This window comes from Pinibacter aurantiacus, assembly GCF_019130065.1.
Lineage (GTDB): Bacteria > Bacteroidota > Bacteroidia > Chitinophagales > Chitinophagaceae > Pinibacter > Pinibacter aurantiacus.
Genome location: NZ_JAHSPG010000001.1, coordinates 1 through 57,671, shown reverse-complemented (window position 1 = coordinate 57,671; position 57,671 = coordinate 1). Strand labels below are relative to the sequence as shown.

Sequence of the window (57,671 nt, the reverse complement as noted above, 5' to 3'; positions counted from 1 at the left end):
TTTCCAATAATTATATTGCTGTAAACAGCAACAATTATTTCCTGCGTCAAAACTCGGTTAACGGATCGTCTACTTCTTTTCCATTGAGTATTTTATATCTCAACGACAAATATTACGATGATGATACATGGGAGGCTGTTGCCGGGGAAAGTGATCTTTACACCGTAAAGGTCAAAGGTGTTATCGTTGCAAAGGACATAGCAATGAACGTTAATTCTCTTCAATTTCCTCACGTGATGCATAGCCAGGTTGCGCTGTATTACGATATTCCCGGCGTTGGTGAATACAAAATGGCGACTTACGACTACTACGTGGCATTAAAAGTGGGTCTCATAAGGATTGATTGTACACCAAGCGTTTATTCGGACGTAGCGGGCTTTACACAAGTAATTATCAATTATTCGATCAAGTAGGATTCGGGAGGCAGTTATGAATTGCGAGCGATGAGTGGAGGGAACTGAATACCGCCTTGTACGAAATAAAAAGGTCGTGCTCCAATTATTTAAAATTGGAATTTCTTTTTACTTTACTCAAAAATAATCCGCCCATGTTTGGATTCCTGTCTTTAATAGCACTCGCTTTCTTAGTAGGATTGGCTTTTTTTGTGACTGTTACCTTGCATGAATTAGGACATGCCATACCGGCTCTCCTCATGACAAGTGACGAAGTAACCATCTACATCGGATCCTTTGGAAACCCATACAATTCCTTTCACTTAACTATAGGCCGGCTGGATTTTTATTGTAAATACAATCCCTTACTGTGGTATAAAGGCTGCTGTGTTTATTCCGACAATTATTTATCCATTGACCAACGCATTTGGGTCGTTGCCGGTGGTCCAATTGCATCTATCCTTGCGACTACAGTAACCTGGTTACTAATTTCGAATCTGCAACAAGAAGGTTTTTTTCGTATCGTGTTTGGAAGCATCTTTGTCATTTCCATCGGTGCCACTGTCTATAGCTTGATCCCCAATCCTGTTCCCAGATATACTTCATCCGGATATCCTGTCTACAGCGACCCCTACCAGATATTCAGGCTAATTCGTATGAAACGCGGCCGGTACTGATTTAACTCATTACTCAAAACACCTCGCTAACTAAGTGATTTCAGAAACGCCATCGTGTCCACGCCATCGGCAAAGTCTGTCAGCGAAGGTTGCTGTGCAACACCAAACGGCGTGAAGCCTTCGCCTACGAGACATTGAATGTTCTCATCATTTTGGAAAGACTTGATTTCTTCTTTGTTCTTATAAAAACTATAGTTCACTTGACTGATCGGAGAGAACGGGGAAGCATTTTCAACTAACAGCGTACTTCCGTCGCTCATGTAGAATTTGTTGTTCAATATTTGCAACGACAACTGGTAGTCATAATTATTTCTATACTTGTTGTGATCTGCAAAATGACCATACTTTTTCATCGCATTTATCAAAGGCACGAAGTCGTAATTTTCTGGAACCAGTATTTGTGTTACGTTACGGCAACCCAGGCCAAAATACAGGTGAATGTCGTCGCTCAGTTTCTCCAGGTCTTCCGCACTTTCATTGCCGGTGAGAATGGCTACAGACGTCCTGTTGCGACGGATAATGCTTGGGTATTTAGAAAAATAATAGTCAAAATATCTTGCAGAATTATTGCTGCCCGTTGCAATATATGCATCGCAATTTTTTAGAAGTTCCGCGAAAACAATAACCTCTCTGCATTCTTCAACCCAGCTGTATAACTGTTCCGCAAGATGTTTTATCAACACATTATCCTTCGAAGATGTTTTAATAACGGCTATGTGACCGGTAAGAAACACGCAAAGAAAATCATGGAACCCAACCAGGGGAATATTTCCCGCCATTACAATGCCCACTTTTTTAGGATTGGCATTTAATTCCGGCAATTGATAAGCGGAAGCGAATGCTTCAAGCTTTTCTTTTTGCAAAAAATTATCGACGATATTTTTGGTCGCCATTTCCATGAATTCTGCCGTAAACCAGCCATTTTCGCGGGTTGCCTTGCGTTGTGCCTCCTGCCAGTTCTCGTTTTCGCTCTTGATATATTCGCCTAAACGAACCAACAAATTAATTCGTTGTTGTAAGTTCATATTACATTCATAAATTTGTGCGCAAAGTTATAGTAAAACAGTACCTTAAAAAATTACGAATATGGCAATTAAAATAACAGATGAATGTATCAATTGTGGCGCTTGTGAACCTGAATGTCCGAATAACGCGATCTATGAAGGTGGTGTGGAATGGGCAATGGCAGACGGTACAACAGTGAAAGGCGCGTATAAATTGATGGATGGAACATCTGTCGATGCAGATCAACGCAATGCTCCGGTTAGTGTTGATACATATTATATCGTTCCGAATAAATGTACAGAATGCCAGGGTTTTCACGAAGAACCGCAATGTGCCGCCGTTTGTCCGGTTGACTGCTGCGTACCTGATGAAATGTACAGGGAAACTGTGGAAGAATTAATGGAGAAGAAAGAAAAATTGCATATAATGTAATGGCATTTTTTCGTGGAAAAGGGGCGTAAAAGCAGGAAAACGGCCAAGCTAATAACAAATATCTGTACTTGCAAGTATTTAGAATTTTAGCACTATTTTTTTCTGTATGAACGTTTATTTGTTTACCTTTTCTGTATCAAATTTCTTTTACTGTAGCCTTAGTGCTACTTCAATAGGCGGGTGATATTTCCCGCTAGGATAAGGGTGAAGGGTAAATGCCTTCACCTTTTTTTGTGCTTCGCACAAAAACAATTTGAAAATTTGAAGATTTGAGAATTTGAAAATGCTTTTAGGTCGATTTTCAAGAACAGTTTCAAATTTTCTGATTGGACGAGGATAATGAACGTAATTTATTTTGCTGCCGCACCCCTCATTTTCAAATTTTCAAATTTTCAAATTTTCAAATCTTCAAATTCTCAAATTATCTTATGCAACAAAGACTGAGCTTTTTAACCATAGGCGTCAATGACTTGGAGCAAGTAAAAGGTTTCTACATTGAAAAGTTTGGCTGGCAGCCCATGAAGGATAGCGATGGCATTGTATTCTTTAAATTAAACGGCTTTATACTTGGCCTTTATCCTGCAAATGAGTTGGCTGAAGATATAGGCGTTCCGCAAGATGGCAGTGGCTTTAAACGCATAACGATGGCCGTTAATTTCGCTTCCGAAAAAGAAATAGATGATGTTTTTGCAGAGCTGGAACAAAAGGGTGTGCGTATTGTGAAACGCCCTGCTAAGGTCTTCTGGGGCGGCTATTCCGGCTATGTTGCAGATATTGAGAACAACTACTGGGAGTTTGCTTTCAATCCATTTTTGTCAATGGATGAGAATGGGAGTGTGAGTGAACATGAATAATTTGAAAATATGTGAATTTGAAAATTTGAAAATGCTTTCAGATCGATTTTTAAGAGTATTTTCAAATTTTCTGATTATGGAAGAAAATCAAATGCGAGTGTTTTCGATGCTGCTCCTCTCATTTTCAAATTTTCAAATCCTCAAATTTTCAAATTATCTAACAAGGTTATTCAAATAGCTAACTACTTTATTTGGATCCCAGTTGTTGATGTAAAAAACATAGGTTGCGGCGCCGGCAATCAATAATACCGGAATAGCAAAGGCAAGCCATAAAAATCTGCGTTTTTTGCGCTGTTTTCCATGCAGCAATTGATTCATTTCATGATTGGACACTTCACGGTCGCCAACCCTGATGGCATGGGAGGCGTCCTGACGGATCACCCTTTCTGCGTTTACATTTGGCAGCATCATATGATCGCTGGTGTATGGCTTGAATATTATTTCGCCATTAGATTCCATGCTAAACGTGCCAATGCCCGGCCATTCGCAGCTTCCGTTGTTGCGGATATTCGCTCTGAGGTCGTACGCAAACTCATTGTACCATTTGATAGCCTCAAAATCTGCAATGTTTTTTTGGCTGGCGATATAAAGGAAAAACTCCTTATCCGGCGCATCAAAATATTTATCGAACCTGTATTTATACTGAGGAGGTAATAATCTATGATTTACAAAGTCAGACACCACGGGCACTGTATCTGCATACAAAGAACCGAGTCCGGGAATGCTGATACTTTTTTGTTGCGCCAGGTAACTGTTAAGAATATTAATCATGGTATTTGTTTGCCGTCTGCAAACTTATCATTTCTGGTTAAAATTAAACACAATGCCTCCTAAAATATTAAATCCATACACTTTGTATTGATTCCAGCGTTCGTATTTGTTGTTAAAAATGTTATTCATTTGCACCCACAAATTCAATTGGCGGGTGATCTTGAACTCCAGTCCGGTGCTCATATCAAATGCCGCTTTGCCGGATTTGGTGCCCATGCTTTTTGTACGATAATCAGGTGGTCCCCATGCAGAGATCCCCGCTGTCCAGTAAAGATCTTTCATAACCTGCCATCTCATGTCAGCATTGAATTCAACTGGCAACAGGCCATAGGCGGAAGGTTGACCCTTAATGCCGCTGTATTGATTAAGATCGATGGAAGCTGTAGCGTTAAAGATTTCTCCTGTTGCATAGCCAATTTCGCCGTGGATATGAAAAGCATTCATAGAGGAAGCGTACACTGTTTCAAAAGTCTTGCCATCTGTCGTATCGTTTACAAACAAAGGCATGTTATGATAAGTAATCACACCAACCTTCGCGTTGTAGGTAAAGTTCTTTCCCAACAAGCCTTTGAGGCCGCCATAAAATTCCTGTTTGCGTGTGTTCAACAACGAATCCGGTTGAATGATCCACGGGTTCATTGCTGCAAAACGTTGATACGAGCCCTTGTCATAGCTACCTATCCAGCCGGCCTGTAAGGTAAATTTCTTATCGTTGGTAGTTAGTTCGGCCATAAGGTCCGGTAAAAGATGAAAATCTTTCCTGTCCCATGAAGGAATCACACCGCCATGTATCCATAAATTGTCCCCTTTGTACACAACAGCCGGTGAAACATAATAAAGGTTGTTGTTTATCGTGAGTTTGTCTGCTTTGTGATAAGATGTGATATTAGCTGTTACACCCAGGTTAACAGCAAACTGATCGGTGATTCTTTTTTGAATAGGAACATCCAGCACAGCATTCGTTTCGTTTGCATTACTCATGCTGTTTTTTCCCGTAAAGGCAGCAATGCGCAAAGTCGGATGGTAGTTTACACCAAATTCAGTGGCACTGATATTCTGCAATCCAACAGATCCTTCAAAGGTTTGGAAACGCTGGCGCACATCTGTTTTATTGAATTTTAAAGTGTCGGGTTTGTATCCGTAGAAATAATAATCTTCTCCGGTAAAGGCAAGTTTGCCATCCCACTGCATGTTTTTACCCGTTTTCAGAAAACCTTTCAGCCCCACATTTGCATAATTGTTTTTCTGATTCTCCAGGTTGCCTTTTGAACTATAGCCTTTGGCAAATATGTTAAGGGAAGACGTTTTTGCATCGCCAAAACTAAAGCCTGCCTGCACATAGGGTAAGTGCACGTTGCCTATCCCCAATTTAATAAAATTGCTGTTTTGCCATTCGATGGTTTGCACCGGAAGTGCCACCGGACTCAACGCGCCGGACTGATAGTTCATCGTTACGGGCTGCTGAGGAATATTGTAAGTTAGTCTGGGTTTTGTCGAATCCGTAGCTGGAGGAACCGCGGTGAAATTGATCTTTGCCGCATCTCTCAAAACCGGTTTAAAGGTAGAAGTGATGTCAACAGTTTTTTTCTTTCCGTTGTCCTGCGCCAGTATTGCCTTACTCAGCGTAATCAAACTCACGGAAGCGATTATATATTTTGAACAATTCATGCGAATTAATAATTAATAATTAATAATTAATAGGGTGATCACTAAAATTGATCAACGATGAACAGAAAGTCTAACAACTGCTAACTAACAACTCTCAACTCTCCATTCTCAACTCTCAATTACCCTTTAAGTTTACTATTCTGTTTCTCCTCATCCGTAGCTGCTGTCAGCTTCTGCTGCGCCTGTTCTTTCAGATCAGGATTGCTCGAGTTGTCTATTACACTTTGATATGTTGCTTTTGCGTTGAAATAATCCTTCTCTGAGTAATAAATATCGCCCAGCAAAATGTATGATTTAGTAACCCACAACTCGTAAGAGCCGGATTTGTTGATCACCTCAAATGCTGCTTTTTCGCCTTCCTTCAGTTTGTTTTGTTTTACCAGCATGCCAGCGATTTCGTAACGTGCTTCAGCTGCGTATTCACCTTTGTTAAGAGCAATCGCATTGCGGTAGTAGGAGATGGCCAGGTCAAGATCATTGTTGCCTTGTGCAGATTTCGCAAGTACCATGTTGGACAAAACTTTATCATCCGAGCTGCTTGATTTCTGGGCCACCAGATCTTTTGCATTTGCAACCGCTTCGCTCCATTTTTTCAACTGGTATTGGCTGCGCAAAAGTCCACGCATAGCTTCCAGTTTGTTTTCCTGCGTTGTAGCAAAATCTTTTAGTTTAGAAAAATACTGTTCCGCTTTGTCATAATTCTTCACATCGAAGAAGTTGATGCGTGCGGCCTGTACCAGTGATTTTTCACCGAATTTATTTGGCACCCTGTCAGATACTGCCTCGTAACCTTTCACTGCATTAGCGTAATCTTTCTTGTTGTTATAGATTTCACTGCGATAGTAATAGGCCTCAATGGCATAATGACCATCCGGGAAGCGGGAGAGATAGTTGTCAAATTTGTTCAAAGCCCCATTAAAGTTGCCATTGCTGAATTGTACCTCGGCTTCTGCATATGCCAAAGAATCTTCCTGGTTCACAGAAATGGTTCTACCCATTGATTTAGCGAAAGCCACGTAATCAGCCGTTTTGCCCTCTTCAACATAAATAGATTTTGCGTTGTCAATCGCTTCATCTGCTTCCGGAGAATTTGGATATTGTTTAAGGATCGCATTGTATTGATTCAATGCTTCCGTGTTGTTATCAATGTTATAGTATGCAATTCCGAGTTTCAATAACGCTTTTGGCTTCAACGCCTCATTATCGGTATTAGAGGAAACAACCTTTTTTAGGAAAGGAATGGCATCAGAGAATTTTTCGTCAGCCATATAGGTGCCTGCAATCTCCATGTTTGCGTCCGGCGCCAATGAAGAGTTTTTGTAAACACGTTCTATGCTCTGCAAGAGTTTAATCTTGTCGTTGCTGCTGTTAACACCTGCCACCATTGCTTTTTGGAAGGTAGCATAATCACTCGCCGGCCAGGAAAAACCTACGACCTGGTCGTACATGCCCACAGCTTTTTTATAGTCCCTGGCCATGTAATAACAATCGGCTTCGCGAATGAACGCGTCTTGCTCAACAGGAGAGCTACTAATGCGGGGTGTTTTTACCACCTGGTCAAAGTATGAAAGTGCCTGTTTGTAATTTTCTTTTTTGAAATAACAATAACCGAGGTTATAATTTGCGCTCACCGGTTTTACATCGCCGCTCGTTACCGGCGTTTTCAGATAATTGTTATAATAAAGGACGGCGTCATCTGTTTTGTCCAGTCTGAAGGAAATTTCACCTTTCCAGAAGTTTACCAAAGGCAATACAGATTCGTTGAATTTCGCCCTCAAAGCTTTGTCCAACAAATCATTTGCCGCTATCAGCATACCATCGTTCACAAACTCCATTGCACGGCCATACAATACACGTGGATAAAGACGCTGCACCGTTTCGGAAGGAGTTTTAATGCTTTCGAGCAAAGTAAGTGCATCTTTAAAGTTGTTGGTATTAGCCATCAACGCCACCATCAATTCTCTTGCTTCGTTGTTGTAAGCAGAGTTTGGATAGTTTTGAATAAAGCTCGCCAGTTCGCTTTGCGCTACATCCTGGTAACCTAATTCGTATGATAGTTTGCCGTAGTTGAATTGGGAAATTTCTTTCTGCTTTACATTGCTGCTGTTGTTGGAGCAAAACAGGAATGCGTTGCGGGCATTTGCTTTTTGATTTGTTTTCAAATACGCATCGCCCAGCAAATACATGGCATTTTGTGCCAGCGAATCTTCTTTTCCGCCTAATTGCTTAAAGCCATCGATCGCTTTTGCGTAAGTGCCGGCATTGTAATAACAGTAGGATAGCTCATACAAATCGCGGCGGCTCACCTGTTTTGATTTGCTTACAAAAGCCTCCAGGTAAGGAAGTGCTTTTGCAAATTCGCCTTTCTCAAAATAAGCATGACCAATTAACTGCTTAAACTCTGCATCATAATACTGATCGCCTTTCTTCAGTTTTGCCTCTGCATATGTGAGTGCCTGGTCCTTTTGGCCGGTATTGTAATAGATGGTAGCAATGTAGTAAGGCACTATTTTTTTGTAATTCGGAGCGTCTTCTACTTTTTTGAAACCATCCAGCGATTCTTTGTATTTGCCTTCGTTGAAAAGGATGAAACTATAGTAATAATTAGCGTCTAAATAGTTTGGGTCCTTCGGCATTTGCCTGATCGCGTCGAACAATGGCTTTGCTTCATCAAATTTTTGCAGGTTAAACAACGAATATGCCTTGTGAAATTTCATATCGGCAATTTCACGGTTGCTCAATGCGTCGATGTTTGCCATGTTGTAATAAGTCACGGCATTGGCATAATCTTTCTGGCGGAAGAAATATTCTGCCAAATGATAAGCCATCATTTCGCCACGCGTTGTATTGTTGTTCGCGGAAATATAGGATTTTGCCATGTCAGATGACATCGGCTCGTCTTGTTTAAGCCCGCAAACAATCGTATAATACTTCACTTCGAGATATTCCAGCGCCTTATCGGTGCGGTCAGGATGTGTAAGCTTTACGTCTAATTCTTTGAAGATTGGATAAGCCAGACTGTAATATTCCTTTTGGAAATATTCCTTTGCCTCCTTGAAAGCAATCTGCGGATCGTTTATGGCTTTTGTTTGCTGCGCCGTAGCGCTTATAGCTATAAATGCTGAAAATGCTGTACAGATGTATCTTTTCATTAATTATGGCTTGTTAAGATAGTAACGCGGTAAAGTTTCAAAATATTTTCCCTATGACCAAACATCGTTCCAAACAGGTGTGGATAAGTATGATGATTAACATTTTCTTGAGGAAACAGCGAGGAAATAAGAGTTGAAAGTTGAGAATTGAGAGTTGAGAGTTGAGAATGTGCGGTTCTCTGATTTACCACTAAGACACAAAGGACACTAAGCCTCACTTAGAGAACCTTTAGTGCAACTTAGTGCCCTTAGTGTCTTAGTGGTTAAAATTCGGGTCTTAAAACTTACAACCAAGCGTCAAAATAAAATTGGAAACGTTTTGCGTTGTAGAGAGTTTGCCTCATTGAGTAAATCGTTTCTTTTAAAACAGCCTCGCCTCAAGCATTTATAAAAGTTTCTATTACGTATAAAACATATTCCCAGAACCATTATTTTTGGCAAAATTCAATTTCTTCATGAAAAGACTACTGTCCATTAGTTGCTCTGACTGGGCCTTTAACCTTGGAACATTTTTACTGAGAATAGGAGCCGGGGCTTTATTAATGCCGCACGGATATGATAAACTGGTGCATTTCGCCTCCAAAAAAAATACTTTCATGAACTTCATGGGCATCGGCAGCACTGCCAGTTTGTGCCTCGTTATTTTCGCTGAATTCTTTTGTTCATTATTTGTAATAGTTGGATTGTTTACCCGCATCTTCGCCATTCCTCCGGCCATTGCGCTGGCTGTTGCGTTGGTAAAAGCACATCATGGTGACGTGTTCGGAGCGGGTGCAAATGCTGCATTGTTCTTAACCTGCTTCCTCGCCATTGTATTGATGGGACCGGGCAAAGCAAGTGTGGATGGAATGATCGGGAAGTAATGGAGAGTTGAGAGTGTAGGGGCGAATTGCATTCGCCCTGCGTGCATAATGGCGGCTTGCTGATTATCGACCAGGGCGATTTCGAAGCGCCTGTACAGAAGAATTTTCAAGCAATGAGCCAGTCCAACGGCCAGCTGCACCTATTAATTATTCATTATTAATTATTAATTACCTTGCCTTCGTCTAATTCCTAATTTCTAATTCCTGATAAAATGTATTCCAGCGAAACTCAAATACGCGTTCGTTACGCAGAGACAGATCAAATGGGTGTTGTGTATTACGGCAACTATGCACAATATTATGAAGTGGGCAGAGTAGAAGCGATTCGCCAATTGGGTTTTGCATATGCAGAACTTGAAAGAACAGGTGTGATTATGCCCGTAGTGGAAATGCATTGTAAATATCTCAGACCTGCACTATATGATAATTTGTTAACGGTAAAAACGATCCTAAAAGAATTGCCGCTCCATCATAAAATCGAATTTCACCAGGAAGTCTATAATGAGCAGGGAAATTTATTGAATACAGGAAAAGTGGTTCTCTATTTCCTTGAAGCGAAAACTATGCAACGCACCACGATGCCACAGGCTATGAAAGACAGGCTGGCAGAATTCTTCTAATTTGAACAGTTTTTTTCACCACTAAGGCACTGAGGGCACTAAGTTTCACTAAGGATTGTTTAAAGTTTAGACTTTACTTAGTGAGGCTTAGTGCTCTCAGTGCCTTAGTGGTAAATGAGAGACATCCAACTAAACGAATTTTCAAATTCTCACATTGCCGACACAAGAGCTTGAACTGTGTCAATTGTTTGCTGTTTGATCAGCAGTTTTTTGTCGGCAATTAGTTCTTCGAGAATGCCATTGTTGTAATGGCGAACAGTTAGTAATGTCAAATCTTTTTGCAGTTGTACATCAAACATGTCAGACGCGGCCGCTGCAATTTTTTCAATCTTTTCTGGCTTGTTATCTACACAGCAAACAAAACTGATTGCCGCATTTTGTGTAAGATTAGGACGCATATTTTGTGCTTCCAGCAGTTGATATAATTTGCCCACTGCATGTTCGCCCACAAACGAATAATCTTTAGAATTCAGTTGCAGCAATACCTGGTTGGTTTTGATCACAATGATAGGCGGCAGGTTGTTTACTTTGCTGTTGTGGATGATAGTGCCCGGTAAGTCTTTATTCAGGAAACATTTCACCAACAACGGAATGTCTTTATTCTGCAGAGGCTTGATGGTTTTCGGGTGAATAACCTGCGCACCATAATAAGCCATTTCAATCACTTCCTTATAATTCAGCTCGCTGATCAATTGTGCAGCGGGAAATAATTTCGGATCGGCATTCATCACCCCTTCCACGTCTTTCCAAATTGTCTGGGTTTCCGCATCCAGCATGTTGGCGAAAATAGCAGCGGTATAATCACTTCCTTCGCGGCCCAGAGTGGTGCTTTCATTGTCTGCCGTAGCGCCAATAAAGCCTTGCGTGATCACGAAGTTGGTTTCGTCAAACAATGGCAATACCTGTTCATTTACCTGCTCTTCGGTAAAGGCCCAATCGATATTGGCGTCGCGGAAATTGTTATCGGTTCTGAAGATATCTCTGACGTCAATCCATGTATTGGCAATCTGCTGATCATTTAAATACAAACTGATGATGGCAGTGGAAAGTAGTTCTCCCGTGCAAACGATCTGGTCATAGTAATAGTCAAATTCGCGAACGGGTCTGTCGTGCAAAAGCCATTCTACCTCCGTGAAAATATCCAGCAACCGGTCGTTTGCTCTTTGTACATTCTGCTGCAGGAGTTGCTTTGCAGTTTCCAGATGCTCATTTTTAATTGCAGTAAAAAGTTCAAGCGCCTTTTCTTTTTCGCCTTCAAAAAAAGCTTCGGCCACCTTCTCCAATGCATTGGTAGTTTTGCCTATGGCAGAAATAACGATCAATATTTTTTCACTCGAAAAGCTCTGAAGAATATTGGCTACATTTTGAATACGTTCTATGCTGTTGACGCTGGCCCCGCCGAATTTGAAAACTTTCATGTGCGCGAAGGTAAAATTTATTGGCACACAGATCTTCAATAATTGAATAAACTGAATTACTGAATAACTGAGTGATCAAAGTCAAAAAGAACTATTAAACCTAAACTCTCAATTATTCAGTAATTCAGTTTATTCAATTATTAAAAAATCAGTGTAAATCCGTCTAATCCGTGTCATCCCCGTCCGAACGGCTTCAGCCGGGCGGGTGTGTGCAAAATTCCTACAGCTTCACATTCACGCCCACCATAAAATTCGTTCCGGCATTCGGGAAGTAATAGTTGTCGTTTTGAATAGTGCCATTCAACATCGTAGCATATGCGGCGCCGTTCGTTTCAAAACGTTTGTTGAACACATTATTCACCTGGCCAATGATGTTCCACTCGCTGAACAATAAATGTTTGATGGTAAATGTTGCCATTACATTTTGCGAATAGTAATCGCCCAGCTTCCTTGTTTCATCCTGCGTATTGTCAAGATATTGCTTGCCTACAAATTTCGCCGGCAAGCTGATCATCAGGAATTTTGCCGGAATAAAGTTGATCGTTCCGCCCGCTATTATAGAAGGAGAGAAGGAGATATCCGTGTTTTTATACTCTTTCGGAATTTGTTTTACCCACTCTCCGCTGTTATCATAATCATCAAAATAAGCATCGAATGATTTGATCTTGTTTTTGCTGAAAGCCACGTTAGCATGGATGTTCATCCAATTGTTCACAACCACGCTTCCCTGCAGTTCAATACCGGCACGGTAGCTGTTGGGCACATTCACACGCACGTAGGCACCAACATCATTCATTTGCCCCGTTAAAACCAGCTGATCTTTGTAGCTCATGTAATACAGAGTCGCCCCATATGAATACCATGAACTTTTCTTTTCCATACCCAACTCAAAGTCCTGTAATTGCTCGCGCTTTGGTTGTTGTGACGGATTAGCCTGGAAGTCGTCGCGGTTAGGCTCTTTACCAGCCATGGCAAAACTGAAATAGGCGTTGTAGCCATTGCGATTGTAGCTTATACCTGCTTTAGGATTGAAGAAATCAAACTGACGGGAGATGGTCATTTCCGGGAAATCTTCAAAGCCTTCCATTCTATGATACACATGGCGGTATTGCATATCACCAAACAGGTTCCAGTTGGCATCTAACTGATGTAGCCATTTCACATAAACGTTCTGATCTTTTTTTACCGCAGGATAATTGTAATAACGGTAATCTTTCGGAACGCCTACTTGCGCCCAAATTATATCGCCATAGTGCTTCCCGTCGTATTCTGTCCATCCGCCGCCGATCGTAACTTCATCCTTGGCAGATTTGTGTTGGAAACTAAGCACCTGTCCGTAGAAATAGTTATCGAGCCATCTTTGACGAACGAGATCTGTTTGTGTAACCGGAGCGCCATTGATGGTTGTATCTGGTAAACCATATTTCGCAAATGGTTGTTGCGCTTTGTATTCTTCATAATAACCTTTACCACGAGTCAGGAACGAAGCTACGTTGAGCGACCATGTCTTTGACAGCTCCTGGTTCACGAACAGTTGATAATGGTCCTGGTCGTAATTGTCCGTCTGGTTATTATAAGGTTCACCGGGCTTTTCCGTTCCACAGGAGTTGTAGGTTCGGTCCGTGTACAGCAGGGCTTCTGGCACACCGTTCCATGCCTGGTAAGTTTTTTCTTTTCCTTTTATCAAATTAAAACGAACAGACGTTTTGTTGTTGATATAAGCGCCTGACAAATACAAAGACTGCAAATTGCTGCTTGCGCGATCAATATAGCCATCACTTGTTATGCGGCTCAATCTTGCATCGATGGTAAAATGATCATTGATCAAGCCGGAACCGGCTTTCACCGTATTCTTCCACGTGTTGAAAGAACCGAAGCTGTTGTTGATTTCGCCGTAAGGCTTGTCGTTAAATTCGTTGGTGCTCAAATTGATCGTCGCGCCAAAAGCTCCCGAACCATTTGTAGAGGTGCCAACACCACGTTGTATTTGAATGGAATTCAGCGAAGACGCCACATCCGGAAGATCCACAAAATAAGTACCCTGACTTTCAGCATCATTATACGGAATGCCGTTCAGCGTAACATTGATGCGGGTTGCATCTGTTCCGCGAATGTGGATGCCAGTGTAACCAACACCATTTCCCGCATCTGAATTTACCACCACAGAAGGCGATTGATTCAAGAGGTATGGCAGGTCCTGGCCGAGATTATTTTTCTCAATTTCCTTCTTGCTGATATTGGTTTTGGTAAACGGAGATTTCTCGGAAGCACGTACAGCCTTAATTTCCACTTCCTGTAAAAACAAATCCTGGCGCTGCAATTTTATTTCAGCAACAGTGGAAGAAGGCGATAATTTTTCTTCCAGTTTTTTAAAGCCTACGTTGGTAATGTTTACTGTGTAGGTTCCTTTTTTTACGGCCATGTAAAACAAGCCGCTTTCATTGGTGGTAGTAATTCCGGCGCCTTCTACATCAATAGTGGCACCATTTACAGGAGATCCAGTAGCAGCATCTGTTACTTTGCCCTTGATAGTTTGGGCAAAAGTGAAAATTGATAACAAGATGAAGCAAATCCCCAAAATCAATTTTTTCATGCGAAATGCATTTAAGGTTAACAAAAATTGTTTTTGATGGAAATGCTGCGTAAGCGAATGCGGATAGAAACAACGAAGTTTTGGCCACCTTCCCTGCGCAGGCATTACCCTGATCAGGTTCTACGGGTATTATCTCAGCCATTTTGCTATGCAAAAAATAGGCACCCCGGGAACTGACTTTACAAGACAATTATAAAAATGTGCCGGGCCCGGATCACTTCTTTTATAATTGATTGTAAATGATACCGCAAAATTAATGGATAAAAAATGGAAAAACCTGTAACTTTTTTTCCGCAGGACCGTCACACCTTAAAATAACTGTTATGCAAAAAATGCTCTTATCCTTGCTGGGCCTCGCATTCGCCATGGTTGCCATCGCACAGAATAAAGTTGTGAAAGACAACAATGCAGAAGTGAGAACTGTTGCAAAATTCAATGCCATTGACGTATCGGCAGGCATCCAACTCATGCTTTCCCAGGGGACCCAACAGGTGGTAGCCAGCGCAGCCACTATAGAAGATCGCAACAATCTGACTACAGAAGTTCATGACGGTGTTTTAAAAATTTCTTACGACTATTCGCTATATCCCAAAGGTTCAAAAGGTAAACAATTGAAAGTATATGTGGCGGTTCCTGAGCTCACAAGTTTGGAAGGTTCTGCAGGCGCTCAAATAACAGTTGACGGTAGTCTTAATACCGGACAAATGGCGCTCAGTCTCAGTTCCGGCAGCACTTTCAAAGGTGCAATGAAAAGCACGAAAATGGTGGTAAAACAAAGCAGCGGATCACAGGCATCACTTTCAGGAAGTGGCGATGAACTGGTGATAAAAACAAGCAGTGGAGCAGTGTTTAAAGGATATGATTTTGTTACCAAAAACTGCACAGCGGATGTAAATAGCGGTGGCGTAATTGAAACAAATGTAAGCACCGGCCTAGTAGCCGAAGCATCAAGTGGCGGCAGCATTCGCTACAAAGGCACAGGCAATATTGTGAAGATTTCAACCGGCAGCGGCGGAAGCATCAATAAGACTAATTAATTTGAAAATTTGGGGATTTGAAAATTTGAAAATGGGCGTAGGGGCGAATCGCATTCGCCCTGTCAAACAGAAAGAGAGTTGAAAATTGAAAATTGAACGTTGAAAATGGGGTTGTAGGGGCGAATCGCATTCGCCTTGTCAAACAGAAAGAGAGTTGAAAATTGAACGTTGAAAATGTAGTTTTGAGTGTGGTACCCCATGACTCAAAACTCAAAACTCAAAACATTACATAAAATGAGAAAAGCTATTTTTTTAATCCTGATTACTATAAGTGCGTTAGCAACGAAGGGCCAGGATAAAGTAATAAACGACCCGAACGCAACACCGCGTACCGTTAGCACTTTTACAGAAATTGAGGTATCCAGCGCTATTGATTTATACATAAGCCAGTCCGATAAAGAGGGATTGGCCGTAAGCGCCAAAGATGCTGAGGACCGCGACCATATTCGAACAGTTGTTGCTGGCCATACTTTGAAGATATCCTACGATCAAGGCAGCAAGTGGAGCAGGGGGGACAAGAAATTGCGCGTGTACATTGCTGTGAGAACACTTACCCGTATTAAGTCGGAAGGTGCCAGCGACGTTTATATAAATGGAAAATTATCCGGCGACTTGTTTGAGTTGTCACTGAGTGGGGCCAGCGATTTTAAAGGAGAGGTGGAAGTGAAAAGACTGGTGGTTGGCTTAAGTGGTGCAAGCGACACCAATATAAAAGGCAGTGCGGAAGTCCTGGAAATTCAGGCTAGTGGAGCCAGTGACTTCAAAGGATACGACCTGTTAACAGAAAGATGTTCGTTAAACGCCTCAGGAGCTTCCAAAATCAAGATAACGGTAAACAAAGAACTTGACGCAAAACTGAGTGGAGCCAGTGATATTTATTACAAAGGAGCCGGCATGATAAAAAACATTCAATCCAGCGGAGCGAGCAGTATTGTGAAGAAAGATTAGAGGAGCTGAAAGCTTAATGCCTGACGCTTAACGCGGCGATCTCTGCGTTAAGCGTCAGGCATTAAGCTTTCAGCGTTCCAGAAAAAACTTTGAAAATTTTCAAAAAATATTTGGTAGTCAATTTCTTATCCTTATCTTTGCACTCCAATCGAAACAAACGGTACAGCGATAACCGCGATTGGGACGAAATTTGAACATTTTAACACATTATATCGCGAAGTAGAGCAGCGGTAGCTCGTCGGGCTCATAACCCGAAGGTCGGAGGTTCGAACCCTCCCTTCGCAACACAAAAAGAGGCTCGTTTGAGCCTTTTTTCATTTAAGGCATTTAAGAAATTTTGCCACAGAGGCACTGAGGATACTAATGTTAATAGTAGTTGTACTTCGTACGCTCCTCCTTACCGTATCTTTGTGCCCTCAGTGCCTTAGTGGTAAAGCAAAAAAATCATGAAGACCGGTTTTGTAAACATATTTGGAAAGCCCAACGCGGGAAAGAGCACTTTGCTCAATGCTTTTATGGATGAAAAGCTGGCTATTGTTTCACCGAAGGTGCAAACGACCCGCCATCGCATTAAAGGCATTCTGACCGAAAAAGATTACCAGATTATTTTCTCCGATACACCCGGCATCATCGAACCGAAGTATAAGCTGCACGAAAAAATGATGCAGTCCGTAAAAGGAGCTTTGGAAGATGCAGATTTGGCCCTGCTGCTGGTCGACTTGTATGAAGATCTTGCAGAATGTGACGCTATTTTCTCCAGTTTAAAACTAAAAGTGCCTGCGCTTGTTGTGATCAATAAAATAGAAGGCGCAAAAGGTACAAAGCTGGAAGACGCGGTAAATTTTTTCAAAGAAAAACCCTACGCTAAAAAAGTAGTAGCAGTTTCTGCCCTCAAGAAAATTGGAGTAGACGAATTGCTGAAAGAAATTCTTTCATTTTTACCGGAAGGGGAACCTTTCTTTGAGGGCGACGAATTGAGTGATCTGTCAACACGCTTTTTTGTCGGTGAACTGATCCGCGAACAGATCTATCAACTGTATCAGGATGAAATTCCTTACCACACCACTGTTTTAGTACAGGAGTTTAAAGAAAAACAGACCTTAATAAAAATTACAGCAGATATTATAGTGCAGCGTGATACCCAAAAAGGCATTCTGCTCGGCGAAAAAGGCACCATGATTAAAAAGCTGGGCACGCAGGCAAGACTTGAAATTGAAAAATTTGTCGGCAACAAAGTGTTTCTCGAACTGTTTGTAAAAGTGCGTCCGAAGTGGAGAGACAATGAAACGTTTTTGAAGGAATACGGGTATAAGTAATTGAGAGTTGAGAGTTGAGAATTGAGAATTGAAAGTTGAGAATGGCGTAGGGGCGAATCGCATTCGCCCTGTCAAACAACCGGAATGTTCAATAGGAATTGTGCGAATCGCATTCGCCCTGAAATTTAAGAATGATCAAAGCAAACACAGGTTGGCAGCGTTGGTGTTTATCAGATCGATATTTTGAAATTGTATTTTAATTTAAATAGACTTTGTTAGTTAATGGTTGAAAGTTGTTAGGAATGCTTGTATTTAAAGCCCAACAACCAAAAACGATCAACAAACAACCATCAAATCAGAATCATGGCAGGATTTACAGTGGCAATAGTAGGAAGGCCCAATGTGGGGAAAAGTACGTTCTTCAACCGTTTGTTGGAGCAGCGTAAAGCTATTGTTGACGACGTTAGCGGCGTAACACGCGACCGTCAGTATGGAGTGGCTGAATGGGCCGGAAAATCATTCAACGTAATTGATACAGGAGGTTTCGTACCTCAGAGTGAAGACGTTTTTGAAAGAGAAATAAAAAAGCAGGTGTTGATTGCTTTGGAAGAAGCAAACGCTGTCATCTTTATGACAGATACCGTTACAGGTATCACAGATCTGGATGATGCGATGGCGAATCTTTTGCGCCGTTCTCCCAAACCGGTTTTCCTTGCGGTAAATAAAGTAGACAACCACGAAAGATACCTGGAGGCTTCTGAGTTTTACGGACTCGGCATTGAAAATACATTCTTCATTTCCGCAATGAGCGGTAGTGGTTCGGGTGAATTGCTTGATGCTGTAAGTGCACTTATCACAGAAGATCATTTGCAGGCAATGGAAGACGAAAAACCGCTTCCAAAGTTTGCGATCATTGGTCAGCCGAACGTAGGTAAATCTTCTTTGCTGAATGCATTGGTGGGAGAGGAAAGAACTATTGTAAGCGACATTGCAGGTACAACGCGTGACACGATTCACACGCACTATAACCTTTTCGAGAAAGAATTTGTATTGATCGATACAGCCGGTATCCGTCGTAAAAATAAAGTGAACGAGGACCTGGAATTTTATTCCGTGATCCGCGCCATCAAAGCAATGGATGAAGCAGATGTTTGTTTGCTGCTGATCGACGCAAAACAAGGCATTACGGCACAGGACCTGAATATCTTTGGCCTTGCTGCAAAAAAAGGAAAGGGTATTGTTTTTTTGGTAAACAAATGGGACCTGATGGAAAAGGAAACCAATACAGCCCGTGATTACGAAAAACAACTGAAGCAAAAAATTGCGCCGTTTACTGACGTGCCTATTATTTTCATTTCAGTAAAAGACAAAACAAGAATTTTCAAAGCCATTGAAACCGGTTTGGAAGTTTTTGAAAACAAGCAACGCAAAATCCCGACTTCCCAGTTGAATGAAGCGATGCAGAACGCAATGAAAGCCTATCACGCGCCGGTTGTACGCGGTCATGCGGTTTCGATCAAGTATGTAACGCAATTGCCGACAAACGTTCCATCATTCGCGTTCTTCACGAACTATCCGGATGATATCAAAACTCCATATAAGAATTACCTTGAGAATAAGTTGAGAGAAGATTTCAACTTTACGGGAGTTCCGGTGAGGATTTTCTTCAGGAAGAAATAAGAGACTTTACTATAGTTAGTTGAGAGACGCCCTTGGGGCGTCTTTTTTTTTGCCACAGAGGAACAGAGGGCACAGAGTTTAAATTCATAACAACAATTAAATGTCAAAAATCAAATGGTTGACAATCTAAAAGCTCGATTGCAATCGGACATTTTTTGAATTTTGACTTTTAAATTTTTACTTCCCTTCTGTGTTCTCTGTCCCTCTGTGCAAAAAAAGCCCCGGCGTATGCCAGGGCTCAGGAAATGTGTCGGAATGCTTAATTAAAGCTTCATTAATCTATGATAATATTTTTCGCCGTTAGCGCTAATTTCCAATACATATACACCTTTCGCTAAAGTTGCAGGCGTATTGATTGTTACAGAAGCTGCACTGTTGAATGATTGAACCAAAATAGCAGCACCTTGTGCATTGTACAATTTAGCAACAACGTTGCTGCCTTTTACATCTGCAAACTTCACTGTGAAATGATCAAGGAACGGATTCGGGAACACGCTGATTGCTTGTTGTTCTGCTGTTGCATTGAATTTCACTGCAACTACAGCGCTATAAGAAATCGGAGCGTCAGAAGAAACAAGTTTCAAACGGTAGTAGTTAACACCATTCGCCACATTGTTATCAATATAAGAATAATTCTGAACAAGTGAACTATTGGTTGTTGATGCAACTGTTTGGATGTCTTCAAAGCTAACACCGTCAGTGCTGTGTTGAACAATCATTGCTTTACCATTCAATTCAGAAACTGTTGACCAGTTCAGTTGTGCCGCGCTACCACTTGCTTTTGCCGTAAAGTTCTGCAGGATGATAGGTAAAGGCAATTGGCTTTCGCTGCTACCGCAAGGTTTAGCCGCGTTAGCACCAACAGCTGCATAGTTGTTAGTGTCTTTAACCGTTGTTGTAGTTGCAAGCAAGAACTGACCGCCGTTTTGACTAGCTTTAGAACCTGCAATATGCGCAACACCACTACCGCCAACAACGTTAGCATATGTCATTGAGCCGTCAACTCTTAAATAAGCAGCAGCATTTGTTTGGTTGAAGTTGTACGAGTTTTGAAAACTTGCAGCACCGCCAATCCAGAACAAACCATCGTTGCGAATTGCTTTGTTAACTGTAGCAGAACCTCCAATTACAAAAACATTTCTATTGATCAAAGAGTCGGAGCCTTCGATGGTTGAATTGCCGCTTGAGAAAACAAGGCGACCATCGTTGGTGATTTTTCCTCTCAATATAAACTTACCATTGACATACATTTGTCCTCTGTTGATCAACTGGTTGCCTCCTTCAAGAGTAAGGCCGCCACCAACAACAGATACAGAACCATTGTTTGAAAACGTAGAAGCGTTACCACTTAGGTTCAAACCACCGTAAATAGTCAAATAACCGCAAGAAGAGTTTGTAACGGTAACATTACCGAGATTAACGCCATTGCTTATTTCCAAAGATTTGTTGTTTATAACTTCTGTTCCGCTAGGCAGATTGAATTTAATCGTTGTTGTTCCGTAGTTAGTGATTTTACCAACGAAATTGTTTACACTTCCAGGTTGGAAAGTTGCGTCTGCCTGAACATAGATTTGCACATTGCTAGCTGCGTTGATATTTCCTTTGAAGGAGCCACCAGTTGCAATTACAAGCTGTGAACCACTGTTAAGAGTAATCGTTCCACTTGTAAAATTACCTGAAACGCATACTACTTGTCCGTTAGTGTAAGTAGTTCCGGCTACAGCTGATACAGAACCGGTAGGGCACTGAGCAGACAAAGAAAGAACTGAAAAAGAAGCGACTGTTAAAGTCAAGAGTGCTTTAAATGCACGGTTTGGGTACAATTTGATCATAATTGTTGTATTTAAATAAGGTAAAAACAGATTACTTGGGTCACTTCAGGCATGCGAAAACCAGTTACGCATCGAGTGATGGGTATTCGAGGAATGGAATTATAAAGACGGAAATGTCTTAGGAGATCGAATTGGATAAATACACAACTGATGGATTAGATCAAGCCGCGAAAGCTTTCAGGAAATATTAAATTAATTGGAGGTATTGATAGGTAGTGGACCGGATTAAAAACGGTTACGTAAATTCCGTAACATAGTGCGAAAATATACTGCGTTTATATACTGAACAAATTTTTAGCTACATTTTTTTTAAGTGGATACACTTAGGAGGCTGGCAAAAAATAAAAGAAGGCATTTTTATCATATTGATATACAACTCTATGTGAATAAAAAATAAGCTGCCATATTGGCAAATAAAATTATGTTTTTAAAGGGTTTAAGTATCTTGCAGGCGACTTATGAGGACATTCGAAGACACATACCGACACAAAGGACTACGAAAAAAACTAGTAGATTTACTGCAATCAAAAGGAATTACAGACGAAAGAGTACTAACGGCGATCAATACGGTGCCACGGCATTTTTTCCTCGATTCTGCTTTTGATAAAGTAGCTTACGAAGACAGGGCTTTCCCCATCGCGCAGCAACAAACCATTTCTCAGCCTTACACTGTGGCTTACCAGAGCCAGTTGCTGGACATAAATCCATTTGACAAAGTATTGGAAATAGGCACAGGGAGCGCTTACCAGGCTTGCATTCTGGGAGAAATGAAAGCGCAGGTTTTTACCATTGAGCGTCAGAAAATGCTTTTTGATCTCAACAAACAATTCCCCCTGCTCAAAAAATACCCCAACGTTAAATGCTTTTTTGGAGATGGCTTTGAAGGATTGCCAACTTATGCTCCGTTTGACAAAGTAATTATTACAGCAGCAGCGCCATTTGTTCCGCAAAAGTTAGTGGAGCAAATGAAAGTCGGCGGTAGAATGGTCATCCCGTTGGGAGAAGGCTCCGTTCAGAAAATGAAGCGCCTTACCAAGCTGGCAGACGGCAGCCTGCACGAAGAAGTGTTCGATAACTTTTCGTTTGTGCCTATGCTGGAGGGGAAAAACAATTAGTAGTTGAGAGTGGAGAATTGAGAGTTGAAAGTGAGTATTGATAAAAAGTCTTCATCAAAGGCAGTTACATTTATATCAAAATATTCAACATTAAAGAACTCTCAACTCTCAATTCTCAACTCTCAACTTGTCACGAAACGTCTTATTTTTATAGCGCTAACAACTCACAACTCATAACTTAAAACTCAAAACTTCACATGGCCTACTGGTTAGTAAAATCAGAACCTTTCAAATACAGCTGGGACAAGTTTGTGGAAGACAAGCAAACATTCTGGGATGGTGTTCGCAACTATGCAGCACGTAATTTCATGAAGGCAATGAAAAAAAACGATCAGGTGTTTTTTTATCACAGCAATGAAGGTGTGGAAATTGTTGGTATTGCCAAGGTTGCCAAAGAGGCATACCAGGATCCGACGACAGATGAGGAAGCATGGGTAGTGGTTGATCTGAAGCCCGTAAGAAAATTAAAGAATCCTGTGACACTTGCCCAGGTAAAAGCAGATAAACGTTTAAAAGACATGGCACTAGTTCGCCTCGGCCGCTTGTCCGTTCAGCCGGTTACAGATGAAGAATGGGATGTGGTGATGGAACTGGCGGGAGAGAAATAAGTAAAAAATAAAAAGTAAAAAAGTAAAAAACCTGCAACGTGCCAACATCTGGTCTTTAAAAAAAGCTTCTGGGCAACACAACAATCGGACGTTTTAAAAAATAAGACTGCATTAGAAGTTTTTGACTTTTGCTTTTTGACTTAGTACTTGTCAATCACAAACTCTCATCTATGAAAAAGAAACTCGTCGTCCTTACCGGCGCCGGCATTAGCGCGGAAAGTGGATTGAAAACATTTCGCGATAGCGACGGACTTTGGGAAGGATATGATATAGAAGAAGTGGCAACTCCGCAAGCCTGGATGAAGAATCCCGCGCTGGTACTGGAGTTTTATAATTTCCGGAGAAAAAATGTACTGGATGCCCAGCCAAATGACGCACACATCGCATTGGCTGAATTGGAGAATGATTTTGATGTTCAAATCATCACACAAAATATCGACGACCTTCACGAGCGTGCAGGCTCCACAAATGTAATGCACCTCCATGGCGAGATTTTCAAAATGCGTAGCGAAAAGAATGAACACCTCATCGCTCCAATCAAAGAAGACATTCAGCTAGGAGATAAGGCCTCCGATGGCGCACAGTGGCGCCCACATATCGTGTGGTTTGGCGAAGCTGTTCCAATGATTGACAGTGCTATCAGCGTGGTAAGACGTGCCGATATTTTTGCAGTGGTGGGCACGTCGTTGGTTGTTTATCCCGCAGCGGGATTGGTGAACTATTCCCCTGATCACATCGAAAAATATATTGTAGACAAACGCATCCCGTATGTATCATCCATTGGCAACCTGACAGCTATTGAAAAGCCCGCTACGCTGGGAGTGCGGGAATTGCAGAAGATGTTGAGGAAGACTGAATAACTGAATAACTGAGTAACTGAATAACTGAATAACTGAGTAACTGAATAACTGAGTAACTGAATAACTGATGGTTGAATTATCGAATCATTGAATTATTGAATTATTGAGTTAACCTCGACGTTCAAGATCCGTTATTCAGTTACTCAGTTATTCAGTCATTTGTCCAACTTTATGGCTGCCTATTTGTAATGACTAACCATACATAAACCACTATGAGGAGAATTGCAAGAATAATTATCCGCTTCGCTGTTATTTTTCTGCTGTTGCTGGTAATTTTCGTGCTGTTCATGTTGAATCCTCAGATCATGTATGCCAATAAGCATAACTACTGTGGCATTTGTGTTTACTCCGCGATGCCGTACGATACAGCCTACAACCGGATTTTTGACAAAGCCATTTCGCTTGTGCAGAACAGTGAAATCTATGATTCTACTTTCAAACTCGATGTGTTTTTGAACGATGGCAGCAAATTTCCTAAAATATTAAGGGGCATTTACGGAGACGCCTATGCATGGGGGTATCATAACAATATTATACTGAATGGCAAGCCCGATAATTCTTTTCAGTGGATTGCGCTGAACGGCTTCAACCGCCAAATGGCCAGGACCGTGGCGCATGAAATGATCCATTGTTATCAATACAATGCGCTGGGATTGTTCCATTCGCGACCATTAAAAAATATTCCCATCTGGAAATGGGAGGGCTATGCGGAATACGTTTGCTATAAATCCATCAAAACAGATGAGAAAGAAATTCTTCGCGAAAATATCGGGAGGTTAATTAACTACGAAAATGAAGGTTTTCAGTACGCACAGACCTTTGTGGATGAGGGACCCTCTTTTTTGGGAACTGCCTATCTTAAGTTCTGGTTGATGGTGAAGTATGAGATGGACGTTAAGGGGCTTACTTTTAAGCAACTACTGGATAACTCAATCACAGAATCGCAGGCTTTTAATGAAATGAGAGCGTGGTACGAGAAAGCCGCTGATTCAACACTAAGGCACTAAGGATACGAAGCCGCACTAAGAGTTGCGATATGTTCTCAAACTTTGGTAATAATAGCATTAGCAAAATATTTCTAATCCTACTCATTCCTTAGTGCGGCTTAGTGTTTTTAGTGCCTTAGTGGTAAACTTTGGTCGCCGACCTGAAAGGTTAACATTTCATAATCACAAATTCACCGGACATTCTACTAATATTGCAGCCTAATTACCTTACATGCGTTTTAAAAGTCTTTTGCTAGCAAGCTCTTTATTGATTTCCATGGCCGTTTTCGCACAGCCGTCGCCTTATTTAACGCAGATAAAAAAATATATAAGCACATCGAAAAAAAGCCTGGCAGACTCATCTGTCTTGCGATTGAGCGATAGAGTAAATAACAGGATCAATTACCTGTTTCCACTATACGCCGCTTTGCAAAATGAACAAAAGATCAAGCGTTCTTTCCAGGACAAATTTTTCTATGATGATTTCAGCGATTACCTGATATCAGTTGCAGACTATCAATCCGCATTGTATTATTCTGCAAAAGGCTACGATACACTAAGCAAAAAAGTAGCGGCTTCCATCACATCTTACGTTGATACTTTACGCAATGTTCAACATGTGGATGCTAAGAAATACATACTCGACAGAACCGCTGTGGCAAAAGTTGTGATGATTAATGAATCGCAGTGCAAACCGCAGCACAGGGTCTTCACCGTTTCATTGTTGCAGGATTTGTATAACCAGGGTTTCAGATATTTTGCCGTAGAAGCCTTAAATAACAATGCAGCGGTAAAACCAGAAGTTATTGATATCAGCAGCGGCAAATACATTCACGAACCTGTAAACGCCGAAATGTTGCGCATCGCCGTGAAGATCGGTTTTAAATTAGTGGCCTACCAGGATTCAGTTTATTCGCATTCTTCTTTTCAACGCGAATTGGTGCAGGCCGCTAATATTTATAAAGTATTGCAGGAAGATAGCTCCGCAAAAATAGTCGTTCAGGCAAGTCACGGACACATCTTTGAAGAACAGATTGACAAATACATTCCGATGGCACTGGCGTTTAAACGCCTTTCTGATATTGATCCGCTCACCATCAACCAAACGGATATGACCGAGCTAAGCGACTTTGAATACGGAAGAATCTTCTATGATCAATACATAGGCAGATATCCTATTTCAAAACCTTCTGTTGCCATAAAAAACAATCAGCCCGTGGATTTGCTGGCAACAAACGGTTATGACATTGTTGTCGTGCATCCGCAAACGCAATATAAAAATGGCCGTCCGGATTGGTATTCTATGAATGGTTTGAAAAAAGAATATGCGATAAAACCAACCGAGAAAAGTTTGTATCTCGTTCAGGCTTACTATCTAAGCGAAGGCGTAAACAAAGACATAGGTCTTTTGGTTCCTGCTGATCAAACATACAATACAGCAGAAAACGGCTACTACTACCTATACCTGCAGCCCGGCAAATACAAGATCGTTTACAGGGACATTGAGTATAAAATACTTTCTGTGCGGGACGCGGAAATTAATTGAGAATTGAGAATTGAGAGTTGAGAGTGAGGTGGAATGAAACTCTTAACTCTCAACTCTCAACTAATTCAAATTTGATTCCCAGCTTTTCAAGTTCGCTCATCACCACTTCATAGACCTCAGGAACGATGGGAATGTGCAAGCCGCGGAGTTTAATTGTTCCATCCAAAATTTTTGTTGCTGCAATGGCAAGGGGCAGGCCCACTGTTTTGGCCATGGCCGTATGAATGTTATCATCTCCAATGACTACGAGGCAGCTTTTGTGCAAGTGCGTGTTACCATTTTTTTCAAATTCAATTTCGTGCAACATCACTATCATATCTTTATCATCAGGAGTGAGTACAAGATTTTTCTCAAGCAGGTATTGCAGTGTTTCGCAGGGCGTCAATAAGCCTTTGTTGATGTGTTCGCCATCGTCGTAAAAATCTATAAAAGCAAATTGTTCGAGTATTGTCGGATCATTTGGCAATGCCTTTTGCAAACCATTTTCATCCACATGCTTTTTAAAAAAATCGGCAGGAGAGAGTCCAGCGGTTTGAAGTCTTTTTGTTTCGTCTGTCAATTGCAAATCAACAATACTTGCCCAGCCCTTAATAAAATCAGGATGGCGCAAAGTTGTTCTTACAAAAGTTTTTGCGCTGTGCAAATTGTAGAGGTCAATGTATGCAAGTGAATCGCGATTGGCATAAAAAGAATAAAGCTCATCATTCACCATCACTTTATTTTCCGGAGAAAAAAGATGTTCATAAGGGATGTTTTCTATTTCACCATCCTGTTTAAATGAAGCGCCGGCTTTTCCCGCTCTCACCACATTTGCAGGGTTCCATGATATTTTGTAGTGCCATGGATTGTTATCGCTTTCAGGCGCAACCAACCCGCCGCAATGCGATTTGAAAGAAATAATGTTGCCGCCATCTTTTTGTATGGCATGTATCATTTGCATGGCACTCATATGGTCAATGCCGGGATCGAGGCCCATTTCATACAGAAACAAAATATCTTTATCTGCAATTGCTTCACTCATTTTTTTTACTCCCTCATCAGTATAAGAAGCAGTGAGCAGATGCTTTTCAAACAACAGGCAATCCTTTGCCAGTTCTATGTGCAGGGCAGGAGGTAACATTGAAATAACAATGTCGCTTTTGCGAACCAGTTGTTGTCTTTTTTCAGTATCATTCACGTCAAGTTTCTCCGCAGTGCCGTGTTTGTTGCCATTTATTTTGTCAACAGCATTCTGTAAAAATGCATCTGCAACAGTGATGTGTAAATCTTTGTCTGCAGCATGTTGCAAAAGATATTCAATCAAGGAAACAGAAGACTTGCCTGCGCCTGCAACGAGGATTTCTTTCATGATAATTATTTTTGACCAACGCTTAATGCCTAAGCAAAACGCAGAGAGCCTCGCGTTAAGCGTTAGGCATTAAACGTTGAGCCCTCCTATGAAATTAAGTTATTTAAAATGATACGCAATATCAAGGATGGAACGATTATTGAAAGGATGATTTTGCAATATCGTTATGGCAAAAAATGGTTTTATTGCCATTAAACTTATTGTGCGGCAAACAGTCAATGTTAGTACCGTTTTAAAACTATTTAAACACACAAAAAGGACTTTATGAAAAAGATTCTATTTGCCTCATTGCTTTTCGTGAGTAGCGCGAGTTTCGCTCAAAAATTTCAGCTTGGTGTAAAAGGTGGCGTAAACATCAGCAACTTTACCGGTGGTGATTTCCAGGATGCGAAGAAAAGTTCGCTTGTAGGTTTTCATGCAGGCGCATTTGTAAACTATAAATTCGGACAGGTTATTTCATTGCAGCCTGAAGTTTTGTTTTCTACACAAGGCGCCACAATTGAGGATAGAGAAACAGGACACAAAGAAGATTTCAAATTAAACTATGTCAGCATTCCTGTTCTGCTGAAAGTGCAGAGCCCCGGAGGTTTTTATGTTGAAACAGGTCCTGTGGTATCTGTAAACGTAAGTGGTGGCGATTTTGAAAATCAAAGTGTAAAAGATGTAACCAAAGGCGCCGACTTTTCATGGGCAGCAGGTTTAGGTTTTCACAGTAAAATTGGTTTGGGAATTGGAGCCCGTTACGTTGTTGGATTATCAAAAGTTGGAGACATCAACAATGCATCTGTGGCAAATGCTGACTTTAAAAACAGCGTGATACAGGTGGGATTGTTTTATACGTTGTTTAATAATAAATAAATTGTTGGTTGTTGGTTATCAGGACAGCCTCAAGGTCTGATGGTTTTTTCGAAAGCCACCAGACTTTTTTTATTGGTTATATCTATCAGTGGCGTAAGAGAATTTATGCGCTAACAGCCCAACAACTAAAAAACAAAAAGCGGCTTCCCGTAGGAAACCGCTTTTTGTTTTTATGCAAATGCCAAGCTTTTTTGTCAATAATCGTTAGGTAGAAAAATTAGTTACTCATTTCTGTAACTGGTCGTTGTTTTGTGATCAGGTGATTGATAAAGCTTAAAGAATCCGTTTCGATCGTTGCGTCAGCCTCTCTTTCTGAAGAGAATTTTGGTGCGACAAGGATGCTTTTAGCTCTTTCGTTTTTTTCGTAGATCCTGATTGCGTGCAGGGTGGTCACCATGGCAATCACCAGGATCAAGGTAAGTAAAGCTCTCATCTGAATAGGTTTAAATTATTAAGGCAATGGTCTCAGCGGGTTAATGCTTTCAAGATTTATGCCAGATTAATCTAGTTATTGGATTTTGGTGTTTGGTTTTGTCTTGGTATTAGTCGTCGGCTTGATTTATGTCATTTTTAATTGTTTTGTTGTTATTAACCTTTGTAAAAAGTGGAAAAAACACCCCAAAAAGTCACGCTATAAAACTGGTTTTCATTGCGAAAACAGGTAAATTTGCCACTATTCTAAAAGATTTTTAATATTAAATTAATAAGTAACTCTATAAACGTTACTTTTTGGAAAAAAGTATGGAAGATAACCAATTACCATCTCAAACGAACGACCAGAACCGTATTCAGCCCATAAATATTGAAGAAGAAATGAAGTCCGCCTACATCGATTACTCGATGTCGGTTATCGTAGGACGAGCTTTGCCAGATGTTCGGGACGGATTTAAGCCGGTTCACAGGAGGGTGCTGTATGCAATGAACGAGCTGGGAAACAGTTACAACAAACCTTATAAAAAATCTGCCCGTATTGTGGGTGAGGTGTTGGGTAAATATCACCCACATGGTGATAAATCTGTATATGATACCATGGTACGTATGGCGCAGGAGTGGAGCATGCGCTACACCCTGGTAGATGGCCAGGGTAACTTTGGTAGCCAGGATGGTGACGGACCGGCGGCAATGCGTTATACGGAGGTTCGTATGCACCGTATGGCGGAAGCCATGCTGGATGACATCGAAAAAGACACGGTTGATTTCCAATTGAACTTTGACGACTCCCTGAAAGAGCCAACCGTTTTACCTACACGTATTCCTCAATTGCTTATAAATGGTTCTACCGGTATCGCGGTAGGTATGGCGACGAACATTTTGCCGCACAACCTTACTGAGGTTATCGACGGATGTTTCGCATATATACAAAACCGCTCGATCACATCGGAGGAAATGTGCAATATTATTAAAGCGCCAGATTTTCCGACAGGTGGTATCATCTGGGGAATGGAAGGCGTGAAGCAAGGTTTGATGACAGGCCGCGGAAGAGTTGTTCTTCGTGGTCGTGTGCATGTGGAAACCAAGCCAAGCGGACGTGAAACGCTTATTATTACGGAAGTGCCGTACCAGGTAAACCGTGATGCACTTTGCGATAAGATCGGCCAGTTGGTAGTTGCTAAAACCATCGAAGGCATCGCTCACGTAAACAATGAATCCAACAAAAAAGAAGGTACACGTATCGTTGTGGATCTGAAAAGAGATGCCGTTGCGAACATCGTGATCAACCAATTGTACAAGTTTACAGAGCTGCAAACTTCTTTTGGTATCAACAACGTGGCGCTGGTAAAAGGCAAACCTAAAACACTTGGCGTTCGCGAGATGGTAGCAGAGTTTGTGGATTTCCGTCACGAAGTGGTAGTACGGCGTACACAATTTGAACTAAGAGAAGCAGAGAAAAAAGCCCATATATTGGAAGGTTATATGATTGCGCTTGACCACCTCGACCAGGTGATTGCGTTGATCCGTAACTCTACCACACCAGAGATTGCGAAAGAAGGGTTGATGACCAATTTCGGAATGACCGAAATTCAGGCGAAAGCCGTTCTGGAACTGCGTTTGCAGCGTTTAACCGGAATGGAAATTGACAAGATCCGCGAAGAACATGCTGCGATTATGCGCCTTATTGCCGACTTAAAAGAACTTTTGGCCAACGAGGGTAAAAGATTTGAAGTGATCACAAAAGAACTGGAAGAGGTAAAAGCAAGGTTTGGTGACGCACGCAAAACCGAGATCACTTACCTGGCTGACGAAGTAAACGTTCTTGACTTTATTGAAGAGGAAGATGTGGTAATCACCATTTCACATCTTGGTTATATCAAACGTACATCTGCAAGCGAATACCGCCAGCAAAGACGCGGTGGTCGTGGTGCTTTGGGTGGAAAAACACGAGACGAAGATTACATAGAACACCTGTTTGTGGCGTCAACTCACCACACTATGTTGTTCTTTACAGAAAAAGGACGTTGTTACTGGATGAAAGTCTACGAAATTCCAGAAGGCGAAAAAAACAGTAAGGGCCGTGCGATACAAAACCTGATGCAGATACCGCCGGATGACAAGATCAGAACGATCCTGGATATTCACAACCTTGCCGATAAGGATTTTGTTAGCCAACATTATATTATCCTTTGTACCAAAAAAGGTATCATCAAGAAAACGAGCCTTGAAGATTTCAGCCGTCCGAGAACAAGTGGTGTAAATGCTATCACCATTGTGGAAGGCGATGAATTATTATATGCGAAATTGACCGACGGAAACAGCGAAATCATGATGGCGGTAAAAAGCGGTCGTGCGATTCGTTTCCCGGAAGAAAAAGTTCGTCCAACAGGTCGCGGTGCCATTGGTGTTGCAGGAATTGAGGTAGATGATGAAACCGATGAGGTAATTGGTATGATATGTGTTAATAAGGAGGATCAATCAAAAACCGTGTTGGTAGTAAGTGAAAAAGGTTTCGGTAAAAGAACACCGATCGACGAATACAGAATTACGAACAGAGGAGGTAAAGGTGTAAAAACCATTTCCGTTACTGATAAAACCGGTCCGCTGGTAGGTATCCTGGAAGTAACTGAGAAGGAAGATCTGATGATCACTTGCAAATCCGGTTTGACCATCCGTACTGCGATTGGCGATATCCGCGAAGCGGGACGTGCAACACAGGGCGTGAAACTGATAAGACTGGATGACGGCGATGAAATTGCAGCGATCACCAAACTGGATGAACACGAAGAAGAGAAAGTTGTAGAAAATGCTGAAGAAGGCATTACAACCGGCGATGGAGTTGACACAGTGAATAATGAAAATGGCGCACCGGAAGAAAACGGTTCTCCTGAAAACGAAAATGGTTCCGAAGAAGCAAATAATGATTCGCTATAAAAATCCTTACATTTCAAATTCAAAAAAATGAAAAAAGCTGTTTTTTCTCTATTGCTACTTGCCGTAGGAGTTGGCTCATTTGCCCAGAAGCTTGACAAGATCAAGGATCTGGAAAAAAATAAAAAATACGAGGACGCAAAGGCTCAGATCGATCAATTCCTTGCTGTAGAAAAGAACGCGAAAGATCAGGATGCATGGTACACAAAAGCTAAGATTTACAATGGCCTTGCAACTGATTCTTCCATTTCTTCAAAATATCCAACTGCACGTGTAGATGCTTTCGACGCATTGAAAAAATACGTTTCAATGGACGAAAAAAAGCAATACCTGCAGTTGCAGATCGACAACTATAAGCCGATCATGGACATTTACCAGGGTTATTTCAAATCTGGAGCGGCGGCTTACAACAGAGGCGATTACAAAGATGCATATCCGAACTTCCAAAAATGTCTTGAAGCAGGTGCCTATATGTTCGAGAACAAATGGAGCACTGTTTCCCTTGATACAAACGTAGTTCTGTACGCTGGTATCTCTGCAGAAAAAGCAAACCTGAAAGATGATGCAGCTACTTACTATGCAAAATTGGCTGATGCAAAAGTGCATGGTGAAGGTATGGACCAGATCTACAAATGGCTGGTTGTGTACTATGCTGATAAAAAAGACGATGCTAACATGACCAAATACATTGGTTTGGGTAAACAAGTTTATCCAGCTGATGGTTTCTGGGAAAGCTACGAACTGGATTACCTGCGTGAAAAAGGCGACAAACAAGCTTTGTTCAATAAATACAAAGAAATGATCGCTAAATATCCTGATAGTTCTGTTTACAGATTCAACTACGCAGTTGAACTTTACCAGGAAGCATACAAAGCAGATGCAGCTTCACGTCCGGCTAACTCAGACGAGTTGATCAAAGAAGCACAGGAAAACTTCAAAAAAGTGCTGGAAATTAAGCCTAACTACGCTCAGCCAAACCTTGTTTTGGGACAAATCAGCTACAACCAGGGTGTTGACCTGAATGCGAAAGCAAAAGCGATCAAGCCAGGTGCCGCAGGTAAATTGACTCCGGATCAAATCAAACAAAAGGCTGCTATCAGAGATGAAATGAACAAAAAATTCGACGAAGCAATTCCTTACTTTGAAAAAGTTGACCAGATCCTTGGCGGTCAGGGCAAATTGAAAATGGACGACAAATCAGCGTTGAAAGATGCGTTGGATCTGTTGGTTACCATCTACGATCAAAAAGGTGACAAAGACAAAATGAAAGTTTACGAAGAGAAGTTCAACAACGTGGATAAGCAACACTAAGAGGTTTTGAGTTGTGAGTAAACTTAAAGAATATAGAACCGGCAGATATTTCTGTCGGTTTTTTTTGTTTTTGGGAATGGCACACAGATGACACAGATTGGACTGATTTACGCGGATAATTGGTGAATGGACATAGGCTGCCTGGAACAAAGACGGTTCCAACCAGCATAAATGGAGTGGCTAACTGAGCTTGCCGAACCTTGTAAAATAAATAGGTTTTGCATAGTGACGGCAGATATTTCTGCCGTTTTTGTTTTAATAGGTATCACAAACCATACTTGTGTACATAAAAATGAGACGCCCATTGTAGACACAATGGGCGTTGTGAATCTTTCTTTTTCCTGTTACCAAAGAGAGACCCACGAACCAGTTGCAAAAGTAGAAACCTGTAATGCTTGATTACGATCAAGTGTATTAAACTTAAAATACGGGTGATCAACGTTGCTTTTTAGCGGATCAAACTAGCGGCCACGTCGGGGAACTTGCGGCCGATTTATATAAGCTTGTGCGTTGGGCCTTAAAAATTACAGTCAGGATATTCGGGGTTGGTCGAAGGGTTTCTGTTACATTTTTGGTGAGAGGATTGCCGGCAAACAGACCGGATAGCGATAGATAGGATTGTCGGCAAACATATCGGATGGCGATAATCAAAGGCTCTGGTAAGGGTAGAACTCGTAGAAATTCTTATTATTCTATTTAACATAATATAAATTATAAGACAAAATAGGTGCCCGAAAAACCAAGGTGGATTGAGGCCAAATCTGATCAAATCCAATACAGGGCTGCCATACATAGCCTTGGTCTGTTTGACCATGCCACATAGCCTCGATGGAAAATTCATCGGACTACCCTGAATTCTTCTTAAGTTTTTTATGGAGAAAGCCCGCAAACCTTGGTGAATTTCCTGGCTCATATAATTCTCATTAAGGCCATAAATGGAAACGAAATCTGTGTGTCGGCTTGTGGCTTATTCTGGCTGCTTCAGCTTCGTGATTAGTCATTTGTGTAAGGATTTTCTGGAAGACTTTTTATCGCCTCGTAGTTCAATCTATCAAATGAAAAATCATGTTTTACTTTAAGTTCTTTGCAGTTGGCTTCGGTCCACGGAACGTATAAAATAAGATAACGACATTTTTCTAAAATATATTATAACCAGTTAGTTATGCAATCTTATTGCAATTAAAATATGCATCTGTTGTGATGTTGTATTTTTTTAATTAATTACTAATCAATTATTTATACATTTTTGCTTCTATTTTAGATTACACTCAATAATATTGACTTTAATATGTTTATTTTAAGGAGTTTATGTGTATTTGCTGTATTAAAATTTAGCATAGTTAAATCAAAAAACATCCTGAAAGCTGCCCGGCTTAAGTTCATCTCTCAAACAATTATCTGTGCAAATCCGTCCAATCAGTGTCATCTGTGTGCTCCCTCCAAAAAAATCTCGCCAAAAAACTTGCGTAGTTAAATAGCTACATATATATTTGTAGTCAAATAGCTACATAATGAATTTACGAAGAGATGTTTTCCAGGCTATCGCCGATCCTACACGAAGAGCCATTCTTGTGTTGGTCGCCACCCAATCCATGACTGCCGGTGCCATTGCCGCCAATTTCGACACTGCACGGCCAACTGTTTCAAAACACCTTGCCATCCTAACCGAATGCGAACTGCTTCGCCAGGAACAAAATGGCCGGGAAATTCATTACCATATAAACGTCCAAAAAATGAAAGAAGTCGACGATTTTATCGAACCATTCCGCAAGATGTGGGATGAGCGATTTGATAAGCTGGAGGAGATTATGAAGGCTTATAAGCCGAAGGAAAATGACTGAATAACTGAGTAACTGAATAACTGAACATGAAGGTCGACTTTGTATTATGGTAGCAGTAATTCGGTAATTCAAATACTCAACTTCAGTTATTCAGTTAATCAGTTATTCAGTTATCAAAGCCGAGCGAGAATGCTCGAATAACAAAAAATACTAAAAACAAAAACCTCTCTCATGGAACGAAAAACAAAAGTCACTGCCGAAGAAGGCAAACACGATGTAGTCATTACAAGAGATTTTGAATTGCCGGTGGAATTGCTCTTTAAAGCATATGTGGAACCAGAAATTGTTGAACAATGGATGGGTACCAAAGTGCTGAAACTGGAAAGCAAAAAACATGGTAGCTGGCAATACCAGACAAGCGACCCCAATGGAAATGTTGTCTTCAGTGCCAGCGGCGTGATCCACGAATTGCTACCCGGTCAGAAGATCACCCGGACTTTCGAAATGGAAAACACTCCTTTCGGTGTGCAGCTCGAAGTCTACGAATTTGAAAAACTCACCGACAATACCAGCCGCCTCAATATGCATGTCATCTACGAAACTGTTGCGCAAAGAGACCAGGTAATGAAACTACCGTTCGTCGGCGGCATTAATATGGCGCACAACCGCCTGGAAAGCATAGTCTCAAAAATTAATCAACCAATCTAATCTTCCAATAACTGAAGGTTGAATGACTGAATAACTGAACTTGAACGTTAACCTTGCGATTTGGTAGCGATCATTCACGAACTCAGTCATTCAACCTTCAGTTATTCAGTTATTCAGTTATTAAAATCAACATCATGACAAAGACACAAAAAATCATCTACTGGATTTCCACTGCCTGGTTGGCTTTGGGAATGATCTCTACCGGAGCTGTACAATTAATGAAAACAAAAACTGGTGCCGGCGGCTATGACAGTGTGGTCAACACATTAGGCTTTCCTGCTTATATGCTCACGCTGCTCGGTGTACTCAAAATCGTTGGCGCGATCGTTGTACTGATTCCTAAATTTCCGCTCCTGAAAGAATGGGCATATGCAGGTTTTTTCTTTATAATGGCAGGAGCATTATTTTCGCATATCGCTGCTGGTGATACATCTGCCGGAGCAATTTTTCCGGTAATATTGCTTTTAACTCTCACCGCGGTGTCGTGGTATTTCCGTCCGGCTGAAAGGAAGTTGTTAGCTGTAGCCAGTAGCCGGTAACCGATGGTCGGCGGCGAGTGTTCGCATTGAATATTTGGCATTCTGATTTAGTAAGAGTGTCACACTTAAGCACCGGCAACAGGAAACTGGCCACCGGCCACTTTTCTAACAATCCCATTTATTCACCTAAAATTGCAACACATGAACGGCATGAATCCTAAGGCTGATTTTTACTTCGAGAAAGACAAAGCCTGGAGTAAGGAAACAGAGAAATTAAGAAAAATCATTCTTGATTGTGGCCTTACCGAAGAAGTGAAATGGGGTTGTCCGTGTTATCAATACGAAGGCACCAACATCGTGCTGATCCATACTTTTAAGGAATATTGCGCGGTATTGTTTTTCAAAGGCGCATTGTTAAATGATCCTGAAGGGATACTCATACAACAAACAGAAAATGTGCAGGCGCAGCGCCAGATCCGCTACACCAACATAAAAGAAGTAAAGGAACGCATCTTGAAGTCTTACGTGTACGAGGCCATCGAAGTAGAAAAAGCTGGACTGAAGGTGCAGCTAAAAAAGACGAAGGAATATCCTGTTCCCGAAGAGTTCCAGGCACAACTCAACAAAAAGCCTGCGCTCAAAAAAGCATTCGAAGCCTTAACGCCCGGCCGCCAACGAGGATATTTGTTGTACTTCTCCCAAGCCAAACAAGCAAAGACGCGTGAAGCGAGAATTGAAAAGTATGTGCCGCAAATATTGGCGGGCAAAGGACTTGAAGATTAGGAATTAGGAGTTAGAAATTAGGAATTAGAATGATGTGTGGCACTCCGCTCCTGCGGCGGCGTCATTGCGAGCCGGGCGGAGAAGGTTGACCGCAATACGAAATGAGACTTTGTCAATTTGGGGCCGGTGAAGCAATCTCAACTGCACAGTGGAGATTGCTTCAGCCGTTCATAAGCGTGGGTCTTTATTTATTACTTTCGATCTGCGAACTCTGCAGGCCTCGCCCGTCCGAACGGATTTCATCCGGGCGGGCAATGACGCGGTGCAATATTCGGGAAACGCAAAACCACATGAATCTAAAAGAAGCCATACTGAATAGTGACACAATAAATGATGATCTGGTTTTGTATGCCCGGAAAATAGACGGCAAATTATTACCTTCTTCAGAGGTCGTATTAATGGAATTAACTGAAGAAGAAATGGAAATGAATACAACGGATATCGCCAATCAAAAATGTCCGGGATTTAGTTATTGTATGGAGATGTTTTTAATCAAGGATATGATGAAGGACATCGATTGGCTTCCGGAAAAAATGGATGCCGACAAGATTGTGGAACGTATAATTTATTACATTGAATTTGATGCCTAACGCAAAGTGTCGGCTTCACAGAGTCTCTTAGTGAAACTTAGTGCCCTCGGTGCCTTAGTGGTAAAGAAAACTCCATTGCAGTTTTGAAGTCGACACCATAATTAAACTACACACCATGAAAAAAACAAACAAACTCTCCGCTGCCGAAACAGGCGAACTACTAAAAACTTTAAAGACTCGTTTTGAAAAAAACATGAACCGCCACAAAGGTCTTGACTGGACCGCCGTGCAGGCAAAGCTGGAAGCGCAGCCAGACAAATGTAGGTCGCTGCAAAAAATGGAAGAAACCGGCGGTGAACCCGATGTGGTGGGTTACGATAAAAAAACAAACGAGTTTACTTTTTTTGATTGCTCCGCGGAAAGTCCCAAGGGCCGCAGAAGTCTTTGTTTCGACCACGATGCCCTGGAATCAAGAAAGGAATTCAAACCTGCAGACAGCGCCATCAACATGGCTGCCGACATGGGCGTTGACATCTTAACCGAAACCGAATACCGAGAATTGCAGCAACTCGGCCAGTTCGATTTAAAAACCTCCAGTTGGGTGTCCACTCCTGCCGACATCCGCAAACTCGGCGGTGCCGTTTTTTGTGATCGCCGCTACAACACCGTGTTCCTGTATCATAACGGTGCAGAAAGTTATTATGCCGCAAGAGGATTTCGGTGTTCATTAAAAGTGTAGATTTGCGCTCCCCTACCAAATACTTTTCCACTCAAAATAATTAAGGCATGCATAACGCTTAATGCCTAACGCCTAACGCAAGGTCCGCGCATCTTCGGGGTGCCCCGCGTTCGGCGTTGCGCGTTAAGCATTAGGCCTTAAGCCTTAAGCTTTTCAAAACTCAAAACTTTTTTCTTAATTTGCTCTTATGGCAACACACAACTCTACGCACAAAATACACGAAGGCCGCAACGTAAAACGTTTCCGAGAAATGAGAGGCTGGAAACAAGAGGGCCTCGCTGATGAAATGGGCGAAGAATGGAACCAGCGCAAAATTTCCTTACTCGAACAAAAGGAAACAATTGAACCCGATATTTTACTATTAGTGTCTACTGCCTTGAATATTCCTGTAGAGGTTTTCCAAAATTTAGATGAGGAACAAGCTATCAATGTAATTTCTAACACAGCTAATTTCGATCATTGCCAACAACCATCTTTTTTCAATAGCAATCCTACGTTCAATCCAATCGATATGATTGTTCAATTGCATGATGAGAAGATAGCTTTGTATGAAAGAATGTTGAAGGAGAAGGAAGAAATGATTGCAAGGTTGGAGAAGTTGATGGAAGGAAAATAAATTTCTATTCGCTGAATAAATGGATCAATTATCAAGAATATTGTAAATTAAAATGTTTTTTTAACCACTAAACCTCAAATACATGTTATCATCCCTTGCCAATGAATTCTCAGAGATAAGCGAAGTCCTTTCCAAAAATAAGTTGTTACGGGCTTCTGTAATTAATCTTATTGATAGCGATGCTATCCCGGGAAAAGTAACTGAAGAAAAAGAACGATTATCTTCATTTAAAAATATACTTAAAGCTTTTGTAAATGGAAGCGTTGATTTATCTCAGGCAATTAATTTAGTGGAGACCGATCTTCCTCGAGAGAATTCTAAATATTCAAATAATAACAGAGTATTTGCCAATGGTTGGGCTGAAAGATTAGTTCGTATTCAGGTCAGTAGGTTCTATAATCAGGCTGTTATGAAAGAAATGTTAGCCCAAGGGCATAAAGAATGCTTCATTCCTCACTCTTCTGCAGAAGAAGAAACATCTGAATGTTCAACAAAAATAGCCGGAAGTAACTATGATCTTGCAACTCTTTATTCACGATTGATCGACTCTTACTCAAATGGAAATTTTATTAATGAATTAAAAATTCCCAATCATCCCCATTGCACACATGTTGTAAGACCGGTTAACTGATTTCAATATTTATAACCTAAATCTTCCGTATGAAAAAAGGCTCCGAATGGAGAAAATGGAACTTTCATGTCCATACAAAAGGAACGAATAAAAACGATCTGTTTACTTCATCCTCAATGGATGACTTCTTCTACACTTTCTACAAAAAAGCTTTTGAAAATCAAATATCCGCAATTGGGGTTACAGATTACTTTTCCATAGATAGATATCAGGAAGCAGTTGAATATAAAAACAATATCGAGTCTAAAGTAGATGCTCAAGGATATAAACTATTTGCAGAAAATGAAATAGAATTTATCAAGGCTATTTTTCTGTTTCCTAACATTGAGTTGAGAATATCACCTGCTACAAAGAAAGGCAAATTCATTAATCTACATTTTCTATTTAATCCCGAATATGTTGGTTCATTAGCAAACGATTTTTTTAATAAGATAAAAAATTTGGAAGGTTTTTTAATGAATGAACAAGGCTTTAGAGATTATGCAAAACATATAGATCCCAAGATTGAAATTCAACGTCAATACAAGTTTGGTTTAGATAATTATAATGTTGAAGTTGGCTTAATAAAAGATCTTGTTAACTCAAACAAGAAGCTACGAGAAAACTCGATCATAGCAGTAAGTAGTAAAACAAACGACGGGGTGTCTGGTTTAAAAGACTATTATCAAGAATTTGAAACTGAAGGTGGTAGTATGCTTGGAACGATTAAAAGCATCTATAAAATTTCTCAAATTATTTTTTCCGCCGCTCCTTCAGATAAAGAATACTTTATTGGTAGAAAAACAGATGTTGCTGAGGTTATAAGCAACGTTGGATCTTTAAAGCCTTGCATTATCGGATGCGATGCTCATAGCGAAACCGATCTCTTCAAGAAATTTACTTGGGTTAAGTCAGATTTGCATTTTGAAGGTCTCAGACAAATATGTTTTGAGCCTGAACATCGTGTAAAAATACACAGCGATAAACCTGATTTCAAACAGGAGAAATTTGTAATTGACGAAGTGCGGTTTATATCGCCAGCCAAAGTTTTTTCTACGAATGCGATTCATCTGAACCCTAATCTAAATGTTATTATTGGTGGAAAGTCTTCCGGAAAATCTCTTTTATTATATGCCATCGCGAAAACACTTTCTTCGGACGATAATATTCTTAAAAACGACGACGGAAATTTTAAATATGAACTTGATAAAATTGAACAAGGATTTGATTTCGAAATAATAACCAAAGGTGGGTTTAAGCAAAAATTAAATAGAGTTAACGAAAACTCTATTCTTCCGGAAATAAAATATATCCCTCAAAATTATTTGGTAAAGCTTGCAGAACCAGAATTAAATAAAAAAGGGAAACCATTAAACGAACTTGTTCGAGGTCTTATTAAAGAAGATCGCGAATCAAAGGAAGCCTATCAAGTATTTGTGAATAAAGTTTCACAAAATGACAAATCACGAAACTCGCAAATTGATTCGTTTTTTGAAAATAGTCAGGCTCTTCAAGGTTTAGAAAATGAACTAAAAACAAAATCAAATAAGTCTGTCTTACAAAATAATATAAAATCCAATGCTGATCGAGTTGATAGTTTAAACAAAAGCTCAGGACTTAATCAAGAACAAATAGATACATATAAAAATCTTCAGGAAGAAGCCAATAAGAACGCGATCAAACGTCAAAACTGTAGAAACGACTTTTCGGTAGTTCAATCTTTCAATGCTGAATTGGCACAAATCATGACTAGTCTTAAGCAAAAGAAAGATGCAATGTTAGAAACATTGCAAATGCTGCCGATTAAGGACTACTATCAGAAAGAATACGGAACGGTTGACGCTTTATTAAAACAATCAAGAGAAATAGAAGAATCATTACGTCTGGCTCCTGATCAAGATGGCAGAGCTCAATTTGTTAATGAGTCTGTTTTTAAAAACGAAGCAGCCCAAATCACCGAGGAGCACGAACGGTTGCTAACGTCAATGCAGCCTTATTTGAAAAATGAAGAAGTGAAAAAAGCTATCGATGAACTTAATCTATCAATTGAAAATGACCAAAAAGCTCTTTCTGACATAGATACTTTGCATAAGAGGATTTTGGAACAGACGAAAATTGTAGCAGAAACCAAAGAGTCAATTTTTAAAATCTATGAAAACAGTTATCATGAATATTTAACAATTATTAAAACTTTAAAAGACAGGACGATTGAGTTAGAAAAAGACGGGCTTAAAATTGTAGGCAAAGCGCAATTTGATTTTCCAAGGTTACGAAAAGATTTACTCGCAATAACTGACGGCAGGAGATTTTCTTACAGTAGATATCCAATTTTAGCAGAAAATAAGAAAGCAACGGATGATGCAAATTTTCAATTTATAATTGAACAGCTAAAGATATTATTTGATGATATTTTAAAGCAAGAATACTCCCTTACAAGTAAAGGGTCTATTTCAAATGCTATTAAAATAATATTGAACGACTACTTTTTTGACTTCTGGGAAATAACTTATAAGAGTGACAAGCTAGGAGAAATGTCAACTGGCAAAGCTAGTTTTGTCATATTGATGCTAATTATTGGCTTAAGTAAGTCAAAAGCTCCAATCTTAATAGATCAACCAGAAGATAATCTCGATAATAGATCAATTACAACAGACCTCGTAAATTATTTGCGACATAAGAAACTTGAAAGGCAAATTATTATTGTTACTCACAATGCCAACGTTGTAGTGAATGCAGACGCTGAAAACGTTATAGTTGCAAATCAGAAAGGACAAAACGAAGAACATTCAAGCAGTGAATTTAAATTTGACTATATAAATGGGGCTATCGAGAACTCTTTTGAAAAAAAATCAGATGTAACTGATATTCTAAAATCAATGGGTATTAGACAACACATAGCCGACATAGTTGAAGGAGGAAAAGAGGCGTTTGTCATGAGAGAGAAAAAATATAGATTTAGTTAAGTTAGAAAAAAAATATATTCACAATATAGGTTGAAGAGGAACTCACCTCTTCAACTCCTTCAAAAACTGACTCGGCGTCTTCCCGAACTCATTCTTAAATGCTTTCGTGAAATACGATTGCGTTTGAATGCCTACGCTGTACATCGCTTCTGTGATCGAGATGTCTTCTTCTGTTAAAAGCTGGGCGGCTTTTTTCAGGCGGATGCTGCGGATGAATTCGCCGATGGATTGGCCGGTGATGCTTTTTATTTTATGGTAGAGGCTCGTGCGGCTCATGCCTATTTGCGTGCAGATGTAGTTGATGTCCATTTCCGGACTGCTGATGTGCGTTTCAATTACGGTGATCAGCTCTTGCAGGAAATCCTTGTCCTTGCTGCTTTGTACAATGTCCTTCACTTCACTGTAGTAGTCGCGACGGTATTTTTCCTTCAACTTTTCTTTCTGCTTGAAGATGTTGTCGATCGTTTTTTCCAGCAGGTTAATGCTGATCGGTTTGGTAAAATAATGATCCGCGCCGGAGTCGGTGCCTTCTATTTTTGATTGCAGCGATTCCTTGGCGGTCAGCATCAGGAAGGGAATGTCGGATATCTCCACGTCTTCCTTCACCTGGCGGCAAAGGTCAACGCCGTTCATCACCGGCATCATAATGTCGCTGATGATGAGATCGGGATGATCGGCTTTTGCAAGCGCCAAACCATCCTTGCCATTCGCCGCTTCGGCAATGCGGTATTTTTTTCCAATGCTGTCTCTTAAAAAATTGCGCAGTTCGTCGTTGTCATCCACGATCAGGATGAGTGGAGCATCACTGTTTTCCGGTTGCGCCTCCTCCTCTACCGGAAGTTCTTCCTGCTGGTCCTCCACGTCGTACGCACCAGCAAAAGTGGAGTTCGGTGTTTGGTTGCTCATCCAGCGTTCTTCATCGCTAAAGTCTTCGCGTGAGCAAGGCAGCGCCACAATGATCTCCGTGCCTTTGTTGCGCTCGCTGTACACACGAATGCTTCCCTTGTGCAGCGCCGTTATGCTCTTCACAAATGCCAGGCCGATGCCGTAGCCCATGTGCGAGTCGGACACTTTATAGTAGCGTTCAAACAAATGCACGATTGACTCTTTGGAAATGCCAATGCCGTTATCCGCCACGCGCAGGTAAATTGTTTGCAATGGTTTATAGTCGCTGGCAATGTTTAAATCATTTTCAAAAGGCGGTTTGTAACCCTCCATGGAAGCGACTGCCTGCACGGTAATGGTGCCGCCGCTGGCCGTGTATTTAAACGAATTGCCAATGAGGTTGATGAGAATTTTTTCCAGTATCTGGCGGTCGAACCAGCTTTCGTTGGGAATACCGGAGGTGCTAACGGCAAAGCGTATGTTTTTTTCATTCGCCGCTTCGCCGAATTCTTCGGCTATTTCCTGCAGAAAAAGTTCCATGTTGCCGGGCATGACGTGCAGTTTCAAAATGCCAGATTCTGCCTTGCGGAAATCCATCAGCTCGTTGATCAGGTTCATGAGGCGATAGGCGTTCCGGTAAATGATGTTATAATATTGATGATGTTGCAAAGCGGTTTTATCCTGCATCAGTTTTTCCGCCGGACCCATGATGAGCGAAAGCGGCGTGCGGAACTCGTGCGAGATGTTGGTGAAGAACTGCAATTGCATTTGATGCACTTCTTCCTTCTTTTCTTCTTCCAGTTTCTGACGCTCGAGTTTTCTTTTGTTTTGGTAAAAGCTATACGCCACGCCACCAACGATCAGCGCGACAATTGTTTTGAACCACCACGTCGCCCAAAACGGCGGCGTGATCACGAGTGTGATCGTTTGTCCCGTTTCGTTCCAGATGCCATCGTTGTTGGAAGCTCGCACGCGAAAGGTGTACGTGCCCGGGCTCACGTTGGTGTAAGAAGCCTTGCGGTCGTTGCCCGCTTCGATCCAGTCTTTGTCCCAGCCATCCAGCTTGTAGGCAAATCGGTTGTTCTCTGAAGCCACATAATTGAGCGCGGCAAATGAAAAGGCAAAGGTCGATTGCTTGTAACTCAGCGTTACTTTGTGCGTGTAGCTGATGTCTTCTTTTTGCTTTGCAGATGGATGAGGGTCGTTGGAGATTTGCAGATCGGTGATGTACACCGGCGGCACAAAGCTGTTGGTAGAAATATTTTTCGGATAAAAACTATTGAAGCCGTTCACGCCGCCAAAGAAGATCTGTCCGTCTTTTGTTTTGAGAAATGCATTCGCCTCGAATTCCATGCCCTGCAAGCCATCGGCGGTGTTGTATTTTTTAAACGCAAGCGTAGAGGGATTAAACTGCGTGAGTCCGTTGGAAGTGGTGATCCAGAAAATGCCGTTGTTGTCTTCCACAATACCTTTGATAAACTCGTCCGCGAGTCCGGCTTTTTTGGTGAAGAGTTGAAAGGCGTTGTGTTTTTGGTCAAACAAGTACAAACCTCGCTGGCCTATCCAAAGTCTGTTATGACTATCAATAAAAATAATGCGCAGGTCGGGTTTCTTTTCATCGTCGTTAAAGTAGTGGACAAACTCGCCCGTACTTTGTTGCAGGCAGTTGAGTCCGCCATCATCCGTGCCGATCCAGATGTTGCCGCTCCTATCTTCATTAATGGAAACGATGTTGTTCCCCGAGAGCCTGGTTTTGCCGCTGCTGCTTGTTTTTACCAAAGAAAATTTTCCGGTGCGACGGTCAAGCAAATTCAACCCTCCGTAGTAGGTAGCGATCCATAAACGTTTGCGACTATCTTCAAAAATCGATTGAATAAAGTTGGAAGAAATGGAACCATTGTCTGTGGGCTCATGCGTAAACCTGTTGAAGACGCGACTCTTCCAATCGAAGGAACACAAACCGCCTCCCCAGGTAGCCACCCATAGTTTGCCGTTGCTGTCTTCTGTAATGCCAAGTACTTCCGGGCCGATGATGTGAGAACTGATGGGATGCGTAAAGGTCTTTTTGTTGCGGTCAAACAAATTCAACCCGCCGCCATCGGTGCCGATCCAGATATTGCCTTCGCGGTCTTCGCAGAAAGATTTTACGTCGTTATAGCTAAGGCTGTTGTCGCTGTGCTCTTGCCGGTAAAGGGAAAACTTTTCCGTTTTCGGCATATATATATTAACACCGCCGCGGTGGGTGCCCACCCAAAGATTTTCCTGGTTGTCTTCGTACAAAGCAGAAACCGTTCGTTGCGATAAACTCTGCGGATCGCCGGGTTCATATTTATAGTTGAAGAAACGTCCGCTCACAGGGTCGAACAGATCGAGGCCGCCGTTCACTGTTCCCGTCCATATTTTGCCGGAGGCAGTAACCCAAATGGCCCGCACGAGGTTGCTGCTGATGGAAGCATCGTCGGTTACCGAGTGGCTGAATTGTTTGAGCGTGTTGAACTGTTGATTGAACAAATAAAGTCCATTACCTGCGGTGCCGATGATGAGGTTGCCGCCTTTGTCTTCTTTAATGGCTGTTACTGCGTTGCTGATGTTGCTGACTTCAGCAGGTGTTTTGAAAAATGCATTTTCCGCGTCGAAAATTTGCACGCCTGCATCGGAGCCTACCCAAGTGTTGCCGCGGCTGTCTTTATAAAGGCAATAAATTTTGTCGCTTGCCGGCCCTTTAGCTGTTCCGTTTTGCCGAAGCGACGTAAAGGATTTGGTGTTCTTGTCGAAAATATTGAGGCCGCCACCAAGTGTGCTGATGAGCAGGCGGTTGTTGCTTTCTTCTACAATGCTACTTATATAATTATAACTGATACTGCCGGATTGGCCCGTTGATTTGTAACGGGTAAATGAATTGGTAACGGGGTCAAAACTATTGAGTCCGTTTGCAGTGCCTATCCAAAGTTGTTGGGATTTGTCTTGAAACAGGCAGGTAATGAAGTTGTCGGAAATACTGGTGGTGATCGAATCGTTTGTTTTGAAGACTTTTATTTTATAGCCGTCGTATCGGTTAAGGCCATCGCGTGTACCGAACCAAATGAACCCGCGACCATCCTGGTAAATGCATTCGATGGTGCTATTGGAGAGTCCATCCTCATTTTGTATATGCTTAAAATTAATAGCCGGCGCCTGGCTGAATGCCCGAGCAAAAACAAAGCAGTAGCAAAGACAAGCAATAAGTCTAGTCATAAATCACGCAGTTGAAATTGGCACACGGATGACACGGATTAGACGGATTTACACGGATATTTTGTTTTAACCCTCAATTGCTCAAAAACTTTTTACCGCAAACGAGCGACAAGAAGGCAGCAGCCCGATAAATAATCCGTGTAAATCCGTCTAATCCGTGTCATCCGTGTGCCATCAAATAAAATTATCTCAATTGCCTGAAACACTACGGGAAATCTTCAAAAAAAACCATTAGAACCAAACATATGATTGCTTGGATAAGTGCACTTTTGACACTCATTATAATTTTATAGCACGAACTAAAACATAACTCACCATTAAAAATTGCTTGTGTATGAAAATTACCAGACGTATCCGGCCGGCTATTCTTTTGCCCGCTCTGCTATGTTGTGTCATATTGACATCGGCGCAACAAAAGATCTCCGGCAGGGTAACAGATGAATCCGGGAACCCGCTTTCCGGTGTTACCATTTCTATTAAAGGCAAAAACATCGCAGTCGTTACCGATGCCAAGGGTAACTATGCCATTCCCGCTGCGGCCGACGACGAACTCATTTTTACTTATATCGGTTTTGCTAAAGTTGAGCAAAAGGCAAGCAACGCCAACCTGAATGTAAAACTGGCTACTGACAAACAAAATCTTAATGAAGTGGTGATAGTTGGTTATGGTACCACCCGCAAAAAAGATCTCACCGGCTCTGTTTCTACCGTTACGGCAAAGGACTTTCAAAAAGGTCAAATCTCCACACCAGAGCAAATGATTGCCGGCAAAGTGGCGGGCGTTTCCGTTATCTCCAACAGCGGCCAACCGGGCGCTGGAAGCACGATCCGTATTCGTGGCGGTTCCTCTGTAAACGCCAGCAACGATCCGTTGTTTGTGGTAGATGGTGTGCCTTTGGAAAACAGCAGCATTTCGGGTGCATCCAATCCGCTTAGTTTTATCAACTCCAATGATATCGAATCTTTCACGGTGTTGAAAGATGCATCTGCCGCAGCGATCTATGGAACAAGAGCTGCGAACGGCGTCATTTTAATTACTACTAAAAAAGGAGTTGGCGGTAGATTGAAAGTTAATTTCACTACCAATAACTCTCTTTCCACAGCGGCCAATAAAGTGGACGTGCTGAGTGCAGATGAGTTTCGTACAGTTGTAAATGCAAAAGGTACCGCTACGCAAAAAGCAGCGCTGGGTACTGCGAACACGAACTGGCAGGATGAAATTTACCAGACGGCTTTTTCAACAGATAATAATATAAGCATCAGCGGAGGTATTAAGAAACTCCCCTACCGCTTGTCGATCGGTTATTTGAACCAAAGTGGTATTTTGAAAACAGATAACCTGCAACGTACTTCGGCAACGCTGCGTATCAATCCAAGTTTTTTTGACGATCACTTAAAAGTGGACCTGAACTTAAAAGGTAGCTTCCAAAACACGCGTTTCGCCAACACTGCAGCGATTGGAAGTGCGGTAACATTCGATCCTTCGCAACCAATTTATTCTACGATTAAGGATGGCCGTTATGGTGGCTATTGGGAATATCGCGATCCAACCAGCCCAACCGGTTTGTCTCCGCTCGCCGGTCGCAATCCTGTTGGTTTGCTGAACCAGCGTATTGACAAAAGCAATCCTATGAGAGGCATCGGCAATTTGCAATTGGATTATAAATTTCATTTTCTTCCTGACCTGCACGCCAACATGAACCTTGGTTATGATGTGGTGGACGGGAAAGGAACCGTGTTTGTTTCCGACAGTGCAGCGTCTGATTATGCAGCAGGTGGCACGGGCGGACAAAACAACAAATACCGCCAGACACAGAAGAACACTGTGTTTGATTTTTACCTGAATTATTCAAAAGATATTCCGAGTATCAAAAGCCATGTGGATGCGATGGCGGGTTACTCTTACGTAGATTATTTAACCAAAGTATACAACTACGCCAGCTACAATGCGGCGGGTGTAAAATACCCTAACTCTGATCCAGCTTTTCCTTATAATGAACCGGAACACAGTTTGGTCTCTTTCTTCGGCAGGGTGAATTATTCTTATGCCGACAAGTATTTGCTAACAGGAACATTGCGCCGTGACGGATCTTCGCGTTTTGGTCCGCTGAACAAATGGGCAATGTTCCCTTCTGTTGCCTTCGCATGGAAAATCAAGAACGAACAATTCTTAATGACGAACAACACTTTGTCCGATTTGAAATTAAGGATCGGTTATGGTATCACCGGACAACAGGATGGTATCGACAACTACGCTTTCCTTGCAGCGTATGGCTTGAGTTCTTCCAACGCTTCTTATCCTTTTGGTTCAACTTATTATCAAATGTACAGACCGGGTGCTTACAACCCTGCGATCAAATGGGAACAAACAGCAACGTCTAACATCGCTTTGGATTACGGATTTTTGAACAACCGCATCACCGGTAGCATTGATCTGTATTACAAGAAAACATCTGACTTGTTGGTGAAAGTGCCGCAGCCAGCGGGTTCTAACTTCGCGGCGTATTTCCTGGCGAACATTGGGGACATGACCAACAAGGGTGTTGAGTTTAGCGTGAACGCACAGATCGTGAAAACGAAAGACTTCACGTGGGATGCTGGTTTCAACATTGCATACAACAAAAACAAGATCACAAATCTGTCTGTAATTCCGGGTACTCCGGCAACGGATATTCCAACTGGTGGTATTGCCGGTGGTAAAGGCGGCTATGCGCAGGTGTTTGCAGTAGGCTATCCACGCAACACTTTCAACTTGTATCAGCAGGTGTATGACTCTGTAGGCAAGCCTTTGGAAAATGTAGTGGTTGATGTAAATAAAGATGGCATCATCAACGAAAAGGACCTGGTGAAAAGCAAAAGCTCTAACCCTGATGTGTTCATGGGTTTTACCACCAATTTCACTTATAAAAAATGGAATGCAGGTTTTGTATTGCGCAGCAGCATTGGAAACTACGTGTACAACAACATTGCGAGTAACAATGGCAACCGCAATCAAATTCTCGGAAACCCTGTGCTGTACAATGCTTCACGCAGCTATCTCGATACAAAATTTGTGGGCAGCAATATCGACTTGCTGAGCGATTACTTCATGCAAAACGCATCGTTCCTGCGCATGGATAATTTCACAGTAGGTTATAATGCCGGCGCAATTTTCAACAAAAAAGCAAACTTAAGATTGAACGCAGGTGTGCAGAACGTGTTCGTGATCACTAAATATACAGGCATAGATCCTGAGATCAGTTCCGGTATAGACAACAACATGTACCCACGTCCACGAATATTCACGCTGGGAGGAGCAATCGATTTTTAGGTTGCCACTGAGGCACAGAGAAACAGAAGAAAAAGATCCCTGCCCGACGAACATCTGCAGGCGGGAGTGTAAATCAGTTTAATCAGTGTCATCTGTGTGCTAATTGTGTGCTAATGTTTTCAACCATCAAATTTCAAATCATGATTAACAGACTCTATAATATATTAACAACAGCGGTTCTCCTTATGGTAGTGGCCGCGGGTTGCACAAAAAAACTTGACCTCACGCCGACGAACGACATCACGGCGGATGAAGTGTACAAAACACCGTTGGGTTACAAACAAGCCCTCGCAAAAGTGTACGGTGCTTTTGCATTAACCGGAAACACAGGCGGTACGGGCACTCCGGACATTTCCCCGGAAATCATCAGCGATGAGGGTAACTCGGATTTCCTTCGCCTTTACTGGAACCTGCAGGAACTTACCACCGACGAAGCCGCATGGACATGGCCAAACGACGCGGGCATACAAGGCCTGAAAGAAATGAGCTGGTCGAGCGACAATGCGATTGTGAAAGGTGTTTACTATCGTTCCATGTTCCAGATCGCTATTGCCAATGATTTCATTCGTCAGTCAACACCGGATAAAGTAAGCGGTCGCGGCATTACAGGCAACGATGCTGCAGACATAAAAAAATATCATGCAGAAGCAAGATTCATCCGCGCTTATCAATATTGGGTATTGATGGACCTCTACGCCAATCCGCCTTTTGCAGATGAAAACACAACGATCGCGGTAACGGTTCCTGATCAAATCAAACGTGCCGATCTTTTCAAATACATCGAAACGGAGTTAAAGGCAATTGAGCCAGACATGGCTGCACCAAAAGCAAATGAATATCCACGTGCTGACCAAGGGGCTGTCTGGGCATTGCTTTCAAGGTTGTACCTGAATGCAAAAGTGTACACCGGCACAGAAAGATTTACCGATGCCATCACTTATTGCAACAAGATCATCGGCGCAGGTTATACGTTGAATCCTAAGTACAGGAACTTAACGGTTGCTGATAACAACCTGAACACGGATGAGAACATTTTCATGATTGCCTATGATGCCAAATACACGCAGAACTGGGGCGGTACAACTTACCTGGCGCACGGTCCGGTAGGCGTTCCTGCTGCAACATCCGGAACTAGTGGAAGCTGGACGGGTTTGCGTCACACACAACAATTTGTGGCGCTCTTCCCTGATCCTTCTGGTGCCACAGACGTAAGAGCACAGTTTTATACACCGGGCCAAATCCTGGAGATGAAAGAACTGTACAAACAAACAGATGGCTACTCATCGTCCAAGTACAGAAACTTAACGCATGATGGCAAACCTGCGCCAAATGCAGATCCTAACGGCAACTGGGCAGATATCGACTTCCCAATTTTCCGTTTGGGTGAAGTTTACCTGACTTACGCAGAAGCTGTTTTGCGCAACGGAACAGGTGGCGACGCCACAACAGCGTTGACTTACATCAATGCGCTTCGCAAACGCGCATGGGATAACAAAGCAGGCGGCGAGATTACCGCAGCTCAATTGAACCTGAATTTTATTTTGGATGAACGCGGACGTGAATTGTACTACGAAGCACAGCGCCGCACGGATCTTGTCCGTTTTGGCAAATTCACTACCGATACATACCTCTGGGCGTGGAAAGGCGGAGCAGCAGCTGGAAAAAGCGTGAACGATAAATACAATGTGTTCCCTATTCCGTCAATTGATCTGACGTCGAATCCACATTTGACGCAGAATACGGGATACTAGCGTGAAACGTGAATGGTGAGTCGTGAATGATGCACTCTGAACTTATTCACGATTCACGATTGACCATTGACCATTGACCGTTCACGATTGCAAAAAACAAATTCAAACTTTTAAGAAATGAAAAAAATCATCACCATATTAACGATTGCAGCCCTGATGGCAGGTTGCAAAAAAGATTTGACCAACACTGTGATGCGGCAGGGACCGGCGCCGGTGGTTAGCTTGTCTGCCAGCCCGCTTACATTATCAGAAGCTACGGCGAAGGACACGGTGGAAACGATTCAGTGGAACGCAGCAGACTACGGTTTCTCTGCGGCAACCGCCTATACGGTGGAAATTGCAAAAGCAGGAACCAATTTCGCTGCGCCAAAACAAGTAAGCAACGGTAGCGCAACAATATTAAAATATGTTGGTTCCAATTTAAACGAAGCTGCAATTTCATTGGGCATTGCGCCGGGCACAACGGGACAATTGGATATTCGTGTGCGCTATTCCGTTAGTGACTCCATTTTTTCTTATACAGATAAAAAGACATTGCAACTAACAACGTATGTGGTAAGTCTGCCGGCTTTGCTGGTGCAAGGCGGTAATGGCTGGACGACACCATCAACCCGTACCAATGGTTATTTGCTCACTTCCGTAAATTATGATGGCAAATATGAAGGTTACCTGAACCTTCCAAACGCAGATGGCTGGGGCGGGGATGCGTTCAAACTGATCTCTACTACCGATGGTACTTCATACGGTTGGGGAAACAGCAGCACTACGATGTCTGCAGGTGGCGGCAACCTGTGGCTCACACCCTCTCCTGCTTACATGAAAGTGAATGCGGACATCAATGCATTGACTATCAATTACACTGCGGTGAAGTTTTACATCTCCGGTGATAACAATGGCTGGAGCACCTCTTCCACTCCTATGACTTACGATGCTACCAGTAAAACATGGGTGGCAAATAACGTATCTTTTACTGCGGGTAACGCGTTTGTTTTTACAAGCAACGGCAGTTATGACATTAGTTATAAAGTGAACAACGATGGCAAACTAACTTACGCGGGTCCTCCGGGCTGGGCTGGTAAAAATATTACGGTGAGCACAACGGGTACGTATAAGGTGACGCTGGATTTGAGTGGTGGGGATGGGAATTATAAGTACAAGATTGAGTAGTGTGGCGACACCCGAATCTTTACCACTAAGGCCCGTCCGAACGGATTCATCCGGGCGGGCACTAAGGACACTAAGTTTCACTAAGGGTTGCCTATTGTTCTTAGACTCCTGGTTATAGCAAGCAACGAGGGGTAAAAGATTGAGGTACCCTTAGTGTGGCTTAGTGCCCTTAGTGACTTAGTGGTGAATTGTAAACTTTGAATTTTTTGAATGTAAGATTATGAATAGACTGTTTGGTTCTCTTTTAGTTTTAGCGCTGCTCATCTCTTGTAAGAAAAGCAGTGGCGATGACGGCGGAGGAAACAATCCTCCCGTGACAACAGACACGATTGTGAAAGGCGCCGATGCAAGCTGGGTAACAGAAATGGAAGCATCCGGCAGAAAATTTTACAACAGCGCCGGTACGCAAACGGAATGCATGGCGCTGCTGAAATCACTCGGTATGAACACGATCCGACTGCGCGTTTGGGTAAACCCCACACCCAGCTGGAACAACGCCGCAGATGTTGTAGCAAAAGCTGTTCGTGCGAAAAACCTCGGATTGCGCATCATGATTGATTTTCATTACAGTGATACATGGGCAGATCCGGGTAAACAAGCGAAGCCGGCAGCATGGGCATCCCTCGATTTTGCCGGATTAAAAACCGCTTTAGCCACTCACACAACAGATGTTTTAAACCAACTGAAAACAGCGGGCGTCACTCCCGAATGGGTGCAGGTGGGCAACGAAACAAACGACGGTATGCTCTGGCCGGACGGCAAGGCATCTACAAACATGGGCAATTTTGCGCAGCTCGTAAATGCAGGTTATGATGCAGTGAAAGGTGTTTTCCCTTTTGCGAAGGTAATTGTGCATATTTCTAATGGTTACGACAACTCTTTGTTTCGCTGGATGTTTGATGGTTTGAAAACAAACGGTGGGAAATATGATGTAATCGGCATGTCGCTATACCCGAGCACTGCGAACTGGTCAACTTATAATACACAATGTCTTACCAATATGAATGATATGGTAAGTCGCTATGGCAAAGAAGTGATGGTGGTGGAAGTGGGTATGCCGTGGGACAGCCCAAATGAATGCAATTCGTTCCTGAGTGATTTGATTACAAAGATCAAATCTGTGCCAGATAAAAAAGCCCTGGGAATCTTGTATTGGGAACCTGAGGCTTATAATAATTGGAACGGCTACACACTCGGGGCTTTTGATAACAGCGGCAAACCGACTGTGGCATTGAACGCGTTTGCGAATTAAGCGTTCACAATTTTACCACTAAGACACTAAGGGCACTAAGTTTCACTAAGATTATCTTAATGTTCTTACAACTTGAGTGGTAACATAAACCAGGCGCTTGATTTTCACGGCCACCCTTAGTGCGGCTTAGTGCCCTTAGTGCCTCAGTGGCAGACCCGATAAAGTATTTAACAACTTGAGATAACAACAACTATGCGAAAGAACAAGCTCATTGGTCTTTCTTTATGCCTTGCATTGGCCGGATTACAGGCTGGTGCACAGAAGAAGATCAATATTGATGAAGATTGGAAATTTCATTTTGGCAGTGCATCCGACCCTGGGAAAGATTTCAATTATGGTCTTACCGCGCTTTACTCTAAAAACGGCGGTGCAAAAAAAACAGCCATCAATCCGTCCTTTGTTGACAGTAGCTGGCGCACCCTCAACCTGCCGCATGATTGGGCAGTTGAGTTGCCGTTTGCCTATCACCCCGATACAAATTTGGAATCACACGGCTATAAACCTGTTGGCGGTTTCTTTCCTGAAACAAGTATCGGATGGTATCGCAAGCGTTTCAACGTAAACGTGGCAGATTCAGGAGGTAGGTACACACTTCGCTTTGATGGCATTTTCCGCAATGCAAATATTTGGGTAAACGGCTACTTTGTTGGCAACAACGTCAGCGGTTATGTAGGTGCCGCATATGACGTTACAGACATCATCAACTTCCACGGAGAAAATGTCATCGTTGTAAGAGTTGACGCTACGCAGTCCGAAGGTTGGTTCTACGAAGGTGCCGGCATTTACAGGCATGTGTGGCTGGAGCAAACCAACAATGTGCGCATTCCCGATGGCGGTTTGTTTGTGTACGCCAATGTACAATCAAATGCTGCGACAGTGAACGTGGAGACGACTGTTGAAAACAAAAACATGTCTTCCTCTAACTGCTCAGTATCTACCTACATCACAACAAGAGAGGGTAAAATTGTAGCGCAGGCAAAAGAACAATCACTTGCCATCGCCACCAACGGAAAGCAAAGTATTAAACAACAAATCAAAGTTTCCAATCCGCGTTTGTGGGATCTGGATGATCCATATTTATATCGCGTGGTGTCTGAAGTAAGACAGGGAAAACAAGTGCTTTACAAGAAAACAGAAAGATTCGGCATTCGCACCATTCGTTTTGATGCAGCTGAAGGTTTTTTCCTAAACGGTAAACATTTAAAAATACAAGGCACCAACAACCACCAGGATGCAGCCGGTGTTGGCAGCGCCGTACCCGATGATCTCGCTTATTATCGCATCCGTTTGTTGAAAAACATGGGCTGCAATGCATACCGCACTAGTCACCACGCTCCTGCTCCTGAATTGCTGGAAGCGTGCGACAGTCTTGGCATGCTCGTTCTTGATGAACAACGTTTGCTCAGCAGCAGCGACGAATACGTGAACCAGTTTGAAAGACTGATTCTACGCGACAGAAACCATCCTTCCGTTTTTCTTTGGAGCATTGGCAACGAAGAAGGGTTTATTCAAACAACCACCGTCGGTAAACGCATCGCGGAAACATTGATCGCCAAGCAAAAAGAACTCGACCCGAGCAGGACGAGCACTTACGCTGCGGATCTTCCGAACGTTTACAAGGGTGTGAACGAAGTGATTCCGGTGCGCGGTTTCAACTACCGCGAATATGCAGTAGGCGATTATCACAAAGACCATCCGAACCAACCGGTGCTTGGCACGGAGATGGGCAGCACAGTTACCACTCGTGGCATTTATAAGAAAGATTCTGTTTGGGGCTATCTTCCCGATCATGACCTCACCGCTCCGTGGTGGGCAAGTACTGCGGAAGCATGGTGGAAACCGGCAGCTGAAAACAATTACTGGCAGGGCGGTTTCATCTGGACGGGCTTCGATTATCGCGGCGAGCCTACACCTTTCTCGTGGCCGAATATCAGTTCACATTTCGGTGTAATGGACATGTGTGGTTTTCCTAAAAATTTATATTACTACTACCAAAGCTGGTGGACGGATAAAGATGTGTTGAACATTTCTCCGCATTGGAACTGGCCGGGTAAACGTGGACAGAATATCGATGTGTGGGTAAACAGCAATGCAGATAATGTGGAGTTGTTCCTCAACGGTAAAAGCCTTGGCAAGAAAGACATGCCACGCAACAGTCATTTGGTATGGACAGTGAAATATGAACCGGGCAAAGTTGAAGCCATCGCTTATAAAAAAAGCAAAAAGCTGACGGCAAAAGTGGAGACAACTTCGGCTCCTGCTGAAATTTTGCTCACACCTTACAGAACCACCATGCTGGCAAACGGCACCGACGTTTCTGTGATGAATGTTTCCATCGTAGACAAAGAAGGACGCGAAGTGCCGGATGCTGCGAACATGATCAATTTCACCATCAGCGGACCGGGCAAAATTATAGGCGTGGGCAATGGCGATCCGAGTTGCCACGAGCCGGACATTTGCGCCGATGGCAGATGGCAGCGCAGCGCTTTCAATGGGAAATGCCAGGTGCTGGTGCAATCAACCAAAACGCCGGGCATGATCAAGATCGAAGCCAGTGCCGGCGGCTTGTACAGCGGTTCTACCGATGTGGTGACCGTCACTTCAGAAAGCGTTGCAGAAGTATCCTTTGATAAAAAATACTCGCTGCAAGGTGAAGCTGCGAAACCACGGGAAACCGGTAAAATGATAGGCGCAGACATTTCGTTTCTTCCTGAATTGGAAAATCGTGGTGTGAAGTTTTCTGACAATGGAGTGGAGAAAGATGCGATCCAGATTTTGAAAGATCATGGTTTCAATTACATCAGGTTGCGTGTTTTCAATGATCCTGCGAGAGACAGCGGTTATTCTCCGGGCAAAGGTTTCTGCGATCTGCAGCATACTTTGCAAATGGCGAAGCGCATCAAAGCTGCAGGCATGAAGTTCCTGCTCGATTTCCACTACAGCGATTACTGGGCCGATCCCGGAAAGCAGTACAAACCCGCGGCGTGGAAGAATATGAGCTTCGATCAAATGAAACAGTCTTTGTATGATTTTACAAAAGAAGTGATCACGGCTCTGAAGCAACAAGGTACAACGCCTGACATGGTGCAGATCGGCAACGAGATCAATCATGGCATGGTGTGGCCTGAAGGAAGTATTGCTTCGGTGAATAATCTCGCGCAATTGATCAGTGCTGGAACCGCGGCGGTGAAATCTGTTGACCCGAATATTGAGATCATGCTACACGTAGCATTGGGCGGACAAAATGAAGAAACGGTTTTCTTTATTGACAACATGGTTGCGAGAAATGTACATTTCGATGTGATCGGGCTCTCCTATTATCCGCAATGGCACGGCACACTGGATGACTTGCGCGACAACATGAATGATTTGGTAAGACGCTATAATAAAGACATTGTAGTGGTTGAGTATTCAGCGAAAAAACAGGAAGTACATAAACTTGTTTTTGATCTGCCGAATGGCAAAGGCAAAGGTGCATTCATCTGGGAACCGCTGAGTACCTGGGAATCTATTTTCGACAAAAGCGGCAAGAGCAATGACCTGCTGAAGTTATATGACGGCATAAGTGCGGAATATTTGAAATAGCTGATTTTTCAGTTTTTACAATTTCACCACTAAGATTCTGTGTTAACCACCAAGTCTAAGTTTGATTAAGTTTTTATAATTTTGT

General features: G+C 42.2%; 42 protein-coding genes, 1 tRNA gene and 1 riboswitch (1 of these 44 running past the window's edge). Of the genes, 33 read left to right on the top strand and 10 right to left on the bottom strand.

From position 1 onward, the window contains the following. Both KTO63_RS00215 and KTO63_RS00210 read left to right on the top strand, forming a co-directional pair. Positions 1-413 carry the 3' portion of a hypothetical protein gene (locus tag KTO63_RS00215; protein ID WP_217789102.1) on the top strand. The gene continues 283 nt to the left of window position 1, outside the view, so only the last 413 of its 696 coding nucleotides appear in the window; the start codon falls outside the window, past its left edge; it ends in the stop codon at positions 411-413. A gap of 134 nt (positions 414-547) precedes the next feature. Then, entirely contained in the window at positions 548-1,069 is a 522-nt protein-coding gene (locus KTO63_RS00210; protein WP_217789101.1) for a site-2 protease family protein, read from the top strand. 26 nt (positions 1,070-1,095) lie between these two features. Here KTO63_RS00210 and KTO63_RS00205 read toward each other — a convergent pair whose 3' ends face one another. Next, entirely contained in the window at positions 1,096-2,094 is a 999-nt protein-coding gene (locus KTO63_RS00205) for an acyl-CoA reductase (protein WP_217789100.1), read from the bottom strand. A gap of 61 nt (positions 2,095-2,155) precedes the next feature. Here KTO63_RS00205 and KTO63_RS00200 point away from each other — a divergent pair, with 61 nt between their 5' ends. Then, positions 2,156-2,506 (top strand): 4Fe-4S dicluster domain-containing protein, encoded by a 351-nt coding sequence (locus KTO63_RS00200; RefSeq protein WP_217789099.1) that lies wholly within the window; start codon positions 2,156-2,158, stop codon positions 2,504-2,506. 428 nt (positions 2,507-2,934) lie between these two features. Further along, positions 2,935-3,360 (top strand): VOC family protein, encoded by a 426-nt coding sequence (locus KTO63_RS00195; RefSeq protein ID WP_217789098.1) that lies wholly within the window; start codon positions 2,935-2,937, stop codon positions 3,358-3,360. Between the two features lie 153 nt (positions 3,361-3,513). Here KTO63_RS00195 and KTO63_RS00190 read toward each other — a convergent pair whose 3' ends face one another. The 3 genes from KTO63_RS00190 to KTO63_RS00180 all read right to left on the bottom strand — a co-directional run bounded on the left by KTO63_RS00190 (position 3,514) and on the right by KTO63_RS00180 (position 8,951). After that, the gene (locus KTO63_RS00190; RefSeq protein WP_217789097.1) at positions 3,514-4,131 is read right to left on the bottom strand and encodes a hypothetical protein; all 618 of its coding nucleotides are present in this window, start codon (positions 4,129-4,131) and stop codon (positions 3,514-3,516) included. Between the two features lie 27 nt (positions 4,132-4,158). Further along, positions 4,159-5,799 (bottom strand): TonB-dependent receptor, encoded by a 1,641-nt coding sequence (locus tag KTO63_RS00185; protein WP_217789096.1) that lies wholly within the window; start codon positions 5,797-5,799, stop codon positions 4,159-4,161. A 119-nt stretch (positions 5,800-5,918) separates the two neighbouring features. Further along, the gene (locus tag KTO63_RS00180) at positions 5,919-8,951 is read right to left on the bottom strand and encodes a tetratricopeptide repeat protein (RefSeq protein WP_217789095.1); all 3,033 of its coding nucleotides are present in this window, start codon (positions 8,949-8,951) and stop codon (positions 5,919-5,921) included. A 455-nt stretch (positions 8,952-9,406) separates the two neighbouring features. Between KTO63_RS00180 and KTO63_RS00175 the strand changes: the two genes are divergently transcribed. Together KTO63_RS00175 and KTO63_RS00170 are read left to right on the top strand one after the other, a co-directional pair. Further along, positions 9,407-9,814 (top strand): DoxX family protein, encoded by a 408-nt coding sequence (locus KTO63_RS00175; protein ID WP_217789094.1) that lies wholly within the window; start codon positions 9,407-9,409, stop codon positions 9,812-9,814. A 212-nt stretch (positions 9,815-10,026) separates the two neighbouring features. Next, positions 10,027-10,434 (top strand): acyl-CoA thioesterase, encoded by a 408-nt coding sequence (locus KTO63_RS00170; RefSeq protein ID WP_217789093.1) that lies wholly within the window; start codon positions 10,027-10,029, stop codon positions 10,432-10,434. 149 nt (positions 10,435-10,583) lie between these two features. On the opposite strand, the gene KTO63_RS00165 is transcribed toward KTO63_RS00170, so the two are convergent. Both KTO63_RS00165 and KTO63_RS00160 read right to left on the bottom strand, forming a co-directional pair. Then, entirely contained in the window at positions 10,584-11,852 is a 1,269-nt protein-coding gene (locus tag KTO63_RS00165) for an aspartate kinase (RefSeq protein WP_217789092.1), read from the bottom strand. 220 nt (positions 11,853-12,072) lie between these two features. Next, on the bottom strand, positions 12,073-14,445 hold the full coding sequence (locus KTO63_RS00160; protein WP_217789091.1) for a TonB-dependent receptor: 2,373 nt from the start codon (positions 14,443-14,445) through the stop codon (positions 12,073-12,075). 72 nt (positions 14,446-14,517) lie between these two features. Then, a riboswitch (TPP riboswitch) is annotated at positions 14,518-14,624 on the bottom strand. A 144-nt stretch (positions 14,625-14,768) separates the two neighbouring features. Between KTO63_RS00160 and KTO63_RS00155 the strand changes: the two genes are divergently transcribed. The 5 genes from KTO63_RS00155 (at position 14,769) to der (ending at position 19,366) form a co-directional block, all read left to right on the top strand. Further along, positions 14,769-15,482: a head GIN domain-containing protein gene (locus tag KTO63_RS00155; RefSeq protein ID WP_217789090.1), complete on the top strand. Its 714-nt coding sequence runs from the start codon at positions 14,769-14,771 to the stop codon at positions 15,480-15,482. Positions 15,483-15,716: 234 nt separating this feature from the next. After that, complete coding sequence (locus KTO63_RS00150) at positions 15,717-16,430, top strand: head GIN domain-containing protein (protein ID WP_217789089.1); 714 nt, start codon at positions 15,717-15,719, stop codon at positions 16,428-16,430. Between the two features lie 213 nt (positions 16,431-16,643). Beyond that, positions 16,644-16,715, top strand: a tRNA-Met gene (locus tag KTO63_RS00145). A 161-nt stretch (positions 16,716-16,876) separates the two neighbouring features. After that, a complete protein-coding gene (era, locus tag KTO63_RS00140) occupies positions 16,877-17,746 on the top strand; it encodes a GTPase Era (RefSeq protein WP_217789088.1) in 870 nt (289 codons plus the stop codon). A gap of 303 nt (positions 17,747-18,049) precedes the next feature. Beyond that, on the top strand, positions 18,050-19,366 hold the full coding sequence (der, locus tag KTO63_RS00135) for a ribosome biogenesis GTPase Der (protein WP_217789087.1): 1,317 nt from the start codon (positions 18,050-18,052) through the stop codon (positions 19,364-19,366). Between the two features lie 263 nt (positions 19,367-19,629). Here the strand turns inward: der and KTO63_RS00130 are convergent, their stop codons facing one another. After that, a complete protein-coding gene (locus KTO63_RS00130; RefSeq protein ID WP_217789086.1) occupies positions 19,630-21,198 on the bottom strand; it encodes a T9SS type A sorting domain-containing protein in 1,569 nt (522 codons plus the stop codon). 458 nt (positions 21,199-21,656) lie between these two features. Here KTO63_RS00130 and KTO63_RS00125 point away from each other — a divergent pair, with 458 nt between their 5' ends. From KTO63_RS00125 to KTO63_RS00105, 5 genes are all read left to right on the top strand, one after another. Further along, complete coding sequence (locus KTO63_RS00125) at positions 21,657-22,313, top strand: protein-L-isoaspartate(D-aspartate) O-methyltransferase (protein WP_217789085.1); 657 nt, start codon at positions 21,657-21,659, stop codon at positions 22,311-22,313. Positions 22,314-22,510: 197 nt separating this feature from the next. Then, on the top strand, positions 22,511-22,921 hold the full coding sequence (locus tag KTO63_RS00120; protein ID WP_217789084.1) for an EVE domain-containing protein: 411 nt from the start codon (positions 22,511-22,513) through the stop codon (positions 22,919-22,921). 170 nt (positions 22,922-23,091) lie between these two features. Further along, positions 23,092-23,781, top strand: coding sequence for an SIR2 family NAD-dependent protein deacylase (locus tag KTO63_RS00115; RefSeq protein ID WP_217789083.1), 690 nt, complete (start codon positions 23,092-23,094; stop codon positions 23,779-23,781). A gap of 212 nt (positions 23,782-23,993) precedes the next feature. Then, positions 23,994-24,788 carry a hypothetical protein gene (locus KTO63_RS00110; RefSeq protein ID WP_217789082.1) on the top strand — a complete coding sequence of 265 codons (795 nt, stop codon included), beginning with the start codon at positions 23,994-23,996 and terminating at the stop codon, positions 24,786-24,788. Between the two features lie 211 nt (positions 24,789-24,999). Further along, positions 25,000-26,313, top strand: coding sequence for a hypothetical protein (locus KTO63_RS00105; RefSeq protein WP_217789081.1), 1,314 nt, complete (start codon positions 25,000-25,002; stop codon positions 26,311-26,313). Positions 26,314-26,362: 49 nt separating this feature from the next. Here KTO63_RS00105 and KTO63_RS00100 read toward each other — a convergent pair whose 3' ends face one another. Then, positions 26,363-27,661, bottom strand: a complete 1,299-nt coding sequence (locus KTO63_RS00100; RefSeq protein WP_217789080.1) for a saccharopine dehydrogenase C-terminal domain-containing protein — start codon at positions 27,659-27,661, stop codon at positions 26,363-26,365. 264 nt (positions 27,662-27,925) lie between these two features. Between KTO63_RS00100 and KTO63_RS00095 the strand changes: the two genes are divergently transcribed. Beyond that, positions 27,926-28,519, top strand: coding sequence for a porin family protein (locus KTO63_RS00095; RefSeq protein ID WP_217789079.1), 594 nt, complete (start codon positions 27,926-27,928; stop codon positions 28,517-28,519). A gap of 217 nt (positions 28,520-28,736) precedes the next feature. On the opposite strand, the gene KTO63_RS00090 is transcribed toward KTO63_RS00095, so the two are convergent. Beyond that, positions 28,737-28,952, bottom strand: coding sequence for a hypothetical protein (locus tag KTO63_RS00090; protein ID WP_217789078.1), 216 nt, complete (start codon positions 28,950-28,952; stop codon positions 28,737-28,739). 296 nt (positions 28,953-29,248) lie between these two features. Here KTO63_RS00090 and gyrA point away from each other — a divergent pair, with 296 nt between their 5' ends. From gyrA to KTO63_RS00035, 11 genes are all read left to right on the top strand, one after another. Further along, a complete protein-coding gene (gene gyrA, locus KTO63_RS00085; RefSeq protein WP_317195724.1) occupies positions 29,249-31,885 on the top strand; it encodes a DNA gyrase subunit A in 2,637 nt (878 codons plus the stop codon). A gap of 27 nt (positions 31,886-31,912) precedes the next feature. Then, entirely contained in the window at positions 31,913-33,193 is a 1,281-nt protein-coding gene (locus tag KTO63_RS00080; RefSeq protein ID WP_217789077.1) for a tetratricopeptide repeat protein, read from the top strand. A gap of 1,511 nt (positions 33,194-34,704) precedes the next feature. Further along, the gene (locus KTO63_RS00075; RefSeq protein ID WP_217789076.1) at positions 34,705-35,034 is read left to right on the top strand and encodes a metalloregulator ArsR/SmtB family transcription factor; all 330 of its coding nucleotides are present in this window, start codon (positions 34,705-34,707) and stop codon (positions 35,032-35,034) included. A gap of 171 nt (positions 35,035-35,205) precedes the next feature. Beyond that, positions 35,206-35,682, top strand: a complete 477-nt coding sequence (locus KTO63_RS00070) for an SRPBCC family protein (protein ID WP_217789075.1) — start codon at positions 35,206-35,208, stop codon at positions 35,680-35,682. Positions 35,683-35,816: 134 nt separating this feature from the next. Continuing rightward, entirely contained in the window at positions 35,817-36,221 is a 405-nt protein-coding gene (locus KTO63_RS00065) for a DoxX family protein (RefSeq protein WP_217789074.1), read from the top strand. A gap of 141 nt (positions 36,222-36,362) precedes the next feature. Next, positions 36,363-36,944 carry a YdeI/OmpD-associated family protein gene (locus KTO63_RS00060; RefSeq protein WP_232372967.1) on the top strand — a complete coding sequence of 194 codons (582 nt, stop codon included), beginning with the start codon at positions 36,363-36,365 and terminating at the stop codon, positions 36,942-36,944. Positions 36,945-37,234: 290 nt separating this feature from the next. After that, complete coding sequence (locus tag KTO63_RS00055) at positions 37,235-37,534, top strand: hypothetical protein (protein ID WP_217789073.1); 300 nt, start codon at positions 37,235-37,237, stop codon at positions 37,532-37,534. Between the two features lie 115 nt (positions 37,535-37,649). Then, on the top strand, positions 37,650-38,213 hold the full coding sequence (locus KTO63_RS00050; protein ID WP_217789072.1) for a DUF4256 domain-containing protein: 564 nt from the start codon (positions 37,650-37,652) through the stop codon (positions 38,211-38,213). A gap of 187 nt (positions 38,214-38,400) precedes the next feature. After that, on the top strand, positions 38,401-38,829 hold the full coding sequence (locus tag KTO63_RS00045; protein ID WP_217789071.1) for a helix-turn-helix domain-containing protein: 429 nt from the start codon (positions 38,401-38,403) through the stop codon (positions 38,827-38,829). Positions 38,830-38,911: 82 nt separating this feature from the next. Continuing rightward, positions 38,912-39,460: a hypothetical protein gene (locus KTO63_RS00040; protein WP_217789070.1), complete on the top strand. Its 549-nt coding sequence runs from the start codon at positions 38,912-38,914 to the stop codon at positions 39,458-39,460. Positions 39,461-39,489: 29 nt separating this feature from the next. Beyond that, positions 39,490-42,402 (top strand): TrlF family AAA-like ATPase, encoded by a 2,913-nt coding sequence (locus KTO63_RS00035; RefSeq protein WP_217789069.1) that lies wholly within the window; start codon positions 39,490-39,492, stop codon positions 42,400-42,402. A gap of 42 nt (positions 42,403-42,444) precedes the next feature. Here KTO63_RS00035 and KTO63_RS00030 read toward each other — a convergent pair whose 3' ends face one another. Then, positions 42,445-46,521, bottom strand: a complete 4,077-nt coding sequence (locus KTO63_RS00030; RefSeq protein ID WP_217789068.1) for a two-component regulator propeller domain-containing protein — start codon at positions 46,519-46,521, stop codon at positions 42,445-42,447. Positions 46,522-46,855: 334 nt separating this feature from the next. On the opposite strand from KTO63_RS00030, the gene KTO63_RS00025 reads away from it, so the two are divergent. From KTO63_RS00025 to galA, 5 genes are all read left to right on the top strand, one after another. Further along, the gene (locus KTO63_RS00025; protein ID WP_217789067.1) at positions 46,856-49,831 is read left to right on the top strand and encodes a SusC/RagA family TonB-linked outer membrane protein; all 2,976 of its coding nucleotides are present in this window, start codon (positions 46,856-46,858) and stop codon (positions 49,829-49,831) included. 140 nt (positions 49,832-49,971) lie between these two features. After that, the gene (locus KTO63_RS00020; RefSeq protein WP_217789066.1) at positions 49,972-51,582 is read left to right on the top strand and encodes a RagB/SusD family nutrient uptake outer membrane protein; all 1,611 of its coding nucleotides are present in this window, start codon (positions 49,972-49,974) and stop codon (positions 51,580-51,582) included. Between the two features lie 117 nt (positions 51,583-51,699). Continuing rightward, the gene (locus tag KTO63_RS00015; protein ID WP_217789065.1) at positions 51,700-52,749 is read left to right on the top strand and encodes a SusE domain-containing protein; all 1,050 of its coding nucleotides are present in this window, start codon (positions 51,700-51,702) and stop codon (positions 52,747-52,749) included. 220 nt (positions 52,750-52,969) lie between these two features. Beyond that, positions 52,970-54,001, top strand: coding sequence for a glycoside hydrolase family 53 protein (locus KTO63_RS00010; RefSeq protein ID WP_217789064.1), 1,032 nt, complete (start codon positions 52,970-52,972; stop codon positions 53,999-54,001). Positions 54,002-54,193: 192 nt separating this feature from the next. Then, a complete protein-coding gene (gene galA, locus KTO63_RS00005) occupies positions 54,194-57,586 on the top strand; it encodes a beta-galactosidase GalA (RefSeq protein ID WP_217789063.1) in 3,393 nt (1,130 codons plus the stop codon). The last annotated feature ends 85 nt before the right edge of the window (positions 57,587-57,671 follow it).

What these genes read in the sequence shown, in the direction of transcription:
- KTO63_RS00010 (WP_217789064.1), top strand. Translation starts at nt 52,970, where the DNA reads ATGAATAGACTGTTTGGTTCTCTTTTAGTTTTAGCGCTGCTCATCTCT.
- KTO63_RS00170 (WP_217789093.1), top strand. Translation starts at nt 10,027, where the DNA reads ATGTATTCCAGCGAAACTCAAATACGCGTTCGTTACGCAGAGACAGAT.
- KTO63_RS00125 (WP_217789085.1), top strand. Translation starts at nt 21,657, where the DNA reads ATGAGGACATTCGAAGACACATACCGACACAAAGGACTACGAAAAAAA.
- KTO63_RS00205 (WP_217789100.1), bottom strand. Translation starts at nt 2,094, where the DNA reads ATGAACTTACAACAACGAATTAATTTGTTGGTTCGTTTAGGCGAATAT.
- KTO63_RS00070 (WP_217789075.1), top strand. Translation starts at nt 35,206, where the DNA reads ATGGAACGAAAAACAAAAGTCACTGCCGAAGAAGGCAAACACGATGTA.
- KTO63_RS00080 (WP_217789077.1), top strand. Translation starts at nt 31,913, where the DNA reads ATGAAAAAAGCTGTTTTTTCTCTATTGCTACTTGCCGTAGGAGTTGGC.
- KTO63_RS00115 (WP_217789083.1), top strand. Translation starts at nt 23,092, where the DNA reads ATGAAAAAGAAACTCGTCGTCCTTACCGGCGCCGGCATTAGCGCGGAA.
- KTO63_RS00185 (WP_217789096.1), bottom strand. Translation starts at nt 5,799, where the DNA reads ATGAATTGTTCAAAATATATAATCGCTTCCGTGAGTTTGATTACGCTG.
- KTO63_RS00065 (WP_217789074.1), top strand. Translation starts at nt 35,817, where the DNA reads ATGACAAAGACACAAAAAATCATCTACTGGATTTCCACTGCCTGGTTG.
- KTO63_RS00045 (WP_217789071.1), top strand. Translation starts at nt 38,401, where the DNA reads ATGGCAACACACAACTCTACGCACAAAATACACGAAGGCCGCAACGTA.
- KTO63_RS00040 (WP_217789070.1), top strand. Translation starts at nt 38,912, where the DNA reads ATGTTATCATCCCTTGCCAATGAATTCTCAGAGATAAGCGAAGTCCTT.
- KTO63_RS00105 (WP_217789081.1), top strand. Translation starts at nt 25,000, where the DNA reads ATGCGTTTTAAAAGTCTTTTGCTAGCAAGCTCTTTATTGATTTCCATG.
- KTO63_RS00020 (WP_217789066.1), top strand. Translation starts at nt 49,972, where the DNA reads ATGATTAACAGACTCTATAATATATTAACAACAGCGGTTCTCCTTATG.
- KTO63_RS00155 (WP_217789090.1), top strand. Translation starts at nt 14,769, where the DNA reads ATGCAAAAAATGCTCTTATCCTTGCTGGGCCTCGCATTCGCCATGGTT.
- KTO63_RS00090 (WP_217789078.1), bottom strand. Translation starts at nt 28,952, where the DNA reads ATGAGAGCTTTACTTACCTTGATCCTGGTGATTGCCATGGTGACCACC.
- KTO63_RS00195 (WP_217789098.1), top strand. Translation starts at nt 2,935, where the DNA reads ATGCAACAAAGACTGAGCTTTTTAACCATAGGCGTCAATGACTTGGAG.
- KTO63_RS00180 (WP_217789095.1), bottom strand. Translation starts at nt 8,951, where the DNA reads ATGAAAAGATACATCTGTACAGCATTTTCAGCATTTATAGCTATAAGC.
- KTO63_RS00055 (WP_217789073.1), top strand. Translation starts at nt 37,235, where the DNA reads ATGAATCTAAAAGAAGCCATACTGAATAGTGACACAATAAATGATGAT.
- KTO63_RS00060 (WP_232372967.1), top strand. Translation starts at nt 36,363, where the DNA reads ATGAACGGCATGAATCCTAAGGCTGATTTTTACTTCGAGAAAGACAAA.
- KTO63_RS00110 (WP_217789082.1), top strand. Translation starts at nt 23,994, where the DNA reads ATGAGGAGAATTGCAAGAATAATTATCCGCTTCGCTGTTATTTTTCTG.
- KTO63_RS00050 (WP_217789072.1), top strand. Translation starts at nt 37,650, where the DNA reads ATGAAAAAAACAAACAAACTCTCCGCTGCCGAAACAGGCGAACTACTA.
- KTO63_RS00100 (WP_217789080.1), bottom strand. Translation starts at nt 27,661, where the DNA reads ATGAAAGAAATCCTCGTTGCAGGCGCAGGCAAGTCTTCTGTTTCCTTG.
- KTO63_RS00130 (WP_217789086.1), bottom strand. Translation starts at nt 21,198, where the DNA reads ATGATCAAATTGTACCCAAACCGTGCATTTAAAGCACTCTTGACTTTA.
- KTO63_RS00165 (WP_217789092.1), bottom strand. Translation starts at nt 11,852, where the DNA reads ATGAAAGTTTTCAAATTCGGCGGGGCCAGCGTCAACAGCATAGAACGT.
- KTO63_RS00150 (WP_217789089.1), top strand. Translation starts at nt 15,717, where the DNA reads ATGAGAAAAGCTATTTTTTTAATCCTGATTACTATAAGTGCGTTAGCA.
- KTO63_RS00075 (WP_217789076.1), top strand. Translation starts at nt 34,705, where the DNA reads ATGAATTTACGAAGAGATGTTTTCCAGGCTATCGCCGATCCTACACGA.
- KTO63_RS00190 (WP_217789097.1), bottom strand. Translation starts at nt 4,131, where the DNA reads ATGATTAATATTCTTAACAGTTACCTGGCGCAACAAAAAAGTATCAGC.
- KTO63_RS00025 (WP_217789067.1), top strand. Translation starts at nt 46,856, where the DNA reads ATGAAAATTACCAGACGTATCCGGCCGGCTATTCTTTTGCCCGCTCTG.
- KTO63_RS00030 (WP_217789068.1), bottom strand. Translation starts at nt 46,521, where the DNA reads ATGACTAGACTTATTGCTTGTCTTTGCTACTGCTTTGTTTTTGCTCGG.
- der (WP_217789087.1), top strand. Translation starts at nt 18,050, where the DNA reads ATGGCAGGATTTACAGTGGCAATAGTAGGAAGGCCCAATGTGGGGAAA.
- era (WP_217789088.1), top strand. Translation starts at nt 16,877, where the DNA reads ATGAAGACCGGTTTTGTAAACATATTTGGAAAGCCCAACGCGGGAAAG.
- KTO63_RS00160 (WP_217789091.1), bottom strand. Translation starts at nt 14,445, where the DNA reads ATGAAAAAATTGATTTTGGGGATTTGCTTCATCTTGTTATCAATTTTC.
- KTO63_RS00210 (WP_217789101.1), top strand. Translation starts at nt 548, where the DNA reads ATGTTTGGATTCCTGTCTTTAATAGCACTCGCTTTCTTAGTAGGATTG.
- KTO63_RS00175 (WP_217789094.1), top strand. Translation starts at nt 9,407, where the DNA reads ATGAAAAGACTACTGTCCATTAGTTGCTCTGACTGGGCCTTTAACCTT.
- KTO63_RS00035 (WP_217789069.1), top strand. Translation starts at nt 39,490, where the DNA reads ATGAAAAAAGGCTCCGAATGGAGAAAATGGAACTTTCATGTCCATACA.
- KTO63_RS00120 (WP_217789084.1), top strand. Translation starts at nt 22,511, where the DNA reads ATGGCCTACTGGTTAGTAAAATCAGAACCTTTCAAATACAGCTGGGAC.
- galA (WP_217789063.1), top strand. Translation starts at nt 54,194, where the DNA reads ATGCGAAAGAACAAGCTCATTGGTCTTTCTTTATGCCTTGCATTGGCC.
- KTO63_RS00200 (WP_217789099.1), top strand. Translation starts at nt 2,156, where the DNA reads ATGGCAATTAAAATAACAGATGAATGTATCAATTGTGGCGCTTGTGAA.
- KTO63_RS00015 (WP_217789065.1), top strand. Translation starts at nt 51,700, where the DNA reads ATGAAAAAAATCATCACCATATTAACGATTGCAGCCCTGATGGCAGGT.
- KTO63_RS00095 (WP_217789079.1), top strand. Translation starts at nt 27,926, where the DNA reads ATGAAAAAGATTCTATTTGCCTCATTGCTTTTCGTGAGTAGCGCGAGT.